This is a genomic window from Acetobacterium sp. (assembly GCF_030652775.1).
Taxonomy (GTDB): domain Bacteria; phylum Bacillota; class Clostridia; order Eubacteriales; family Eubacteriaceae; genus Acetobacterium.
In genome coordinates this window covers 1-57,671 of sequence record NZ_JAUSPS010000045.1, presented here as the reverse complement: position 1 = coordinate 57,671, position 57,671 = coordinate 1, and the positions used below count along the sequence as shown (strand labels likewise).

60 protein-coding genes (1 of these 60 running past the window's edge) are annotated in these 57,671 nt (G+C 42.2%); 54 read left to right on the top strand and 6 right to left on the bottom strand.

Annotation, left to right across the window (positions count from 1 at the left end; translation table 11 throughout):
- Nucleotides 1-1,872, top strand: partial view of a hypothetical protein gene (locus tag Q7J41_RS07785; RefSeq protein WP_304886850.1) — the 3' portion only. The gene continues 3 nt to the left of window position 1, outside the view; 1,872 of the gene's 1,875 nt are visible here — the last part of the coding sequence; its start codon lies off the left edge, out of view; the stop codon is at nt 1,870-1,872.
- Nucleotides 1,873-2,092: 220 nt separating this feature from the next.
- Here the strand turns inward: Q7J41_RS07785 and Q7J41_RS07780 are convergent, their stop codons facing one another.
- Nucleotides 2,093-2,689, bottom strand: a complete 597-nt coding sequence (locus Q7J41_RS07780; RefSeq protein WP_304886848.1) for a flavodoxin family protein — start codon at nt 2,687-2,689, stop codon at nt 2,093-2,095.
- A gap of 119 nt (nt 2,690-2,808) precedes the next feature.
- On the opposite strand from Q7J41_RS07780, the gene Q7J41_RS07775 reads away from it, so the two are divergent.
- On the top strand, nt 2,809-3,645 hold the full coding sequence (locus tag Q7J41_RS07775) for a helix-turn-helix transcriptional regulator (RefSeq protein ID WP_304886846.1): 837 nt from the start codon (nt 2,809-2,811) through the stop codon (nt 3,643-3,645).
- 101 nt (nt 3,646-3,746) lie between these two features.
- On the opposite strand, the gene Q7J41_RS07770 is transcribed toward Q7J41_RS07775, so the two are convergent.
- Entirely contained in the window at nt 3,747-4,154 is a 408-nt protein-coding gene (locus tag Q7J41_RS07770; protein ID WP_304886844.1) for a hypothetical protein, read from the bottom strand.
- A 252-nt stretch (nt 4,155-4,406) separates the two neighbouring features.
- On the opposite strand from Q7J41_RS07770, the gene Q7J41_RS07765 reads away from it, so the two are divergent.
- From Q7J41_RS07765 to Q7J41_RS07750, 4 genes are all read left to right on the top strand, one after another.
- On the top strand, nt 4,407-5,009 hold the full coding sequence (locus tag Q7J41_RS07765) for a dienelactone hydrolase family protein (RefSeq protein WP_304886843.1): 603 nt from the start codon (nt 4,407-4,409) through the stop codon (nt 5,007-5,009).
- Between the two features lie 25 nt (nt 5,010-5,034).
- On the top strand, nt 5,035-5,757 hold the full coding sequence (locus Q7J41_RS07760) for an NAD-dependent protein deacylase (RefSeq protein WP_304886842.1): 723 nt from the start codon (nt 5,035-5,037) through the stop codon (nt 5,755-5,757).
- A gap of 100 nt (nt 5,758-5,857) precedes the next feature.
- Entirely contained in the window at nt 5,858-7,012 is a 1,155-nt protein-coding gene (locus Q7J41_RS07755; RefSeq protein WP_304886839.1) for a CdaR family transcriptional regulator, read from the top strand.
- 470 nt (nt 7,013-7,482) lie between these two features.
- Entirely contained in the window at nt 7,483-8,424 is a 942-nt protein-coding gene (locus Q7J41_RS07750; protein ID WP_304886838.1) for a hypothetical protein, read from the top strand.
- Nucleotides 8,425-8,483: 59 nt separating this feature from the next.
- On the opposite strand, the gene Q7J41_RS07745 is transcribed toward Q7J41_RS07750, so the two are convergent.
- The 4 genes from Q7J41_RS07745 to Q7J41_RS07730 form a co-directional block, all read right to left on the bottom strand.
- Nucleotides 8,484-9,572: a hypothetical protein gene (locus Q7J41_RS07745; RefSeq protein ID WP_304886836.1), complete on the bottom strand. Its 1,089-nt coding sequence runs from the start codon at nt 9,570-9,572 to the stop codon at nt 8,484-8,486.
- Between the two features lie 163 nt (nt 9,573-9,735).
- Nucleotides 9,736-10,140 carry a formylmethanofuran dehydrogenase subunit E family protein gene (locus Q7J41_RS07740; RefSeq protein ID WP_304886834.1) on the bottom strand — a complete coding sequence of 135 codons (405 nt, stop codon included), beginning with the start codon at nt 10,138-10,140 and terminating at the stop codon, nt 9,736-9,738.
- 69 nt (nt 10,141-10,209) lie between these two features.
- Nucleotides 10,210-11,568: a PFL family protein gene (locus Q7J41_RS07735; protein ID WP_304886832.1), complete on the bottom strand. Its 1,359-nt coding sequence runs from the start codon at nt 11,566-11,568 to the stop codon at nt 10,210-10,212.
- Nucleotides 11,569-11,579: 11 nt separating this feature from the next.
- Entirely contained in the window at nt 11,580-11,849 is a 270-nt protein-coding gene (locus tag Q7J41_RS07730) for an ACT domain-containing protein (protein ID WP_304886831.1), read from the bottom strand.
- Nucleotides 11,850-12,120: 271 nt separating this feature from the next.
- Here Q7J41_RS07730 and mraZ point away from each other — a divergent pair, with 271 nt between their 5' ends.
- The 48 genes from mraZ (at nt 12,121) to Q7J41_RS07495 (ending at nt 56,912) form a co-directional block, all read left to right on the top strand.
- Entirely contained in the window at nt 12,121-12,552 is a 432-nt protein-coding gene (mraZ, locus tag Q7J41_RS07725; protein ID WP_026396140.1) for a division/cell wall cluster transcriptional repressor MraZ, read from the top strand.
- Nucleotides 12,553-13,509 carry a 16S rRNA (cytosine(1402)-N(4))-methyltransferase RsmH gene (gene rsmH / locus Q7J41_RS07720; protein WP_304886826.1) on the top strand — a complete coding sequence of 319 codons (957 nt, stop codon included), beginning with the start codon at nt 12,553-12,555 and terminating at the stop codon, nt 13,507-13,509.
- 15 nt (nt 13,510-13,524) lie between these two features.
- Entirely contained in the window at nt 13,525-13,908 is a 384-nt protein-coding gene (locus Q7J41_RS07715) for a hypothetical protein (RefSeq protein ID WP_304886824.1), read from the top strand.
- 61 nt (nt 13,909-13,969) lie between these two features.
- Nucleotides 13,970-16,378, top strand: coding sequence for a PASTA domain-containing penicillin-binding protein (locus Q7J41_RS07710; protein WP_304886822.1), 2,409 nt, complete (start codon nt 13,970-13,972; stop codon nt 16,376-16,378).
- A gap of 148 nt (nt 16,379-16,526) precedes the next feature.
- A complete protein-coding gene (gene murF / locus Q7J41_RS07705; RefSeq protein ID WP_304886820.1) occupies nt 16,527-17,900 on the top strand; it encodes a UDP-N-acetylmuramoyl-tripeptide--D-alanyl-D-alanine ligase in 1,374 nt (457 codons plus the stop codon).
- Entirely contained in the window at nt 17,900-18,874 is a 975-nt protein-coding gene (gene mraY / locus Q7J41_RS07700) for a phospho-N-acetylmuramoyl-pentapeptide-transferase (protein WP_304886818.1), read from the top strand. Before murF ends, mraY begins: the two co-directional genes overlap by 1 nt.
- A gap of 12 nt (nt 18,875-18,886) precedes the next feature.
- The gene (gene murD / locus Q7J41_RS07695) at nt 18,887-20,248 is read left to right on the top strand and encodes a UDP-N-acetylmuramoyl-L-alanine--D-glutamate ligase (RefSeq protein WP_304886816.1); all 1,362 of its coding nucleotides are present in this window, start codon (nt 18,887-18,889) and stop codon (nt 20,246-20,248) included.
- Nucleotides 20,249-20,266: 18 nt separating this feature from the next.
- Entirely contained in the window at nt 20,267-21,406 is a 1,140-nt protein-coding gene (ftsW, locus tag Q7J41_RS07690; protein WP_304886814.1) for a putative lipid II flippase FtsW, read from the top strand.
- Nucleotides 21,407-21,409: 3 nt separating this feature from the next.
- On the top strand, nt 21,410-22,513 hold the full coding sequence (gene murG / locus Q7J41_RS07685; RefSeq protein WP_304886812.1) for an undecaprenyldiphospho-muramoylpentapeptide beta-N-acetylglucosaminyltransferase: 1,104 nt from the start codon (nt 21,410-21,412) through the stop codon (nt 22,511-22,513).
- Nucleotides 22,513-23,358: a cell division protein FtsQ/DivIB gene (locus Q7J41_RS07680; protein WP_304886810.1), complete on the top strand. Its 846-nt coding sequence runs from the start codon at nt 22,513-22,515 to the stop codon at nt 23,356-23,358. Before murG ends, Q7J41_RS07680 begins: the two co-directional genes overlap by 1 nt.
- 268 nt (nt 23,359-23,626) lie before the next feature.
- A complete protein-coding gene (gene ftsZ / locus Q7J41_RS07675; RefSeq protein ID WP_035356806.1) occupies nt 23,627-24,679 on the top strand; it encodes a cell division protein FtsZ in 1,053 nt (350 codons plus the stop codon).
- A gap of 5 nt (nt 24,680-24,684) precedes the next feature.
- Nucleotides 24,685-25,167 carry a transcriptional regulator NrdR gene (gene nrdR / locus Q7J41_RS07670; protein ID WP_304886802.1) on the top strand — a complete coding sequence of 161 codons (483 nt, stop codon included), beginning with the start codon at nt 24,685-24,687 and terminating at the stop codon, nt 25,165-25,167.
- Nucleotides 25,154-25,702, top strand: coding sequence for an NUDIX hydrolase (locus Q7J41_RS07665; protein WP_304886801.1), 549 nt, complete (start codon nt 25,154-25,156; stop codon nt 25,700-25,702). The genes nrdR and Q7J41_RS07665 overlap by 14 nt, the downstream gene beginning before the upstream one ends.
- A gap of 214 nt (nt 25,703-25,916) precedes the next feature.
- Nucleotides 25,917-26,558 carry a site-2 protease family protein gene (locus Q7J41_RS07660; RefSeq protein ID WP_304886799.1) on the top strand — a complete coding sequence of 214 codons (642 nt, stop codon included), beginning with the start codon at nt 25,917-25,919 and terminating at the stop codon, nt 26,556-26,558.
- Between the two features lie 2 nt (nt 26,559-26,560).
- Nucleotides 26,561-27,298 (top strand): ScpA family protein, encoded by a 738-nt coding sequence (locus tag Q7J41_RS07655; protein ID WP_304886797.1) that lies wholly within the window; start codon nt 26,561-26,563, stop codon nt 27,296-27,298.
- The gene (gene scpB / locus Q7J41_RS07650) at nt 27,288-27,938 is read left to right on the top strand and encodes an SMC-Scp complex subunit ScpB (RefSeq protein ID WP_304886795.1); all 651 of its coding nucleotides are present in this window, start codon (nt 27,288-27,290) and stop codon (nt 27,936-27,938) included. Before Q7J41_RS07655 ends, scpB begins: the two co-directional genes overlap by 11 nt.
- Before the next feature lie 14 nt (nt 27,939-27,952).
- Nucleotides 27,953-28,639 carry a pseudouridine synthase gene (locus Q7J41_RS07645; RefSeq protein ID WP_370650998.1) on the top strand — a complete coding sequence of 229 codons (687 nt, stop codon included), beginning with the start codon at nt 27,953-27,955 and terminating at the stop codon, nt 28,637-28,639.
- Entirely contained in the window at nt 28,639-29,037 is a 399-nt protein-coding gene (locus tag Q7J41_RS07640) for a hypothetical protein (RefSeq protein ID WP_304886791.1), read from the top strand. The genes Q7J41_RS07645 and Q7J41_RS07640 overlap by 1 nt, the downstream gene beginning before the upstream one ends.
- Nucleotides 29,027-29,608, top strand: a complete 582-nt coding sequence (locus tag Q7J41_RS07635) for a class I SAM-dependent methyltransferase (RefSeq protein WP_304886789.1) — start codon at nt 29,027-29,029, stop codon at nt 29,606-29,608. Before Q7J41_RS07640 ends, Q7J41_RS07635 begins: the two co-directional genes overlap by 11 nt.
- A 2-nt stretch (nt 29,609-29,610) precedes the next feature.
- Nucleotides 29,611-30,534, top strand: a complete 924-nt coding sequence (locus tag Q7J41_RS07630) for a MurR/RpiR family transcriptional regulator (RefSeq protein WP_304886787.1) — start codon at nt 29,611-29,613, stop codon at nt 30,532-30,534.
- Between the two features lie 3 nt (nt 30,535-30,537).
- Entirely contained in the window at nt 30,538-31,773 is a 1,236-nt protein-coding gene (locus Q7J41_RS07625; protein WP_304886785.1) for an NAD(P)/FAD-dependent oxidoreductase, read from the top strand.
- Nucleotides 31,774-31,806: 33 nt separating this feature from the next.
- The gene (cmk, locus tag Q7J41_RS07620) at nt 31,807-32,460 is read left to right on the top strand and encodes a (d)CMP kinase (RefSeq protein ID WP_304886783.1); all 654 of its coding nucleotides are present in this window, start codon (nt 31,807-31,809) and stop codon (nt 32,458-32,460) included.
- The gene (locus Q7J41_RS07615; protein ID WP_304886781.1) at nt 32,457-33,038 is read left to right on the top strand and encodes a 1-acyl-sn-glycerol-3-phosphate acyltransferase; all 582 of its coding nucleotides are present in this window, start codon (nt 32,457-32,459) and stop codon (nt 33,036-33,038) included. The genes cmk and Q7J41_RS07615 overlap by 4 nt, the downstream gene beginning before the upstream one ends.
- A 7-nt stretch (nt 33,039-33,045) precedes the next feature.
- The gene (locus tag Q7J41_RS07610) at nt 33,046-35,316 is read left to right on the top strand and encodes a bifunctional 4-hydroxy-3-methylbut-2-enyl diphosphate reductase/30S ribosomal protein S1 (RefSeq protein ID WP_304886779.1); all 2,271 of its coding nucleotides are present in this window, start codon (nt 33,046-33,048) and stop codon (nt 35,314-35,316) included.
- Nucleotides 35,317-35,484: 168 nt separating this feature from the next.
- Nucleotides 35,485-35,892 (top strand): Rrf2 family transcriptional regulator, encoded by a 408-nt coding sequence (locus Q7J41_RS07605; RefSeq protein WP_304886777.1) that lies wholly within the window; start codon nt 35,485-35,487, stop codon nt 35,890-35,892.
- Nucleotides 35,893-35,911: 19 nt separating this feature from the next.
- On the top strand, nt 35,912-37,120 hold the full coding sequence (gene nifS, locus Q7J41_RS07600; RefSeq protein WP_304886775.1) for a cysteine desulfurase NifS: 1,209 nt from the start codon (nt 35,912-35,914) through the stop codon (nt 37,118-37,120).
- Nucleotides 37,121-37,162: 42 nt separating this feature from the next.
- Complete coding sequence (locus tag Q7J41_RS07595; RefSeq protein WP_304886773.1) at nt 37,163-37,537, top strand: iron-sulfur cluster assembly scaffold protein; 375 nt, start codon at nt 37,163-37,165, stop codon at nt 37,535-37,537.
- A 137-nt stretch (nt 37,538-37,674) separates the two neighbouring features.
- Nucleotides 37,675-38,202, top strand: a complete 528-nt coding sequence (locus tag Q7J41_RS07590; RefSeq protein ID WP_304886771.1) for a hypothetical protein — start codon at nt 37,675-37,677, stop codon at nt 38,200-38,202.
- Nucleotides 38,202-39,275 carry an AI-2E family transporter gene (locus Q7J41_RS07585; RefSeq protein ID WP_304886769.1) on the top strand — a complete coding sequence of 358 codons (1,074 nt, stop codon included), beginning with the start codon at nt 38,202-38,204 and terminating at the stop codon, nt 39,273-39,275. Before Q7J41_RS07590 ends, Q7J41_RS07585 begins: the two co-directional genes overlap by 1 nt.
- A gap of 363 nt (nt 39,276-39,638) precedes the next feature.
- Nucleotides 39,639-42,278 carry an alanine--tRNA ligase gene (alaS, locus tag Q7J41_RS07580; RefSeq protein WP_304886767.1) on the top strand — a complete coding sequence of 880 codons (2,640 nt, stop codon included), beginning with the start codon at nt 39,639-39,641 and terminating at the stop codon, nt 42,276-42,278.
- Nucleotides 42,279-42,390: 112 nt separating this feature from the next.
- Complete coding sequence (locus Q7J41_RS07575) at nt 42,391-42,642, top strand: IreB family regulatory phosphoprotein (protein WP_026396169.1); 252 nt, start codon at nt 42,391-42,393, stop codon at nt 42,640-42,642.
- A gap of 257 nt (nt 42,643-42,899) precedes the next feature.
- A complete protein-coding gene (locus Q7J41_RS07570) occupies nt 42,900-43,844 on the top strand; it encodes an aldo/keto reductase (protein ID WP_304886765.1) in 945 nt (314 codons plus the stop codon).
- A gap of 30 nt (nt 43,845-43,874) precedes the next feature.
- A complete protein-coding gene (gene ruvX, locus Q7J41_RS07565; protein ID WP_026396171.1) occupies nt 43,875-44,291 on the top strand; it encodes a Holliday junction resolvase RuvX in 417 nt (138 codons plus the stop codon).
- 86 nt (nt 44,292-44,377) lie between these two features.
- Nucleotides 44,378-44,665, top strand: coding sequence for a DUF1292 domain-containing protein (locus tag Q7J41_RS07560; protein WP_304886762.1), 288 nt, complete (start codon nt 44,378-44,380; stop codon nt 44,663-44,665).
- 122 nt (nt 44,666-44,787) lie between these two features.
- The gene (locus Q7J41_RS17800; RefSeq protein WP_370650997.1) at nt 44,788-45,054 is read left to right on the top strand and encodes a DNA/RNA nuclease SfsA; all 267 of its coding nucleotides are present in this window, start codon (nt 44,788-44,790) and stop codon (nt 45,052-45,054) included.
- Between the two features lie 5 nt (nt 45,055-45,059).
- Nucleotides 45,060-45,509 (top strand): Fur family transcriptional regulator, encoded by a 450-nt coding sequence (locus tag Q7J41_RS07555; protein WP_304886760.1) that lies wholly within the window; start codon nt 45,060-45,062, stop codon nt 45,507-45,509.
- A gap of 43 nt (nt 45,510-45,552) precedes the next feature.
- The gene (locus Q7J41_RS07550; RefSeq protein ID WP_304886855.1) at nt 45,553-47,250 is read left to right on the top strand and encodes a ribonuclease J; all 1,698 of its coding nucleotides are present in this window, start codon (nt 45,553-45,555) and stop codon (nt 47,248-47,250) included.
- A gap of 71 nt (nt 47,251-47,321) precedes the next feature.
- Nucleotides 47,322-47,690, top strand: a complete 369-nt coding sequence (locus tag Q7J41_RS07545) for a YlbF family regulator (RefSeq protein ID WP_304886759.1) — start codon at nt 47,322-47,324, stop codon at nt 47,688-47,690.
- A 103-nt stretch (nt 47,691-47,793) separates the two neighbouring features.
- On the top strand, nt 47,794-48,876 hold the full coding sequence (gene mltG / locus Q7J41_RS07540; protein WP_304886757.1) for an endolytic transglycosylase MltG: 1,083 nt from the start codon (nt 47,794-47,796) through the stop codon (nt 48,874-48,876).
- Nucleotides 48,877-48,952: 76 nt separating this feature from the next.
- On the top strand, nt 48,953-49,603 hold the full coding sequence (locus Q7J41_RS07535; RefSeq protein ID WP_304886755.1) for an O-methyltransferase: 651 nt from the start codon (nt 48,953-48,955) through the stop codon (nt 49,601-49,603).
- 65 nt (nt 49,604-49,668) lie between these two features.
- Entirely contained in the window at nt 49,669-50,898 is a 1,230-nt protein-coding gene (locus Q7J41_RS07530; RefSeq protein ID WP_304886753.1) for a U32 family peptidase, read from the top strand.
- Nucleotides 50,899-51,150: 252 nt separating this feature from the next.
- Complete coding sequence (locus Q7J41_RS07525) at nt 51,151-52,515, top strand: sodium:proton antiporter (RefSeq protein ID WP_304886751.1); 1,365 nt, start codon at nt 51,151-51,153, stop codon at nt 52,513-52,515.
- A 178-nt stretch (nt 52,516-52,693) separates the two neighbouring features.
- Nucleotides 52,694-53,098 carry a hypothetical protein gene (locus Q7J41_RS07520; RefSeq protein WP_304886749.1) on the top strand — a complete coding sequence of 135 codons (405 nt, stop codon included), beginning with the start codon at nt 52,694-52,696 and terminating at the stop codon, nt 53,096-53,098.
- Nucleotides 53,099-53,312: 214 nt separating this feature from the next.
- A complete protein-coding gene (locus tag Q7J41_RS07515; RefSeq protein ID WP_304886747.1) occupies nt 53,313-54,035 on the top strand; it encodes a LytTR family DNA-binding domain-containing protein in 723 nt (240 codons plus the stop codon).
- Entirely contained in the window at nt 54,035-55,312 is a 1,278-nt protein-coding gene (locus Q7J41_RS07510) for a sensor histidine kinase (RefSeq protein WP_304886745.1), read from the top strand. The genes Q7J41_RS07515 and Q7J41_RS07510 overlap by 1 nt, the downstream gene beginning before the upstream one ends.
- A gap of 167 nt (nt 55,313-55,479) precedes the next feature.
- Nucleotides 55,480-55,626 (top strand): cyclic lactone autoinducer peptide, encoded by a 147-nt coding sequence (locus Q7J41_RS07505; RefSeq protein ID WP_304886743.1) that lies wholly within the window; start codon nt 55,480-55,482, stop codon nt 55,624-55,626.
- 8 nt (nt 55,627-55,634) lie between these two features.
- Complete coding sequence (locus Q7J41_RS07500; RefSeq protein WP_304886740.1) at nt 55,635-56,189, top strand: accessory gene regulator B family protein; 555 nt, start codon at nt 55,635-55,637, stop codon at nt 56,187-56,189.
- Between the two features lie 90 nt (nt 56,190-56,279).
- Entirely contained in the window at nt 56,280-56,912 is a 633-nt protein-coding gene (locus Q7J41_RS07495; protein ID WP_304886739.1) for a hypothetical protein, read from the top strand.
- Nucleotides 56,913-57,671: the final 759 nt, after the last annotated feature.

Below are 57,671 nucleotides of genomic sequence, written 5' to 3'. Positions count from 1 at the left end.
GATGAAGTTGGTTTTTTAGAAAAGCTACGGTACAAATTTGACAATCTAATGTCAAAAGGAACAGGCATTCTGTTATTGTCGTTAGCCAGTGCTACGGCAATTATGATCGCTATAATTTCACTGATTGTCTGGATTACACAGTCGGGGCCAACTTCAAGTTTTACAGAGCTGCTATGGATGGGGTTAATGCGAGCCATTGACTCTGGAACGGTAAGTGGCGATACTGGAAGTGTCGGTTATATCTTTCTGATGTTTGTTACTACCCTAGGTGGTATCTTCATTCTCAGTATATTAATTGGGATCTTAACAACTGGTATTGAATCAAAACTGGATTCGTTGCGAAAAGGCCGATCCCGAGTGATCGAAAAAGACCAAACGATTATTCTGGGCTGGTCTGAACAGATCTTTACGATTGTTGAAGAATTGATTGAAGCAAACAGTAATCGCAAGCATGCTTGCATTGTCATTATGGGGAATCACGATAAATCCGAGATGGATGATGCCATCAGGGAACGGATCACGGATATGAAAACTACAAGAATAGTCACTCGACAGGGAAATCCAATCGATATTGATGATCTCGAAATCGTCAGTTTAAATACGTCCCGATCAATTATCATTATTCCTGAGGACGATACCAGGGTTATTAAGACGATTCTTGCCATTACGAACAATCCCAATAAACGAAGTCAACCGTACAATATTGTCACCGTTTTAAAAGATCCTGCAAACGTCCAAGTAGCTCAGATTGCTGGTAATAATCATGCGGAAATAATTCTTAGTGATACATTGATTTCGCGTATTATTGCCCAAACCTGTCGTCAGCCGGGTCTTTCAACCGTTTATACTGAACTTTTGGATTTTGGTGGAGATGAAATATATTTCAGCGATTGTCCTGAAATAATTGGAAAAACCTTTGGCGAGGCTCTATTTTTATTTGAAAAATCGACCGTGATCGGTGTCCAGACTCAGGGAAAAACCTACTTAAACCCACCAATGGAAACGATTTTACAGCCGGGAGATCAGATTATTGCCATCTCAGAAGATGATGATACCATCATTGTAAAGCCTGAACAGCAACATAGTATTGATGTGGGGGCGATTCTGCAGACTACAGCAGCAGAATCAGAGAGTCCTGAAAAAACACTGATCTTAGGATGGAATGATAATGCCCACTTAATTATTCAGGAAATTGACAATTATGTTCCTCAGGATTCAATTTTAACCGTTGTTTCGGACTGTGTTGAAGACGAAGATTTCCAGACCGCTCTCAGCCAGGTTGTCAATCAGAAAATCGAATTATTAAAGGGCGATCCCAAAGATCGAACTATTTTAGACGAATTGATGGTTAAAAATTATGACCATGTCATTATCCTATCCAATAATTCTGAACTTGATGTGCAGGAATCCGATGCCAATACCCTTGTGGTCCTGCTTCAACTCCGGGATATTTCTGAAAAACTCAATTGCCGTTTTTCAGTTGTCAGTGAAATGATGGATTTCAGAAACAAGAAATTAGCGGAAGTGACAAAGGTCAACGACTTTATTGTCAGTGAAAAGCTCATCAGCTTAATGTTGACTCAGGTTTCAGAGAACAAAATGGTTAATACGGTATTTGAAGATTTATTTGACGCCGATGGTTCGGAACTTTATATTAAAAAAGCGGCAAAATATATTAAGCCTGACACATCCGTTAATTATTATACTTTGGTTGAAGCGGCAAAAAGAAAGAACGAAATCGTCATCGGATATGTGATTGCTGACGAACAAAAAGATGCTCAAAAGAACTACGGTATTTATATCAATCCTGCTAAAGCAGCAACTGTTACTCTGGTTGAAAAAGACGGTCTAATTGTTATTGCAGAAGATTAATTGGAGATAACAAAAGGAAGACAGATCGTTTGTGAGTTTTGTATTCAGTACAGCCGTCAAAAGAAAAATCTTTTGGCGGCTGCTTTTATTTACATAAAGAAATAACAATTCTTTTTTCCAGGATAGATACACTAAAGTTTTACAATAAAACAGAACTGTTGTCACAAATGGAATCAAAATGGATCAACCATTTAAACAATAGTCTAATTTTTGCTGATGACTATAAGGATGCAGGGGATGCTTGTAGGGCAACTGCAATTTGTTTAGCAAGATTTTCGATATTTTGTGGTATTCCAACTAAACCAGCAGCAGCATCTACGATAATACTTCCAACAATATCGTAGCCGCCAGCGTCTAAAGTAGTTTGCATGGCTGACAAAGCCCCGGCAGCCTGGTTAGGCAGTTCGCTTAAAGGTGACGGAGAATTACAGGCAGTAACGATAGCGGCCCTTTGGCCTATGTGTAAGGGTCGTGGCATTTCCAGACCACTTGAGGAAATTTCTTCAAGCGCTGTTAACGAACGATCAATTAAGGTTCGGAATGGTCCGGTGACATTTCCAAAATAGGTTGGACTTCCAATAACTAAAGCATCCGCATAACGAATTAATTTTGCTATACGATGACCATCATCTTGAGGAAGAATACATGATTTATCAGGTCTGCATTGTAAACAGCCCTGACAGGGTTTAACATTAAGGTTGTTGATATTTATCCACTGGACAATGTGCTCAGAATCCAAGGCGTTTTTGATACATTTCATCGTACCAGCAGTATAGCCATTTAGACGTGGTGATGCATTAAGAAATAGAATATTCATTTAGTTACACTCCAATTCAAACTATTTTAATATAGATATACTTTAACACTTGGGATATACTGGTACCAGAAGTCTATTTATACTGGTATAAATTTTGATAGGATAAAGGTGATATGAGTATGATTAGTAATGAAAAAAGTCGTTATACTGAATTAGGTAATTTTCTTAAAACCCGACGCAATAGCATAATACCGGCTCAAGTGGGACTGCCAGCGGGAATCCGACGGAGAACTCCTGGATTAAGGCGTGAGGAAATAGCGCAATTAGCAGGAATTGGACTGACTTGGTATACATGGCTTGAACAGGGACGCCAAATTAATGTGTCAGACCAGGTTTTAGAGAGTTTATCCAAGGTGCTGATGTTGAACGCAGAAGAACGCAAGCATTTGTTTACCCTTGCAATGAAACCTATTCCAAATGAAAATTACCGTAATGCCGGACAACTTAATGATACACTACAACATGTTCTGGATAGTTTGGAAACCAGCCCTGCATATATTATCGATCAGAGATGGAATATTTGTGGTTGGAATAAAAGTGCCTGCCAGGTTTTTGGTGATTTTAGTCAAATCAATGAATCGGAAAGAAATGTTGTTTACATGATGTTTTGCAAGAATGAGTATATGGAATTATTTGATGATTGGGAATTTCACGCAAAAGGTATTATTGCCAGGTTTAGGGTAATGTGTGGTATAAACATTGACGATCCTTGGATTACTGATTTCACAAATAATCTTAAAGAAAAAAGTTCTGATTTTAATATGTGGTGGTCGATGTATAAAATCCATAGTATGAGTGATATTATAAAAGAACTATCACACCCTGTAGTCGGAAAGTTAGTATTTGAGTTTAACAGTTTTGATGTGTCCGATAATCCAAACTTAAAAATGCTAATTCATACACCCGTCCAGGGAACAGGGACAATCGATAAAATGAAACACCTGGTAAATAGTTAAAGTATCTTATAATTACGCCTAACTGAATAGTGGGTTTTTTAAAGAAAATCTGGCACCTGTAGAAGAAATGATAATGTTTGAATTCGTTTTAATCGTGTTGATTACTGTTCGACAATAAATTTTACGGCAGCAGAATAATTCGTAACCTCTTTGACAATAAAGTGCTTTTTAAACTCTTTGGTCCACATGTTCATTTCTGAAATGATGTCATTGACTTCGTTCATAATAAAAACGACAATCTTACAATCAGTTTTTGACATAGCTGGCAATAAAACTGAAAATCCCCATTTAACATCATCGCTTTCATCTTCAAATCCATTTCGGGCATCAACAACAAAATTACTTCCCGGATACCGATTTAGCAGATCGACCGCAAAGGTGGTTGGATTGCGATAGTTTTTTTTACTGCAGAACTTTTTCCAGGTCAGGAGGACGATATCATCTTCAAATATGTATTCAACATGGCTATACACCGAGTCAAAGTCATTTATTTCAATTATTTTTCGCATTAAGTTAGTTCCTTTCAAATGAACACATTAGTCATAAATAATCGATTAAAAGTGAGTGTGTCTATTATAACTATTTTTGAAACAGATATCTACAGTATAGAAGAAATATACTCATAATTGCTCATAAATTACCAGTTCGAAAATCCGCATGCGATAGTTACACCTCAAGATGGACAAAGTAACCAGTGATAATGTATATTTAACAGAGAAAGTTTATCAATTGAAAAACAATTGAAATAGTGGAGAAATGTTATGTTAATAAAAAAAATAGGATCAGAAAAAGCAGTTGTGATTGTCCCGGAAATTTATGGAATAAACCAATATATAAAAGATTGGGTGGATTTTTTCATCCGCCACGGTTATGACACCTATTGTGTGGATCAAAATGGGCGTGACGGTTGTTATTCATATGCACAGAACGAAGTGGCATATCATCATTTTGTGAACGATGTTGGTTTTGACCAATACAAAGAAGTGGACGGCTATATTATGGAGCTGAGGGATGATTATAAAAAAATCGTCGTTTTTGGATCAAGTGTTGGAGCCACCATCGCCTGGCGATTGACGGAGAGCCAGTGGTGTGATGGAATGATCGGCTATTACGGATCACGAATCCGGGACTATCTGGAGGTCGAACCGGTTTGTCCATGTCTGCTGATATTTCCGGAACAGGAAAAATCCTTTGAGGTACAGTCGATTATTCCAAAACTTGAGCAGAAAAATAAGGTCGAAAGCCATGTTTTGCACGGAAAACATGGCTTTGCTGATCCCTATGGTAAAGATTTTAATGAGTTGTCAGGAAATAAAGCGCTGGATGTGGTAAAATACTTTTTAAGAAAAATAGAACATCTATAAACGTTTTGAGAAAAGAGGCTACATCGTGAACGAGATCGAAATTTTACAGGAAATGACTGAAAAAAGTAAGAACATTGTTTTTTTTGGAGGAGCTGGTGTTTCCACGGAAAGTGGCATTCCAGATTTCAGGAGTGTCGATGGCTTGTACAGCCAGACCTATCAATATCCACCGGAAACGATTCTTTCTCATGAATTCTTTATGAATAATACCGAAGAATTCTATCATTTTTACCGCAATAAAATTCTGTACCTGGAAGCAAAACCAAATGATGCCCATCTAAAATTGGCAGAACTGGAAGCCAATGGGAAATTGAAGGCGGTGATTACGCAGAATATCGATAGCCTTCATCAGCTGGCGGGCAGTAAAAAGGTGCTGGAACTGCATGGGTCGGTTCATCGCAATTATTGTATGAACTGTCATCAGTTTTTTCCGGTTCAGACAATCCAGGAAAGTAGGGGTGTGCCCTTATGCAGTTGTGGTGGAACGATTAAGCCGGATGTGGTATTGTATGGCGAAGGTCTGAATGGCGATATTATGAACCAGTCGGTTGCGGCCATAAAAAGCGCCGACGTTCTGATTATTGGCGGAACCTCTCTGGGTGTTTACCCGGCGGCAGGACTCATCGATTATTATCGGGGACGGAACCTGGTGCTGGTAAACAAATCCTCAACACCGATGGATGCCCGGGCAAATCTCATCATTAAAGGAAGCATTGGCGAAGTATTCAAACAACTAGAAATGGAGTAAAAAATAAATAACAGCTATGGATAGTCAAACTGAACTGAGATATCGACAGAGTAACCGATTATTAAGATTGTTGCTAGATAACCACACCGTGGAAGAGGTAGTGGAAACCATTAGTTATCTGATAGAAAAACCAGTCGTTTTTATTGATATAAATTTTTCAATTCGGGGAATGAGCCGAACCGACGAGATTACCGATCCGTCGTGGAATTTTGCGATTTCTAAAGGATTTTGCAGTCACGAGTTTATTTTCGAAATCGTTAATATTGAAGAGGTCAAACGTTTTCCCAAGGATCGAACACCTTATGTGGTGGGTTTGGAAAGTGAGTCAAAGGTCTTGGTATCACCAGTGATCATTCGCGGTAAATATGCTGGTGCCATGGTGATGTTTTTTGAAAACACGGAAGTGACAAATCAACATTTAGAATTACTGCTGCTTGCCAATGAGGTGCTGACTGAAATTATTTTAAAGATCCCAATGTATAAGTATATTCGTGGAAATATGAATGAAGGGATCCTGATGGATCTGATCGAAGGTAGAGACAAGGAGAATGCTGATTTTAAATCATGGGTCTTGGAATCAGAGCTTAATAGCAGCAATAATCTGTGTGTGCTTGTTTCTGAACAGAATGATGCCAATCCTTATCAGGAGGTTATCAAAGATTCATTGTGCGATGATTTGCATCATGTTTTTCCAAAATCACATGCAATCTTTTATGGCAATCAAATGGTTGTTTTATGTATGGATCTGGAAAAGACAAAAACCGAAAAAGGTATTAGTCGGTTGAAGAATTTTATAGAAAAACATGCATTGCGGATAGGCATGAGCGATTTTTTTCAGGGCATTGAAAATTTTCAAACTTATTATTTTCAGGCTGAAGCAGCCATTCGAATTGGGGCAATAATCGACGAAAATAAAAGTTTTTTCAGTTATGGGGACTACAAATTTTATCATCTTCTGGAGAAAGGCATTGGCAATTCTGGAGCTAATCTCAAAGAGTTTGTTCAAAGGGGTTTGTTAACGCTTGAAAAGTATGACAGACAACATCAATCGGAATTGTTCTATACGTTAAACACGCTCATCGATTATGGGTGTAATTACAAAGTAACTTGCGAAGCCCTCCATATTCATCGCAATACCCTCAGTTATCGTATTGATCGGATCAAGTCTCTGACTCAGCTGGAACTGACTACCCCGAAGGTTCAATTTGATCTGGCGTACTCGTTTCAAATTTTAGAATTTCTAAAACATAAATAAAATTTGCATTTGTGATGGAATCGCAATGCCAGGAAAATTGCAGCGGATATGTGTTTGCCAAGAAACTATAATCTGTGCAGAATGCACAGATTTAGATCGATATTTTGTTAACTATAGCCGATGATTAATTCGGACTAATAGCATATGCTAACACATAGGGATTGTGACCCCTTACTAGTAGGATGTAAAGTTCATACTAGACCCCTTAATCTAAGAGAGCTCAGGCTCTTTTTTTATTTTATGAAATAGTATGGTAAAATAATAAATTTATGCAATGGTCAGTACGGTAGCGTAAGTGGGAAATGGCTGATCATTGTGAATGATGCACAAATAATGATGGATATTTTGGGAATGGTGACCATAGTAAAATTTTGTCCTTCTTGTTAAACTAGTCTTGTAAACATTACCAGTGCCACTCGATTGATTTCATATGTTTACAAAGAAAAATTTATTTTATAAGGAGAAAAGAAATGGACTTAACATTATTAATTGCTGCTTTTGGCGGCGGGTTGTTTGCAGCCGCCATCGGCGGTGTGCCATCATTTATTTTTACCGGGTTAACAGTAGTCGCCGCAATTCTTGCCGGAGATTTTGGAGCGCCAGCCATTGGCATCATCAGCTTTGGATCATGGTTCTCTCCATGTGTCGCTTTTGCCGGTGCTGTAGCAGCAGCCGGTTATGCTAAAAAAATTGGAAAATTAGAAGTTGGTGGAGATATTATCACTCCCCTGGCAGGATTAAAAGATGCCTCAGTATTACTGGTCGGCGGAATCTTTGGTATTATTGGTTATTTATTAAACTTTACTGTCGGCACACTTATTGGGGCAAATGTACTTGGTTCAGCAGCCTGGACCGACACTGTTGCTTTAAGCGTAGTCATTTCTGCAATTCTAGTACGTTTGCTTTTTACCAATTCCGGTTTAACAGGCAAAACCCCAGCTGGTGTAACACGACATTATCTGCCCCAGGGTTCTGATTTGATTTTTACCATCGTGCTGGGCGCCGGATTTGGTATCCTGGTTGGTGGAATTGTGGCAGCCTTCGGAAATATGGCTTTGGCTGGTTCAGATGAAGCCGCCTATATTTTCTCACAGATGGGTGGTTTTGCCTTTGGTATTGCCGCATTTGGACTGATCTTTGCCTGTATGGGACTGCCATTTTACGGTTGCCATCATATCGTATTGCCAGCTGCATCAACAGCCATCGCTGTTTTCTCAGGGACATTAAACCCAGTAGCCGCTATTATTGCAGCCGCCGTCACCGGTATCTTAGGGGCATTAATCGGTGAATTTGCCGGGTTAACCTTTAACAGCTATGCAGACAGCCACATCGACCCTCCGGCCTGCACAATCTGGGTTTTACAATTGATTAACTTTTCAGTACTGCCGTTAATTTTACCTTCTATTATGTAATTTAATCATCGAGTGGTAGGGACTTTTGCTTTGGCAGAAGTCCCTTTTTAGGTTAATGATCATTGTTTCGATGATAAATTCCGCTGTAAATTGACCACAAAATCCTGGATGTTGGTGATGATCGATTTGGCGCTGAGGCTACCCCGGTCTTTGAGTTTATTGACCACAAATTCGGAGATGTCCACAGTATAAAAATAAACCGGCCGAATCACCCCGTTAACCACCTGGTAGGAAGGGGTCATATTGCCAGTGGCAATGGTATGGAGTTGGGTAGCCAGACAGATTATTGTGGTGGCTTTTTTGGTATGCACCCGCAGGGCATCCTGGGCGCTGTAAACATCAGCATAGACGCCGGGTAAGGGTCCATCATCGCGAATCGAACCGGCTAAAACCATGGGGATGCCGTTTTTAATACAGGAACTGACAATACCGTCTGCGATTTTATATTTTTCAATTAAATTTTTCAGGGAACCGCAGCCCCGAGCGCGATTGATGGTTTCGATATGATGATAGTGACCTAAAGACTTATTTTCTTTGGAGTAGATGTCCTGACCCAAGGCGGTGTTAAAAAAGTGAGATTCCAAATCGTGGGTTGCCAGGGCATTTCCGGCGAAGAGGGCATCCACGTAGCCCATTTCGACCAGGTGGGTCATGGCATTTCGGGAGTCCTGATCAAAGGTTACCGCCGGGCCGAGTACCCAGAGAATATAGCCGTTATCCCGTTCAAATTCCAACAGTTCATAGAGTCGGTCATAGTCTCGGGAGTAGGCAGTTTCGCGGGAATTGGAGGTTCGAAACGAAAAATTATCGCCTGCATTTTGTTTTTTACTGAAGGCAAAATGATCGACATAAACACCGTTTCCACCATCTTCATGGCGTCCTACCACAACCGCATCGCCTTTTTTGACATTTCTGAATTCGATGGCATTAGGCCGATCATTGGCAATGACCACCACGCAGTCCATCCGACTTTCAGACATCAGCTGCCAGGTGTCATGGATTTTAAAATATTCGGGGAAGATGGTGGTGGCGTAAAAGTTTTCGGGAACCACCCCATCGATAGGGGCTGGCATCGTTCGGACGCTGGGGGCTTTGACAAAAAAAGTTTCCGTAAAATCAGGAGCTGTATAAGTGGGTAAAGTAAACATCGGCGCACCTCGTCATAAAATTTATCGTAAATAATTTTATTTATTATACCATATCAACGTTATCGATGGCACCGCAAGTGGTAATGGTTGAATGAACAAAAAAACACCACCATGATTAATCTGGACAGATTGATCATGGTGGTGTTTTTTAAATCCAGCGCTGCTAAGATTTTTTGGGCAGTTCGAAATGGGGTTTTTCAAAATCGAAAAGTTTTGCGGCATCGGGTTCATTAAGCAGGAAGGCTTCCATTTCATCACGCTCCATTGACGGAAGCTCTTTTAAAATCAACCGGATACTTTCGCCGGTGGTTTGATTAAAAACGGAAAAAGCCTGTTTTCCTCCTTTAATAAAGAACAGATTGCCTTTTTCGCCAGTACACTCCAGCACCACGCGGATGCCGTCAACACTGCAGGACTCATTTTCCGTTACACAGACGATTTTATCATCTCCGGCCAGATCAAGGGAAAGCGCTTTGATGGCCTCGAGAGAAGCCCGGACACCAATCGCCAGACCGGGACAGTGATGTCCGTGATAGCTTACACATTTTTCCCATAATTCAATATTCATTATTTTGCTCCTTTCGATAAAACAGGAGACCCACAGTTGCGGGTCTCCCAAGTTGCTAATCCGATTGCGTTAGTTTTTAAAGCTGTGAATTGGTGCCGGGATCTGTCCGCCACGATTTACAAAAACCGAACAGTCATTTTTATTAACCGGCATAATCGGTGCTCGACCCAGAAGTCCACCAAATTCGGCGGTATCACCAACGTCTTTTCCGTAAACAGGGATAATCCGAACACCGGTGGTTTTATTATTGATGACACCAATGGCGGCCTCATCAGCTAAGATACCGGAAATGGTGGAAGCCGGCGTATCGCCGGGAATAGCGACCATATCGATGCCGACTGAGCAGACACTGGTCATGGCTTCCAGTTTGTCGAAGGTCAGGGCGCCGCATTCTACCGCTTCGATCATTCCTTCATCTTCACTGACCGGGATAAAGGCACCGCTGAAGCCGCCCACTGAGGTGGAGGCCATAATACCGCCTTTTTTAACGGCATCATTGAGCATCGCCAGAGCTGCGGTGGTACCATGGGTACCACAGTGTTCCAGCCCCATTTCTTCCAGAATTCGGGCCACGCTGTCGCCGACTTCCGGGGTTGGTGCCAGGGATAAATCCAAAATACCAAAGGGAACATTCAGGCGTTCAGCCACCGTCGTACCAACCAGATGGCCAGCCCGGGTGATTTTGAAGGCGGTTTTTTTGATGATTTCAGCCATTTCTCCAAAGGAGGCATCCTGGGCTTTTTCCAGCGCCCGTTTGACAACGCCAGGGCCACTGACCCCAACATTGAGAACCGATTCGGCTTCACCGACGCCGTGGAAGGCGCCAGCCATAAAGGGATTGTCTTCAACCGCATTGGCAAAGGCGACAAACTTGGCACATCCGATCGAATCGGCATCCCGGGTGAGGTAGGCGGTTTCTTTAATTACTTCGCCCAGCCGTTTAACGGCATCCATGTTAATGCCGGCTTTGGAGGAACCAAGATTGACAGATGAACAGACGCAATTGGTGGTTGCTAGGGCTTCAGGGATGGAGTCGATGAGAATCCGATCGCCTTTTGTGAAACCCTTGGGAACAAGCGCCGAAAAACCGCCGATGAAGTTAATGCCGACGGTTGCGGCAGCAGCATCGAGAATTTTAGCATATTCAACATAATTAAGATCATCGCTGCTGCCCGCGATGAGCGCAATTGGGGTTACCGAGATCCGTTTATTAACAATTGGGATCCCCAGTTCATTTTCAATACGTTCCCCTTCTTTGACCAGGTTTTCGGCCAAACGGGTAATTTTTTCATAGATTTTCTGGCGGCTTTTTGCTCCGGAGGAATCAATACAGTCCAGCAATGAAATTCCCATGGTGATGGTGCGGATATCCAATCGCTCTTTTTCGATCATTCTAACCGTCTCGAGGACGTCTTTAAACATTGCCATAATTGCGCCGCCTAAATGGTGTGCATGGCATTGAAAAGATCTTCATGCTGAATACGGATCGACATACCGATGGTTTCACCCGCTTTTTCAAGGGCGGATTTCAGAACGTTAAAATCAACGGACATATTTGTCATGTCCACAAGCATGATCATGGTGAAAAAATCATGCATAACTGTCTGGCTGATGTCTTCAATATTGACATCATTTTCAGCCAGAATTTTAGATACATTATAAATTATTCCGGTGCGGTCTTTTCCAATAACCGTAACTACTGCTCTCATTTTAAATAACTCCTTAATTTTCATTATTTTATTAGTTTAAACCAAAACTCGTACAACCACAAGTTATAATGTAGAATTTAAGAACAAACAACATCTGCTGAATTTATTTTTAAGTTTTTCGATGTAAAATTAATACAAATGTTGGGAATTTTTAACAAAATAAATCTTTGTTTTTTGCTTAATAGCCGGTTTCGTAACTTGTGAAGGGTGGTGGAGTGTGGTATAATGTGGAAGAAAATGGAAGAGCAAAGTAAGAAGGAGGGGGATCTGAATGTTTTTTGGAGAGTATGAACATAATATCGACGACAAGGGACGATTGATCATTCCTTCAAAATTCAGAGAATCTCTGGGCGGGGAATTCGTCTTGACAAAGGGACTGGATTGTTGCCTGTTTGTTTTTTCCATGGAAGAATGGGAAAATTTTGAAAGTAAATTAAAATCTTTGCCTGTATCGGATAAGGATGCGCGAGCATTTACCCGATTTTTCTTCGCTGGCGCCGCCGATTGCGAACTGGATCGACAGGGTCGGGCAAGCATACCACTTTCCCTTCGCAAATATGCAAAAATAACAAAAGAGGTGACCATTATCGGGGTTTCAAATCGCTTGGAAATTTGGGACAGTCAACTTTGGTCCAGTTATAACGACAACGATGATTTAAACTATGAGGACATTGCCAATAACATGGCGATGCTGGGAATATAAATGAAACCACAAACATTTTCACATACCACCGTATTGTTGCGGGAATCCATTGAAGGCCTGGACATCAAACCAAACGGCGTCTACGTGGATTGCACCCTGGGCGGTGGCGGTCATTCCCAATGGATTTGTGAATCACTGGATGATAGCGGCATTTTGGTCGGCATCGATCAGGATGATTATGCTTTGGAGTATGCCAAAAACCGGTTGGCGGCGTTTGCCTGTCAACGTCATTTTGTAAAAAGTAATTTTGCCAGTTTGGCCAAGGTTCTAAAGAGCCTCCATCTCTTTGGAATCGACGGTATTCTATATGACCTCGGGGTTTCGTCATTTCAACTGGATGACGATACCCGAGGCTTTTCTTATCATAACGATGGTCCTCTAGACATGCGGATGAACCAGTCTGCGGAGTTAACCGCCGAAATGGTAGTAAACGACTATGCCCCCGGAGAACTGAAAAAAATACTTTTTCTTTATGGAGAAGAAAAATTTGCCAGTCAAATCGTCAAATCGATCGTTAGAGCCAGAACGCTTAAGCGAATTACTACCACTTTGGAGTTAAGTGAAATTGTCAAAAATGCTTATCCTCCCAAGGAACGTTTTAAAGAAAAACATCCCTCAAGAAAAACATTCCAGGCCATTCGACTGGAAGTTAATGGGGAATTGAAAATATTGGAAGATGCTTTAACCCAGGGTCTTGAAGCCCTGAAACCAGGGGGAAGGATGTGTGTTATCACCTTTCATTCGCTGGAGGATCGGGTTGCGAAGCATCTATTTAAAAACAAAGCCAATCCCTGCACCTGCCCGCCGGATTTCCCCCAATGTGTTTGTGGAAAATCCCCGGAAGTGAAGCTTATTTCAAGAAAACCGATTATTCCGGGGATTGATGAGTTGGAAGAAAATCGGCGTTCTCGAAGTGCAAAACTGCGGATTGTTGAAAAGCTGGGGACAGAAGGTTAAACAAAGGAGCGTTCCATGGCGACCACACAAAAAAGAGTGAAAATACTCAAACAAAAAGAAAAGCATATGACCACAAGCTCTTATGTTATGCTCATTGGCTTGATTGCGTTTGTGGCGATGATCGGCATATTATTTCAACATGCACTGATCACCGAAAAGAATACTGAAATTCGCGAACTCCAGAAAACCCTGGAGGATGCCATACAGGTTAACGATAGTAAAGAAGGTCAGTTGGTAACGAATATGAATCTTCAATCGATTGAGGCTCAAGCCAGAGGTTATGGCATGACCGAACCAGTTCAGGAACAATATCGGCGGGAACTGGTGACCCCCCAAAAGGATGAGTCACTGATGACGGATTCGCAAATTGTCAGGAGCTGGTTTGAAAATTTATTTTAAGTTAGGGTTTATTTAAGCAGAATCAGGTAAGCTTAACTAAATAAAAATTTGGAGAAAAAACGTGAATATAAAAAAGAAGGCACAACGAGAGATTGGACCGGTTGGCAAACAGAATCGCATCATGATTGCCATGGTTGTACTTTCATTGTGCTTAATTATTGTTATTGGGAAATTGTTTTCCCTGCAAATTGTCAATTCGACGGGGAAATATGAAAGGCAGGTCGATCAGCTTGTTGAAGAAGTGCCAATTAAGGCATCCCGAGGGGATATCTATGATCGGAACAAAAATGTTCTGGCCAAAGATTCTTCGGCCACGGCGGTAAACGTCATTCCCTATGAGGTGGAAGATCCCGAGCGGCTGGCCAAAACATTAAGCAGCAAACTGGGTTTGAAGGTTGAAGACATTCAGACAAAAATCGCCGTTCTGGAGAATGACATTGTTGAAGTCAAAACCGGTATCAGTCAGGGCGCCGCAGTTATTGTGCTCAGCCACAATTTTGCCGGCGTGACGATTGAAGACGGTACCTTGTATTTTGAACCGATCAGTATCAAAGATCCAGAAGCGGTGGCATCGGCTATTTCCAAAGATCTGGATTATGATTACGAGTCGCTTTATGACAAAGCCACCCGAAAGGAAAATCAGCCGGTGCTGATTTTAGGGAAGGTCGACAATGCCCTGGCCTTGGAAATCAAGGAATCGGAAGCGATCAAAGATGAGCAAGGCGAAATAGAAAGCTATAACGGTATTGAATTACTGGATGATTACCGGCGTTATTATACCAATGGAAACTTTGCTTCCTATATTCTCGGTTTTACCGGGACGGATTACAGTGGACTCTACGGTGTGGAAGCAACCTATGAGGATGTCTTAAGTGGCGAAGACGGGGTTGTTTATTTTCAGAAAGATGCCGATGGCAACCAGATTCCTTCCCAGACAAAGATTCTCAAAGAACCGGTTCAGGGAGAGGATATCGTCTTAACCATCGACAGCAATATTCAACTGATGGCTGAAAAGGCCGTGGAGGAAGCTGCGGCGACCTGGAAAACAAAAAGTGTTACTGCCATTGTTATGGAAACTAAAACCGGGGAAGTGGTGGCCATGGCGACCACCCCCGATTATAATCTTAATGATCCATTTACCCTGGATCCTAATTTTGTGGCGACTCATGCAGAGGATCTGAACGGAAAGACGGATCAGGAAAAACTGGCCGAAATGTACAAGAACCAGGCTGTCAGTTTTATCTACGAACCGGGTTCGACCTTTAAAGCATTGACCGGGGCAGCCGCCCTGGAAGAAGGGGTGGTCACGCCAGATACGGTTGTGTATTGTGATGGATCGATCCAGATTGGGGATGCGGTGATTAATTGCGCCACCGGACCACATGGAGCCGAGACGGTTTCTGATGCGATTGCCCATTCCTGTAATCCCGGGCTGGTTCAGATTATTGAAAAATTGAATCCGGATGTTTTTTATCAGTATGTATATAATTTTGGACTGGGAGAAACCACCGGGATTGAGTTGGACGGCGAAGAAGCCGGAATTGTCAATCGTTTATCCACGTCTAATGGTGGGATCAATGAAGTGGATTACGCTACCTTTTCATTTGGACAGGGTTTGGCGGTAACGCCGATTCAAATCGTCAGTGCGCTAAATAGTGTCGTCAATAATGGCTATTATGTAAAACCGACGATTATCTCCAGTGAAACCAAGAAGCAAGCAATTGAATCGCCCAAACAGATTATTTCAAAAGAAACATCGGCAGCTACCAGAGAAATCATGCGTAAGGTGGTCGGCTATGACGCCGATATGACAGCTCTTTCAGAAGGCTACAGCATTGGTGGAAAAACAGGGACGGCAGAAAAGTTTATCAATGGTGAATATTCCAGTTCCAAGTATGTGACATCCTTTTATTGTTTTTCGCCAGTGGAAGATCCCAAATATTCGGTTTACGTGGTATTGGACGAACCAGCGGCAGGCGCTTATGGGAGTACCAGTGCGGCGCCAACGGCCATTAGTTTAATGAAACAGGCGCTGAATTATAACTCGGCTGATACCACCCTGAGTGGTGCAGCAACTGAAGAAATTCAAAAGGGAACCATCACTGTTCCTGATCTGGTCGGTCAGAACATCGATTTTGCCGTCAGTATTCTCAAAGAAAAAGGGATAAGATACGTCGTTGATCCGGCTACCAGCGGGACTATGATTGCGAATCAAAGCCTTCCGACTAATTCGATCTATGATCCGAATAGTGAATTGATCCTGGCTTTGGGAAATGCCGACAGCGCAGCTGCCGGAACGGTTATTGTTCCTGACTTAAAAGGATTATCGATTCAAAGCGCCAATGAAATCCTCACCGGATTGGGATTAAATCTTAAGATAACAGGTAATGGTTTTGCATCAAGTCAGACTCCGGCAGCAACAACCGTTGTCGAAAAGGGCAGTGACGTCAGCGTAACGTTTACCCCATAGTAAAGTAACAGAAAAGCGAGGGGAAAATCCTTGCTTTTCTTTATGTTCAAAGTTTGATATAATATTCAGGTCTTTTTGGACAGCGGATTAGAATGCAAAAATTGAGTAAGTGCGGAATAAAATATGAAAGAAAGATCAGGTAGTATCGATGGAAAGTATCAGTATTGATGAAATACTTCACATTACCCGGGGAGAATTGCTTCAGGGAACGCAGTCACTGGCAATTACAAATGTTGCTATTGACAGCCGTAAAATAAACAACAATGACTTATATGTGCCTATTGTTGGGGAAACAAATAACGGCCACGACTACATCAGTCAGGCCTGCTCAAATGGCGGCAGGGTTTGTCTGACCGAGGAAAGAGAGCGCTTGTTTCCGGAAGAAATGACCGTTATCTATGTCGCTTCAACATTAGCGGCCATGAAAGCCCTGGCTGGTTTTAACCGGCATCGTTACCGCATCCCGGTGATTGCCATTACCGGCAGTAGCGGCAAAACAACCACCAAGGATCTGGTGGCAGCAGTACTGTCGCAAAAGTTTCATACCTTGAAAACAGACGGGAACTTTAATAATGAATATGGCATTCCCCAGACCCTGTGTAATTTGGAATCAGACCATCAGATCGCTGTTATCGAAATGGGAATGGACCATCTGGGAGATATCTCGAAATCAATACAGCTGGTTGATCCGGATATCAGCGTGATCACTAATGTGGGACTCAGCCATATTGAGCGCTTAAAAACCCAGGAGAATATATATCTGGCAAAAAAAGAAATCCTGCAGACCTTAACCAGTGAGGGGATTGCCTATATCAATGGCGATGACGAGTTTTTAAAAAAAATAAAAGCAGAAAATAACCGTTACCAGGTTAAAACCTTTGGCTTGCAGGGCGAGCATACCGTTACAGCCCAGAATTACACTTCCCGTCAAACCGGTCTTGAAATACAGGTGGCATGGGAAGATCAAAATGAAGTCTTTACATTTAATTATCCTGGCGAACATAATGTCTATAATTGTCTGGTGGCCATTGGCTTAGGGTATTTCTATGAAATGACCCAATCGGAAATACAAAAAGGGCTTGACGCCTTCGTTCCCAGCGGCAATCGGATGGATATTTTCACAGTTGGGGAAATCAAGGTTATTAATGACTCATACAACGCTAATCCTGATGCCATGCGAGCTTCCCTGGATGTTCTGGCCACCTTGGGCTGTGACTATCAGCGGAAAATTGCGATTCTTGGCGATATGTTGGAAATGGGCGAATATGGGCCAGCTGCCCACCTTGAAGTCGGTAGCTACGCCCGCAATAAGGCCGATATCCTGATCAGTGTCGGCGATCTGGGTCGGTCGATTTGTCAGGGCTATGAAAATGCCGGACAAGTCTACCAGGTTTCGGATGCGCTGGCAGCCGGCGCATGTTTAAAAGAGATCGTCCAGCCGGGAGATATCATTTTGATTAAAGCATCCCGGGGCATGGGTCTGGAACGGGTTATTGATTATATTAAGGAAGGCGGTCAATAATGGAGATAACGATTTTACAAACAGGACTGATCAGTCTGCTGGTTTCCTTTCTGGTAGTATATTTAGTGACACCCCGGTTTATCCCCATGCTCAAACGTCTGAAATTTGGGCAGGCCATTAGAGAGGAAGGACCCCAAAGCCATTTGGAGAAATCAGGAACCCCAACCATGGGCGGGCTGGTTATTCAATTGGGCGTATTGGCAGCTTTTATTCTCATGTCGGCGCTGATTGGAAACTGGGATTTTTTCCCGATTGTGGTGATGCTCTATTTTGGAGCGGTGGGCTTTATTGATGACTATATCAAGGTTGCCAAAAAACATAATCTGGGTCTGCGAGCCTGGCAGAAAATGGTGCTCCAGTGTATTGGGGCTCTGGCCATTGCCCTCTATGCGTATTATTCACCGACAATTGGCTCGGAACTGGTCGTGCCTTTGATGAATCAGAGCGTTGATTTCGGGATCTGGTATGTGCCATTTACCGTTATCGCCGTGGTATCCATCGTCAATGCCGTTAATTTAACGGATGGACTGGATGGACTGGCTTCCGGGGTAAGCCTGATTGTTGCCATTTTCTTTTTTGTCGGTTCGCTGGTTCTGCCCCAGGCCAATACCAGTATTTTTATTGGGGCCATCATTGGCGGCTGCTTGGGTTTCTTAAGACATAATTCAAATCCCGCTGATATCTTTATGGGAGACACTGGTTCGATGGCGTTGGGAGGCGCTATTGTAGTCATGGCCATCATTACCCAGCTGCAGATTTTTCTGCTTATCGCCGGAGCCTTGTTTGTCATCGAGGCCTTATCGGTTGTGATTCAGGTGGGCTACTTTAAATCTACCGGGGGAAAGCGATTTTTTAAGATGGCTCCGATTCATCATCATTTCGAATTGTCTGGTTGGAGCGAAACCCGGGTTGTCACTGTCTTCTGGGTCGCTACTGCCATTTTTGTAACCATTGCATTTATTTGTTTAGGATAGGAGAAGCGCATTATGAGAAAAAGGACTCTGGTGATAGGAGCCGCCCGAAGTGGGGTAGCTGTCACCGAATTATTATTAAATCATGGCGAAGCAGTGGTATTAACCGATACCCGGGCATCGGGCATTGTTTTAAAAGAATTTCCCCAGATTCTGGATTATGAAAAAAATCCCGACTTTGAATCGATTTTTGGCATTCAGCCCAGTCCAGAGATTTTACAAGTGATTGATGAAGTGGTGGTAAGTCCTGGAGTGCCGTTGATTATCCCGATAATTCAAGCAGCCTACGAACAGGGTATTCCTGTCACTGGAGAGGTAGAAGCGGCCTATCGATTGACAAGAACACCTTTTATTGCGATTACCGGAACCAATGGAAAGACCACCACCACCACCCTGTTGGGGGAAATATTCAAAGCCTCAGGCCGGGGAACCTATGTGGTGGGAAATATTGGCGATCCGATTACCAACTACGTCGACAATGCCACAGAAGACGAAGTATTTGTGACCGAGATCAGCAGTTTCCAATTGGAGACCATCGATACTTTTCGGCCTCGGGCGGCAGCGATTCTCAATCTGACCCCAGATCATCTGGATCGTCACCTGACGATGGAAAATTATGTCAATGCCAAAGGCCGGATATTTGAAAATCAAACAAATGAAGACCTGTTGGTATTAAATGGAGATGACCCCTTAGTCTGCGAATTAGGTGCGAAGGCGCATTCGAAAAAAGCTTTTTTTAGTTATCAAAAAACCGTCGATTATGGCGCCTGGTGTTTAAATGGCAAAATCTATATTAACAACGGCCAAGATACGATTTTGGTCTGTCGGGAAGACGAATTAGGTATCATCGGTCCCCATAATACCATGAATGCTCTAGCAGCACTGACCTTGGCCTATTTTTCAGGAGTGGAGCTGGCGGTCATTGTCCAGGTGCTTAAAACCTTTGCCGGAGTGGAGCACCGACTAGAAATGGTGGGCTGTTTTGCGGGCGTGACCTATATCAACGACTCCAAAGGCACGAATACCAATGCCACCATCACGGCCCTTAATGCGGTGGAAGAACCGATTATTCTGCTGGCCGGGGGATATGATAAAAAGGAAGACTATTCCGAGCTGATGGAGCTGGTGGCAAAATGCGTCAAACGACTGATCGTGCTAGGTGTTACCGCTGATGATCTCATTAAAACCGCCAATGCCAAGGGCTTTACGGCCATCACCAAAGTTGACAATTACGAGGAAGCGGTTGCCTGTGCCAAAGCAGCAGCAGAATCCGGTGATACCGTCTTGTTATCACCCGCCTGTGCCAGCTGGGATATGTTTGACAACTATGAAATCCGAGGTCGGGTTTTCAAACGCTTGGTGACCGAAAATCAATAAGAATCCGAGGAGTAAACCATGAAAAATGGAAAAATAGATCGACCCTTTTTGATTGCGCTGATGTTATTGGCGGGCATCGGGGTTATCATGGTATTTAGTGCCAGCATGTACTCATCCACGATTAGTGGGGAAAAAGGTTATGCCCTGTTCTTGAAACAGTTGTTTTTTGTCATTTTGGGCGTGACCGTCATGGGGGTCATGAGCAAGATTGATTACCGGGTTTATAAAAAATACTATCTTGTCGGTATTGTGATTTCTGTTTTTCTCCTGATTATCGTTTTAATCCCGGGAATCGGATTAAAGGTAAATGATGCGAGGCGGTGGATCGATTTGAAAGTGACCACCTTCCAGCCATCGGAATTGGCCAAGGTCGCTGTTATCCTTTATTTCAGTACCATTATTTCCCGAAAACCCGGCATTATCAAAGAAAACATGCCGTTTTTACTGAATTGCATGCTGCCCCTGGGACTGATCTGCGGCCTGACTGCCATTGAACCGTCTTTGAGTGCGGCCATGGCCATTGCCCTGGCCGCTGTTGGGGTGCTTTATTTTGGCGGCATTAAATTTAAACTTTTTTATCCTTATCTGGGTTTTGGATTATTGGCAGTGGCTGGTTTAATGATTGCCGAGCCCTGGCGGTTGGATCGATTTAATGTTTTTTTGGGCAAAGGGGGGTATGATTACCAGATATCCCAGTCGCTTTTAGCGATCGGTACCGGGGGGATCTTTGGCCGCGGTTTGGGCAACGGAAAGCAAAAGTATCTGTTTTTGCCGGAGTTGCAAAATGACTTTATCTTTGCCAATATTGCCGAAGAATTTGGTTTTATCGGCTGTTTGCTGGTTTTGGGTCTGTTTGCTTTTGTTATCTGGCGGGGCTTCCAGATTGCCCAAAAATCCCAGGATACCTTTGCCTATCTGTATACCAGCAGCGTTATGCTGTTGCTGGCGTTCCAGGTTCTGGTTAATGTTGGTGTTGCCGCAGCGATTATCCCGGTAACTGGGATGGCCTTACCTTTTATTAGTGCCGGTGGCTCCTCGATGGTCATTCTGTTTGCGATGATGGGCCCGATTTTAAATATCTCCAGAAATGTTGATCTTGGCAAGAAACTGGAGCAAAACAGAAAACCAGTGCTCAACAAGAAAAAGATTGTGAGGTAGACTGTGAAAGTACTTATTGCAGCGGGCGGAACCGGGGGACATATATACCCGGGACTGGCGATTGCTGAAAAAATAAAAAGCGAAAATCCAGGGGCAGAAATAATCTTTATCGGATCGATGGTGGGGATGGAGAAAAACATTATCCCCCAGTTTGGATATCCGATTGAGTATATTCGGGTCAGAGGATTTGAACGAAAAGCCTCATTGGAAACCCTGGTAGCGATTAAAGGAATTTTTGACGGGCTTAGCGATGCTAAAAAAATAATCAAGAAACATCAGCCGGATCTGGTCATTGGAACTGGCGGCTTTACCGCCGGACCATTGCTCTTGATCGCCAGCCGCCGGAAAATAAAAACAATGATTCATGAACAGAATGCCTATCCCGGCAAAACAAATCTGATGCTGGGAAAACGGGTGGATCGGATTGCCATCAGTTTTAAAGAGGCCGAAAAGTATTTTCCCAGGGAACGAACCTTTCTGGCTGGAAATCCGGTGCGCTCGGAATATCATCAGATTGACCGAGGCGAATTGCGGAAGAACCTGAATCTATCAGATTCACAAAAAATGATCTTAATTATGGGTGGTAGCCAGGGCGCCGGTTCGATCAACCAAAGTGCCCTGTCATTGATTGCATCGTATATAGAGCGAGATGATCGGGTCGTTTATCATTTAACCGGAAAAGATCAGTATGAGTCCATCAAACAAGAAGTGGAAAACCTGGGACGCTCACCATCCGGTCATGTTTTTGTGGAAGCCTACAGCAATGAGGTGCACCGCCTTTTAGGGGCAGCCGATCTGGTGATCAGCCGTTCTGGAGCGATGTCGGTGGCTGAAATCCAGGCCGTAGGGGTACCTTCAATTCTGGTTCCCTACCCCATGGCAGCCGGAAATCATCAGGAATTTAATGCCCGGGTAATTACCGATCCGGGTGGCGGAGTTCTCATCAAGGATCGGGATCTGACCGGAGCGCTGCTTATTCAAACCGTTGAGTCGTTATTGGAGGATGATGAAAAACGCCAGAACATGTGCCGCATTACCAGGGAACAAAGCATTATTAATGCCGGAGATCGGATTTATGATGAAATAAATAAGTTAATGGAGAATTAATGAAACGATCAAAGAAGAAAAAACCCAAAGAAAAAAGCATTAAAAAACCACAACACCACGAGCTGTCAAAGCAGGAACTCCGGGAACAACGGCGGCGGCAGCGAAAAATAAATAAGCGCAAACGACTGATGAAGGGTCTGATTACTATCCTGATCATTTTAGGGGTGATTGGTGTCATCAGCTTCGGTGTTTATCAGGCCGTCAATCTAGGGATCTTTAACGTGGCTGAAATTGAAGTGGTTGGAAATGAGATTGTTGACACTCAGACGGTTGTCGAGGCATCAGGAATAAGCATTGGGGAGAGTATTTTTTTGATTGATGTCAATCAGGCCAATTATAATATTAGTGCTTTGATGAATTTAGATGAATTGGAAATTTTCAAGATCATGCCGAATAAGATTTTGATCCGGATGGCGGAGTCGGTACCAATATGCGCCGTTAATTATGATAACAAGGTTTATTATCTCGCCGACGACAAAAAACTGATTGAAGATGGGGAGTACTTAAGAAAAACTGATATCCCCCTGATTTTTGGCAGTGATGCCGTTACTATTTCAGAAATTGGTAAAGAAGTGGCAGTTGAACCTTATTGGCGTTTTGATACCGTGATGAACATTTTGAAAGACTTGAAAAATGACGGCAATTTAGGGAAAATATCTGAGGTACGGATGACAGACGTGAATACCTATGAAATTGTCACAAAGAATGGGACGGTTTTTATTCTTTGGGATTACAATAATTATCTGGAGAATAAGGCTTATATCCAAACAAATCTGGATAAGAACACCAGCAATATGATTATTAATTTAGCGGCGGGGACAAAGCCAGTCATCAAACCCCGTTAAAAGTCTCGGCACTTCTCACGATTTCTGCTTAATATTTTGTTGAACAATAAAATATCGGCGTTATTTTACTTAATTTATTATTCACTAGTTGAAAAATTTGGAAATAAAGGTTAATATAAAGGGGTGAACATTTCTTTAGCCATAAATACGGGAGAGAAGTGTTATTAAAGATGAAAAGCAACTGAGGCAATTCATGTGTTTCAGGAAAAAAGATACAAGAGATATCAATTTAGAACGAGAAAGCTGTTTAGTAAGAGGAGGAATAAAAGTGTTTGAATTAGATGGGAATTACGATAATTTTGCAAAAATTCGTGTTATAGGTGTTGGTGGTGGCGGAAATAACGCCATTAATCGGATGATTGAAGCCGGGATGAAGGGCGTCGATTTTATTGCGATCAATACCGATAAACAAGCCCTGGCCTTAGCTTTATCCGAAAAGAAGCTTCAAATCGGGGAAAAAATTACTCAAGGACTTGGTTCCGGGGGAAATCCTGAGATTGGTCAGAAAGCCGCAGAAGAAAGCAAAGACGCAATTGCAGATATGATCAAAGACACCGATCTATTGTTTTTAACAGCCGGTATGGGCGGCGGAACCGGATCCGGTGCTGCGCCGATTATTGCAAAAATCGCCAAAGACATGGGCATTTTAACCATTGGTGTGGTCACTAAACCGTTCTCTTTTGAAGGTCGGGTACGGATGCGTAATGCCCAGATTGCCAGTGAATTTTTACAGGAAAATGTCGATTCTCTGGTAACGATCCCCAATGATCGACTATTAAGAATGGCCGATAAATCAACCTCTCTGAAAGATGCGTTTAAATTAGCCGATGATGTATTGCTCCAGGGCGTCAAAAGTATCTCGGATCTGATCGCGATGCCAGGACTGATCAGTCTTGACTTTGCCGATGTTAAAACAATTATGAAAGATACTGGCCTAGCTCATATGGGTGTTGGTCGCGCTACTGGCGATAACCGTGCTGAAGAAGCGGCTAAACAAGCGATTCTCAGTCCGTTGCTGGAAACCCAGATCGATGGGGCAACCGGGGTGCTGCTTAATATCACTGCTGGCGAAGATCTTTCCTTATTTGAAGTCGATAAAGCTGCCAGCATTGCCAGAGAAGCTTCTGACCCAGATGCCAACGTTATTTTTGGGGCAACCATTGATGAATCCTTAGGCGATGAAATCAAAATTACGGTTATTGCGACAGGCTTTTTATCTGGCGGTGAAAAAGAAAAGAAAGCCGTTATTAAAAAAGTTGTTAAGAGTGCCAATGATTCGGTTGGCGAATTTTCAATTCCAGATTTCCTGACCCAAGAATAATACTTATGAAATGTCCGTATTGTGCGTTCGATGACAGCAAGGTGGTCGATTCACGACCATCCGAAGAAGGAACAATGATCCGCAGACGCAGGGAGTGCAATCGCTGCAATAAACGTTTCACGACCTACGAACGGGTCGAAAACATCCCGCTGATTGTTGTTAAAAAAGGCGGTCAGCGAACAGCCTTCGATAAAAATAAAATATTCAATGGCATGATTAAGGCCTGTGAAAAACGGCCGGTTCCCATTGATACCATTAAAACAGTGGTCGATGATCTGGAACGGAGTCTCTATCAGAGTGAAATGAAAGAAGTCCCATCTTCGTTGATCGGAGAACAGGTCATGGTTGCCTTAAAGAGCATGGACCAGGTCGCCTATGTCCGTTTTGCTTCCGTCTATCGGCAGTTTAAGGACGTGGCCTCGTTTATGGATGAGCTGGAACGATTAATTTCAGAAAAACAGGCAGAGGGTGCGCATGAAACAATTTGAAAAAACCGTAAAGAGTGAGGTCATTTATGATGGCCGGATTGTTAAGCTGCGGATTGATGAGGTTTTGCTTCCGGATGGTAGTTTTTCTAAACGGGAGATTGTTGAACACCAGGGAGCGGTAGCTGTTTTAGCAGTTAAAGATGGACAGATGATCTTTGTGAAACAATACCGGATTGCCAGTCAGCAGCTGCTGACGGAAATTCCGGCTGGTTTACTGGAACCTGGTGAAACCCCTGAAGCCGCTGCAATTCGGGAATGCTGCGAAGAAATCGGTTATCGTCCGGTTAATCTTTTTAAGCTGGGAGATTTTATCCCGACCCCGGGTTATTGTTCAGAGAAAATTACCCTGTTTTGTGCCACCGAATTTGTCTGGGATCCCCTGGAAGAAGACCCGGATGAATTCATCCGAGTCATTAAAATACCAGTGCGGACAGCTCGAACCCTGTTTATTAACGGACAGTTCATTGACGGTAAAACCGCCGCGGCGCTGGGCTATTATTTTTCCATTGCCGCAAGAAGACTGATAGCAGAATAATAATGTTCAATGAGGATAGATGGTTTATTTCGATGCAGAGCATTAGAATAAATCATCTATTTTGTATTAAGCATCATAAGCTTCATAGCACATAACTAGCACTTAATGATAAGAGAAACATAGAAAAAAGTTGGTTTGCGTCAGACCGGAATTCACATAGAATCTCAGGTTTGAATAAATCAGACCGATAACGTCAAATTACGAGGTAAGGATAATGTTTAATTTTACACCGGACTATTTTTATAATTTACTATTGAGCCTTCCAGGAATATTGATCGCAATCAGTTTTCACGAAATGGCTCATGGTTACGCCGCTGATTCAATGGGGGATCCAACCCCGAAAAATGCCGGGCGTTTAACCTTAAACCCCCTGAAGCACATTGATCCGCTGGGTTTTATATCGATGCTGTTATTCCGCTTTGGCTGGGCCAAACCGGTGCCGGTAAATCCCGGAAATTTCAAAGATCGGAAAAAGGGGATGATTGTGGTGTCCCTGGCTGGGGTTCTTACCAATCTGCTACTGGCATTCTTTGGAATGGCTGCCTATCTTGCGGTGGTACCTTTGAACAATGAAGTGTTGATGATGGTGTTGCAGTATATTTATATTTACAATATTATGTTTGCGGTCTTTAATATTATTCCCATTCCGCCGCTGGACGGATCCCAGATTCTGGTCTTGTTTTTACCGCCCAAAGCACTGATGACTTATTATAAATATCAGCGCTACGGCATGATCGCGATTTTTGTACTGGCTTTTACCGGTCTGTTGGGAATGATTATCAACCCCGTCATTAATGGAGTATCGAGCCTGTTTTTTGCAATACTTTTGCCAATTTTCAATCTGATCTGGTCCTGATTATGGCATATGCAGTGTGTCTGGAAACCTTTGAAGGCCCCCTGGATCTGTTAATCAATCTGATCCAGAAAAACAAGATCGATATTTGCGATATTCCCATTGCAACGATCACCAATCAATATTTATTGCAGATTCGGACCTGGCAGGACATGGATATGGATGTGGCCAGTGAGTTTATTGTCATGGCCGCCAGACTGCTGGAAATAAAGGCCAAAGCGTTGCTGCCCAAAAATGAAGCGGAACAGGAAGACCCTGAAGATTTGCAGGCCAGACTGGTTCGGCAATTGGTCGAATATAAGATCTTTAAAGAGATCAGCCGCTATTTGCAAACACGGGAACAGGTCGAACTTGGTGCTATTTATCGAGATCCTGAGTATATCCCCCAAAATACTGAAGCGGTACCGCTGGTCATTGATCCCTATTCCCTGGAACAATGCTTTAAACGGCTGTTATTTCAAAAAGAAGAGGAGTTGGAGGCCATCGCCCCGCCCCAGAAGATTATCCGGGAATTATTCAGTATTGAAGAAAAAATCGCCGAAATAACCGATGTCCTGATTCAGGCGGGAGCAGCGGGGGTCAGCTTTTCAGAGCTGCTCCACCCGGATATTTCCCGGGAAGAGGTGGTGGTAACCTTGCTGTCGCTGCTTGAAATGGTTAAAACCAGCGGTTTGCGACTACTTCAAAATCGGGTATTTATTGATTTTCAGATTCACAGGGAGGTGGAGAACAATGAACAGTGATGAACTGGCGGGCATCATCGAAGGCATTCTTTTTGGGGCTGGAGATGGGGTTTCGATGACGGAATTGTGTCGATGCCTGGATAAACCGGTGCCGGAAGTACAATTTGCCATGGAAATACTTAAACAGGATTATCAATCAAAAGCAAGAGGCCTTCGTCTGGTTCAGATCAAGGATACCTATCAGCTTTCGACAAAACCCGACTATTATGGCTATATCAAAGAAATTACCAGACATCAGGAAAAAGCCGGTTTATCGCGGGCCGCCCTGGAAACTCTGGCGATTATTGCCTATCGTCAGCCCGTTACCCGGCTGGCCGTTGATGAACTGCGAGGGGTCAGCTCCAGTAGTGCGATTCAGCGCTTGCTGGATCGGGGACTGATTTGCGATGGAGGTCGGCTGGAAGCTCCGGGGCGACCGATTCTTTATAAAACGACCCATGCTTTTCTGAAAACCATGGGTTTTACCAGTCTTAAAGAGATTCCGGAATTTGAAGTTTTTTCGCAGGGAAAACAGGAAAGCTTTGATCTGGAATTGCTCAAGCGTGAGTCGGAAAGCAATGAGGCATCCAGCGAAGAGTTGCTGGCAGGAATGCTGGAAAAAACCATGGGCGATGCCCGGATTCTGGAGGCGGCGCAGTGAGAATTCAAAAATATATGGCTCAATGCGGGGTTGCTTCCCGGAGAAAATCTGAGGAAATGATTCAAAAAGGACTGGTCCAGGTCAATGGCGTCACCATCCGTGAACCAGGTTTCCCGGTTGATCCGCAAAAAGATGAGATTATCGTCGCGGGAAAAAAATTAAATACAGCGGCAAAAATCTATATCATGGTTAATAAACCCAAAGGGGTCTTATCAACTTCCGCAGACACCCATGGCCGTCAGCGGGTGTTGGATCTGGTGCCGATTAAAGAACGCCTTTACACCGTGGGGCGATTGGATATGGATACTGAAGGGCTGCTGTTATTGACAAATGACGGCGATCTAACCTTCTATCTGACTCATCCCAGCCACGAGTTTGGCAAGACCTATGTGGGTCTGGTCAAGGGTTGCCCGGATAAAAACAGTCTGGAGTCGTTTAGTCATGGCATGGCGATAGAGGATTACCGCACCGCCCCGGCAACCATTAAGATTTTAAAAGTGAATCAGAATACCAGTTTGCTGGAAATGCGGATTCATGAAGGAAAAAAAAGACAGATCCGAAAAATGTGTGCCGCCATGGGTCACCCGATTATTGATTTAAAACGGGTGGCTGTCGGAGACTTGACCATGGGTAACTTGAAACCTGGTGAATGGCGATATTTAAATAATGACGAAATTACTTATTTAAAAGGAGAAAATTAATGGTAAAAATAGGATTTCCAAGAGCGTTTAGTCAAATTCAGGCATTGTTTCCAGAAAAAGAAAAAGAACGGGATTTATATATTGTGGCCGAGGATACGGCCAAGTCGGAAATCCTCGGCGCAGTTCGTTTTTTTTATGGGGAAGAACAGGTTGATATTTACGAGATGATCATGACCATCCAGGGTGATCAGGCGATGGCTGTTTTTGATGGAATTATCCGAACTCTACTTTATAAAATGGCTGAAGAAGGGTGTACGGCCCTGTCGGTTAAGGGCGCCACCGGTGAATTTGCAGCATATTTTAAAGACCATGATTTTACCGAAGCAGGGGATTTACTGATCCATCGGGCTTTTGTTGGAGAGTTTTTCAAGCCCTGTGCAGGCTGCAGTGAAAAATAAACCATTGCGGGTTACCGAGCTGGCCTGGAATTTTTTGAGACCAGTGCTTGAATGCGGCGATATTGTTGTCGATGCTACTGCCGGAACGGGTCAGGAAACCCTCTTTCTCTGCCAATGTGTAGGGGAAACTGGTCGGGTTTTTGCCTTTGATATCCAGGCGGCAGCGTTGCAACACACTAAAGATACCCTCGAAAAAAGTGGATGTGCCGACCAGGTTACCTTGATTCAGCAAAGTCACGAATTGATGGTAACTACATTAAAGGCGGCCGCAATTGGGGAACAAGCGGTCAAAGCGATTATGTTTAACCTGGGCTATTTTCCCGGCGGTGATCAGACCATCACCACCCAGCTTGAAACAACCATGGTTGCACTGGAGGGGGCATTATCCTTATTGGCACCCGGCGGATTAATAACGCTGTGCCTCTATCCCGGGCACCCCAGCGGATGTGCCGAAGCGCAGGCCGTGATTCGCTGGTGCGAGGCTCTGGAATCGCCTTTTGTGGCTCATCATTTTCGGACCTTGAATCGCCAAGCGCCGCCCACACTGGTCATGATCCAGAGAACGAGGTAGATATGAAAGACGTTTCAAGTGTAAAAGAATGCCGAGATATTTTTTCAGCAATTAAGAAGCGTTATGCAAAATTGAGCAAATCCCATAAACTGATTGCTGACTATATGCTGAGTCATTATGAACGCGTTGCTGAAATGTCGGCGGTGACGGTAGCCAAAAGTGTTGGCGTTAGCGAAGCAACCGTGGTTCGTTTTTCGGTTACCTTGGGCTATGAAGGCTACCCGGAATTCCGGCGGGCGATAAAAAATGAAATCAACAGTAAGCTGACAACGATTGAGCGAATTGATATGACCTTGCGAAACGAGCAAAAAGAAAAAGCCTTGCAGGAAACGGTGCATAATGTTCTGAAGTCAGATTTGTCAAATATCAACGCTACCTTTGAGGAATTTGACTATGAGATTTTCAAATCCTGTATTGACTTGATCTTGGGTGCTCGCAAAGTGGTTATCATCGGCTTTCGCACCACCACCCTGTTAACGGAGCATCTGGGTTATTATCTCAATCTGATTCTGGATAATGTCCGGGTGGTCAATTATGGGGTATCCGATATCTATGAGCATTTAATCCGGGTCAATGAAGAAGATGTGGTCATCGCCATCAGTTTTCCCCGTTATGCCCAAAAGACCTATGAAGCGGTTGAATTTTTAAAAAATAAAGGGGTAAAAATTATTACGATCTCGGACAATGAAAATGCTCCGATTAATGTCTTTACCCAACATCGGCTGATTGCCAAAAGCAATGTTTATTCATTTGTGGATTCGTTGGTGGCACCGCTTTCGTTAATCAACGCTCTGGTGATTTCGGTGGGGCTACGAAATATCGGAAAAACAAAAGAAACCTTTAATGAACTTGAAGAAATATGGCGAGAACATTATATCTATACTGGCGATGAATTGGAAAATAGTTCGCGAAAGGACAAAGAATAATCAATGAGTAGAATAGCAGTAATTGGAGGCGGTCCCGGCGGCATGATGGCGGCGGTGGCGGCTGGCGAAAAGGGACATCAGGTTGATTTGTTCGAAAGTAACGAAAAGCTGGGAAAAAAACTGTACATCACCGGAAAGGGTCGTTGCAATCTGACTAATGCCGTTGACATCGGTGATTACTTTGACAGCATTGTCCATAATCACAGCTTTATGTACAGTGCCTTATATTCGTACACAAATACGGATTTTATGGCCTTTCTGGAAAAAAACGGGGTACCCTTAAAAACCGAACGGGGAGATCGGGTTTTTCCGGTCTCGGATAAATCCAGCGATGTGATCAATGGTTTTAAAACGGCATTGAAACACAATCGCTGCCAGGTTCATTTAAATACGAAAATAACCGATCTTTCGATTAGTAATAATATCATTAATGGAATTATCTTTGAAAACGGCGAAATCAGGAAGTATGATGCAGTGATCCTGGCAAGCGGCGGGAAAAGTTATCCATCAACCGGTTCGGATGGTAACTTTTTTAAGATTTTAAAAAATTGCGGTCATCAGATCACGCCCCTGGCGCCGGGTCTGGTACCAGTCAATACCAAAGAAGACTGGCCCCGAGATCTGCAGGGGCTGGCACTTAAAAATGTGGCCTTAACCCTGTCTGAGAAAACACTCAAGGGACAAAAGAAGGTCAAGTCAATGTTGGGTGAGATGCTGTTCACCCATTTTGGTATATCCGGACCGCTGGTTTTATCATTGAGCTCTTATATGATCGGAAATACAAAGGATTTTAGTCTGGAATTGGATTTAAAACCGGCGTTAAGTATGGAACAAATGGATGCCCGGATTCAACGGGACTTCCTTAAATATCAAAATAAGGATTTTGGGAACGCTCTGGGGGATTTATTGCCATCCAAAATGATTCCGGTGATGGTAACCTTGTCTGGAATTGACCCGAACGCCAAGGTCAATCAGATTACCAAAGAGCAGCGAAAAAAGCTGGTGGCGTGTTTTAAACAGTTAGAGATTGGCATTGCCGGACTACGAGATTTTACCGAAGCCATCATCACCGTTGGCGGTGTGAATGTAAAAGAAGTAGATCCGGGGACGATGGAATCAAAACTGATTAGCAATCTTTATATCGCTGGGGAGATGTTGGATGTGGATGCCCTGACGGGTGGCTATAATATCCAAATTGCCGTATCTACCGGCTGGCTGGCCGGGAACTCGGTAAAGTAATTGTTTGTAAGAAGTTGGATGAGGGAGAGTAAGATGCAAATTGCCATTGATGGTCCTGCTGGGGCAGGAAAAAGTACCATAGCAAAAAAAATAGCAGCAACCTATAGAATGACCTATCTCGATACGGGTGCCATGTATCGTTGTATTGCCCATTGCGTTTTAAATCAGATTGGTGATCATTTTGATAATGAAGCAGATATTGTCAGAATTGCCCGGGCAACCGTGATTCGATTTGAAGACGATCAGGTGTTTTGCAATGATCAAGACGTTACCAGAGAAATACGAACCCCCCTGGTTTCCCGGCATACCTCCGATGTGGCCAGGATCAAAGAAGTCCGGGAGCTGTTAGTTGCGCAGCAGCGGGAATATGCTAAAGATCATGCGGTGGTCATGGATGGCAGAGACATCGGTTCCGTAGTATTACCAGATGCTGAACTAAAATTTTTTCTGGATGCCGACGTTCGGGAACGGGCACAACGAAGAAAAAAAGAACTGGATGAAAAAGGAAACGGCAAAACCCTGGAAGAAATAAAAAATGATATTGAAAATCGCGATACTAATGACCGAAACCGATCAGAAGGACCATTGATCCAGGTAGCGGACGCTATTGTCATTGATACAACCGGAAAGAGTATTGAAGAAGTTTACGAAGAAATGAAATTGCATATTGACGAGGCGCACCGATGATTTATAAAATCGGCCGTTTTTTAACCTATCTGCTCAGTTTGATGCTCTTTCGGATCACAATTATTGGCAAAGAGAACATCCCGGAGCATGGCGGAGCACTGATCTGTCCTAATCACATCAGCAATATTGATCCGGTGGTGATTTCATTTACAACCCCCCGGGAAATTCATTATATGGCCAAGGCGGAGCTGTTTAATAATCCGCTTTTACGCTGGTTTTTCAAAAAGGTCAACGCTTTTCCGGTTAATCGGGAAAAGGTGGGAGTGGAAACCATCAAGACATCCTTAAGAATTCTAAAGGAAGACAAAATTCTGGGGATATTTCCGGAAGGGCATCGGGTTAATCCGGAAGACCGGACTCCGCCGGCCAGCGGTTTTGTAGTCTTTGCCATCAAGACAAAATCGCCGATTATTCCGGTACGGATTAAAGGAAAATACAGCTTCCGAAGCAAAATCGAAATTATTATTGGTAAGCCGGTTTATCTGGAAGAGTATTATGGCAGAAAACTATCTGACGAAGAAACCCGGCAGTTAAGTGAAAAAATCATGGATGCTGTCTATGGATTGGAATTGACTTGAGGTTAACATGGAAATAATTATAGCGGAGAAGGCTGGCTATTGCTTTGGCATCGAAAATGCCATGAAAATGGTTCGGGAAACCATCGAATCCGGTCAGGAAAAAATATATACCTTAGGTCCGATCAGTCATAACACCCAGGAAACGATGCGCCTGGCCGATCAGGGAGTCGTCATAATTACAGACGACGAGGTGAATGGTTTAGAAACCGGCTGTATTATCCTTCGTTCCCATGGGGTCGGCAAGAAAATTATTGAAACGATTAAAGGGAAAGGCCTCCCGATCATTAATGCCACCTGCCCCTTTGTTCGGGCCGTTCAAAAAAAAGTGGAAAGCTATGATGCTACCGGGTATCAGATTGTCATCGTGGGAAATAAGGATCATCCGGAGGTTATTGGTGCAAATGGCTGGTGCCAGGATAAAGCTTTAATAATTAGTGACATAAATCAGTTGGAAAATATTGAAAGTTATGATAGAATATGTATTGTGGCTCAGACCACCATCATCGAATCCAGATTCAATGAAATTTGTGATGCGATCAGGTCAAGAGTCAATGAAGTAGTTATATTTAATACTATTTGCAGTGCCACCGCTGAAAGACAAGCAGCGGCAGCGAAAACTGCAAAAGAAGTAGAATATATGATCGTAATCGGTGGATACCACAGTTCGAACACACAAAAACTGGCGGATATCTGTAAATCGTATTGCGCAAAAACTTGTCACATAGAAACCATTCGGGACTTAGATCTCGCTGAAGTAATGAAATATCAAAAGATAGGAATTACGGCAGGGGCATCAACACCGGATTGGATCGTTAAGGAGGTATTGGAAGGTATGGAAGAGCAAAACAAAATTGCTGAGGAAAACGTGGTCGTAGAAGTGACGACTGAAGAACAGCCAACTGTTGTAGTTGAGGAAGTGGTGGAAACCATTGAAAAAGACGAATATGATGATGCTAATTTCGATTTCGCTGCAGAAATTGAAGAGTCATTAAAAACAATTCGTCGGGGTGCTGAAATCGAAGGCGAAGTTATTCACATTGCTGAAGATGAAGTGATCTTAAACATTGGCTACAAAGCAGATGGTATCATCAAAAAGAATGATTTCACATGGAGAAGCGATGAGGTATTATCTGAACTTGTACAATTAGGAGACAAAGTTTGGTGTATCGTAACTGATTTAAATGAAGGTTCTGGAAATGTAAAACTTTCAAAAATCAAATATGATAACCGTCTCGTACAAAAACAGTTAAGTGACGCCTTTGATAATAAAACGATCTTGGAAGGAACAATCAAAGATATTTCTGGAAATGGTTTAATTGTTGATATCGGATTTACTGATATTTATATGCCAGCTTCACAATATCATGTTCGTTACGTTAAAGACTTAAACACCCTGATTGGCGAAAAAGTTAAGGGGATCATTATTGATTATAACCCAAAACGACGTCGAGCGATTCTTTCACAGAAAATTATTCTTGAAAAAGATATGAAAGAACGTCGGGAACAAGTTAAAGAAATGAAAGACAAACGTTTTGATGAATTAAACGTGGATGATGTCGTTAAAGGGGTGGTTAAAACCATTACTAATTTCGGAATCTTTGTTGATCTTGACGGAATTGATGGTTTTGTTCATCGTTCAGACCTGACCTGGGAAAAAATTAATGAGCCTAAAGATATTGTCGAAAAAGGCCAGGAAATTGAAGCTAAGGTTATCGCTAAAAATGAAGAAGACAAAAAAATTAAATTAAGCGTAAAAGCATTAATGGATCGTCCTTGGGATGATTTCATTGCTAAATATAATGTTGATGATGAAGTAGAAGTTACCATCACTAATATTTTAGACTTTGGTGCCTTTGCTGAAGTGATTCCAGGCGTTGAAGGTTTAATTCACGTTTCTGAAATCAGCTATAACCGGGTTGAGTCCGTTGCGTCAGTTTTAAACACTGGTGATGTGTTAACTGTAAAAATCATCGGCATTAATCCCGAAAAAGAAAAAATCAGCTTAAGTAAAAAAGCAACCGAAGAAGCTCCCGCTCGTCCTGCTCCAACACAAAGAAGTAGCAGCAACAGCAGCAGTAGCAACGCCGGATCTGGCGATCGCGACAGAACCAGTAACTACGGAGGCGGCGATAGAAATCGTCGACCACAGCAAAACCATAACAGCAACAACAATCGTAATAAAACAGTTTACGAAGAAACCGCCAATGTAACCCTTGGGGATGCATTTGCTGATATGTTCAGCGGTCTTACTTTCGAAGACAGCGAAGACGACAAATAAGAATTGCCTTTTTAAAAGATCCAAGCGCTGGTATTTTTCCCAGAGCTTGGATCTTTTTTAATTTAGAAAATTTTTTTTCGTTTTACTCTTGAAAAATATTTATTTCGTGCTATAATGACATTAAATCCCGGTGGAATACTCGGAAATAATCCAGGGAGGTTTAAACACTTGAGACTTTCAACAAAAGGACGATATGGTGTGCTTGCCATGGTGGAACTGGCGCTGCAATATGGAGATGGACCGGTTTCAATTAAGGAAATCGCCGAAAAACAAAACTTTTCAGATTCATACATGGAACAGCTTTTTTCAACCTTAAAAAACGCCGGACTGGTTAAAAGCATAAGAGGTGCCCGCGGTGGCTATATTTTGGCTCGGGATCCCAGTGATATTACCATTGGTGAAATTATCAGAGCGCTCGAAGGTCCCATCGAACTGGCTGAATGCATCGATGGCGGCGGCAAACTAACCTGTGTCAAATCACCGGAATGTGTGACCAGAGGGCTGTGGAAAGACATTAGTGACAGTATCAGCAATATCATTGATAATCGATCATTACAGGACTTATTAGGCAAATAATGAGAAAGAGGTATAAATTATGAAACGAATATATTTAGATCATGCGGCAACAACTCCAGTTGATCCGGCTGTTGTTGAAACCATGCTTCCATTTTTCACTGAATATTTTGGCAATCCTTCTTCGGTATACACCGAAGGCAGGGGCGTTAAGAAAAGCATTGAGGCGGCGCGGCTGCAGATTGCCAAAGCCATCAATGCCGACCCCCGGGAAATCTATTTTACCGGAAGTGGGTCAGAAGCAGATAACTGGGCCATAAAAGGTATCGCCATGAAGAATCAGGCGAAGGGAAAACACATCATCACCTCCACTATTGAGCATCATGCGGTTCTTCACACCTGCGAATACCTGGAAAAACAGGGGTTTGAAGTAACCTACCTACCGGTTGACGAAGATGGGCTGATATCACTGGATGATTTACGCAATGCGATCAGAAAAGACACCATTTTAGTCACGATCATGTTTGCCAATAATGAAATTGGAACCGTCGAACCGATTAAAGAAATCGGCGAAATTGTTAAGGAAAAAGGGATTATTTTTCATACCGATGCGGTTCAGGCACTGGGCAACATTCCAGTTGACGTCAAGGATTTAAATGTCGATTTACTCTCCATATCGGCTCATAAAATATACGGTCCTAAAGGGATTGGTGCTCTTTTCATCAGAAAAGGAGTGCCGATTGACAATTTAATCCACGGCGGCGCTCAGGAACGAAAAAAACGGGCAGGAACAGAAAATACGGCTGAAATTGTGGCCTTTGGAAAAGCGGCGGAAATGGCAACAGAGCATCTGGCAGAAAATGCCGCCCACATGAAAAAATTAAGAGACCTTCTGATTAAAGGGGTCATGGATAATATTCCGCAGGTTCGTTTAAACGGTCATCCGGAAAAACGCCTGCCCGGGAACGCAAATTTCTGTTTTGATTATATCGAAGGGGAATCAATCCTTCTCAGTTTAGACATTATCGGCATTGCCGGTTCCAGCGGATCGGCCTGTACATCGGGTTCCCTAGACCCATCTCACGTGCTGCTGGCGATTGGTTTACCGGCGGGGGTAGCTCATGGATCGCTGCGACTGACGATTGGAAAACACACAACAGCTGAAGATATTAACTATGTGGTCGACAATCTGATCCAGATTATTGAACGCTTGCGGAAAATGTCCCCGATTAACGCCGATTGTCCGATTGATGATGCTGTTTTTGATAAAGCAGCGCATCACCATCATTAAGAATAAAATCTAGATCAAAATAAATACTAAGGAGAAAAGAAAATGGAATATACAGATGTAGTAATGGAGAACTTTACCTGTCCCAAACATGTGGGCGAGATTGAAGACGCAAATGGTGTTGGTCAGGTTGGAAGCCCGGCTTGTGGCGATATTATGAAAATCTTCCTAAAAATAAACGGTGACGGTGTCATCGAAGATGCATCCTTTAAAACCTTTGGATGCGGTGCAGCAGTGGCCAGTAGCAGCATGGCAACCGATATGATCATCGGTAAAACCATTGAAGAAGCGGGAAAATTTAAAAACTCAGATGTGGTTGATGCTTTGGGTGGATTGCCAGCTGAAAAAATACATTGTTCAGTGTTGGCAGCAGAAGCCATCCAGGCCGCCATTGAAGACTATCACAAAAATAAAGCATAAATAAATTTATAAAGACGTCGCTTCCATTAACATGAGACGATGTCTTTTTTTTTGAAAAAATAAATATAAATCCACGTTGCCATAAAAAAAATAATAGGGTAAGATAAGCATATCACAAAAAACGAAAGGAGCGCAGAATGAAAGCGAACATTTTACTCAATGTGGAAGTTGTTTCTCAAAAGAACGGCCGACGACATGGGTTGGTCAAGAGTCTGGTGGTTGTGAACCATGTTGTCAAGTATCTGGTGATCAATCCCGGTGGAATTCTCTCCAGAGCCCAATTTTTCAAACCAGAAAATATTATTGATGTTAATTATAAACGGTTGGTAATCGAAAATGAAAAAGTCATCATTAAAGCAAAAGGAGAAAAAGTAAAAACGTATCTGGACGAGGCATTTCCACTGATGGATTATCCGGTCGTGGATAAAAATGGGGAGGCCTTTGGTCATGTGGTCAATGCCACCATTGAAGAGGGCACCTTTGCCATTACCGAATACGAAATTTCCCGCAGTTTCTTTGATGATATCGATCATGGCTTTGCAATTATTCCGGCCATCTACCTGGTTTATAAGGATCAAGTGCTTTATTATGAAAAAGAAATGTTTGATCTGGGGTTTAAAAAACAGGGAACCGGCATTGCTAATAAATTACTGGGGGTAAGATAATGGAAGATTCATCCAACAAAAAGCGACTGTTATTGCTTAATCTCATCGTCGTTGCCTTAATTGGGGCACTGTGCTTTTTTGTCTGGCCAACCCTGGCAGGGATGTTTGCCCCATTCTTTTTTGCCATTGTACTGGCTTATTTGCTCAATCCGCTGGTTAGAAATTTTGAGAATAAAGGCCTAAACCGGGGGGCATCCGTTCTGATTGTATTCTTTGCGGTGCTGGCACTGGTGATTGGCGCTTTTATGAGCTTTATTCCCAGTCTGATTACGAATATTGCCAGTATGATTAAGAGTATTCCAAACTTTGTGACCCAAACGCAGACCTACATCACAAATTTGTCGGACTACATTTCAAATTTTACCGGGTACGATATTACCCAGTTTTTTAATCTGGAGCAGGTTCTAGGAAATGTGCTACAGGGTTTTGCAACGGCGCTTCAGGGGATTTCCAATGCCATTCTCCAAAATAGCGGCCAATTGATGAATATCATCATTGTGCCATTGGTGACGATCTTTCTATTGATGGATAAGGAACTCTTTATTAAGGGCATTATGTATCTGGTGCCATTGCAATATCGCAACAGTATGCTTAAAATGTGTTGTGACATCGATCTGGTCATTGGTGGTTTTATTAAGGGACAAGGGCTGACTTCTCTCATTGCCGGGATTGCAACGGGCATTGGAGCCTTTGCACTAGGACTTCCTTACGCAAGTATTATCGGGGTGATTGCCGGCGTTACCACCATGGTTCCTTATTTTGGACCAGCGGTGGGCACGATTGTGATCGTACTGCTGGTGCTGTTCACCAATCCAATGATGATTATCCCGATGCTGATTGTGATTGGCGTGGTTCAGGTGGTCTGTGGTAATTTTCTGGCACCGGCGCTGATGTCTGGAAACGTGGGACTCCACCCAGTGTTTATTATCTTCTCGATCTTCTTTTTTGGTGCCATGTTTGGAGGCGTTGGGATGATTATGGCGGTACCGATGGCTGGAACCATTAAGGTAATTGCTGGATATATTATTTCTCTATTTGCCTCAAAAGACGTCACCGATCTAAAAAAGGATTGACATTTAAATATGAAATTAATATAATCAACATTATAGGTTAATATTAAAATGCATCGAGAACGAAGGCTCTGAAAAACAACGATTGCAGAGAGAGAGACATCGCTGAAAGTCTTTTATGGTTGGTTTAGAGTTGCCCCGTTCGAGCAGCTGAGAAGAAAGTTTGAATAACGTGTCAGGCGAGTACTTTCAGACGGGAAACCGTTATCAATAAAGTGAGTTGCTAATGGATGCAGCTAATTTGGGTGGTACCGCAGATTAAACCGTCCCTTGCAGACTTGCAGGGGATTTTTTTGTTTTTATAACAAATTGGAGAGCAGTAGCTGCTTTTCGATCAGAAGCCAAAAAATTGATAAGGAGAAAAAAATGAAACCATTAGGATTAAATGAAATCAGAGAAAAGTATCTGGCATTTTTTGAAGAAAAAGGACATTTGCGATTAAACAGTTTTCCATTAGTGCCGATTAACGACAAGAGTCTGTTGCTGATCAACTCAGGGATGGCACCGTTGAAACCCTATTTTACCGGAGATGAAATACCACCTCGAAATCGGGTGACAACCTGTCAGAAATGTATTCGTACCCCGGATATTGAAAACGTCGGAAAAACGGCGAGACACGGGACATTTTTTGAAATGCTGGGAAATTTTTCCTTTGGTGATTATTTCAAAAAAGAAGCCATTCCATGGGCCTGGGAATTCTGTACCGAGGTGATGGAAATACCGGAAGATAAGATCTGGATCACTATTTATCTGGATGATGATGAAGCTTTTAAAATCTGGAATGAAGATGTCGGAATTCCTAAAGAAAAAATTGTCCGGTTGGGAAAAGAAGATAATTTCTGGGAACATGGCCTGGGACCCTGTGGCCCCTGTTCCGAGCTATATTTTGACCGCGGCGAAGAATACGGCTGTGACAGCCCCACCTGCAGTGTCGGCTGTGATTGCGACCGTTATGTCGAATTCTGGAACCTGGTATTCACCCAATTTGATAAAGATGAAGCCGGCAACTATAACCTGTTGCCAAAACCAAATATTGATACCGGTATGGGACTGGAACGTCTAGCAGTGGTAATGCAGGGTGTGGGTACCATTTTTGAAATTGATACCGTTGGTCATGTGCTCAATTATATCTGCAAAAAAGCGGCTGTGAATTATGGCGATGATCCGCAGGATGACATCTCCATCCGGGTTATCACTGACCATATTCGCAGTGTTACCTTTATGATCGCTGACGGTGTAATGCCTGGTAATGAAGGCCGCGGTTATGTATTGCGACGTTTGCTTCGCCGAGCCGTTCGTCACGGGAAATTGTTGGGAATCAAGGATCTTTTCCTTTATGATGTAGCGAAAGAAGCGATTCGGGTTTCCGAAGGTGCTTATCCTGAATTACGCGAAAAACAGGATTTCATTCAAAAGTTGATCCGCATTGAAGAAGAGCGCTTTAAAGAAACTATCGATCAGGGTCTGGCGCTGTTAAACAAAGAACTGGATAAAATTATCGAGATGGAAGAAACGGTATTCCCCGGCGGCGGTGCCTTTAAACTCTATGATACCTATGGCTTTCCCTATGATCTGACCAAGGAAATTGTTGAAGAACGGGGACTGACTATTATCGCCGAAGAATTTGAAAAAGAAATGGAGGCTCAGCGGGAACGAGCTCGACAGGATCGACTCAACAGCGATTTAGCAGTATGGGCTGATGATCCTTTTAATCCCCTGGGACCGGATGCAGTAAATACCTTTGTGGGCTATGACAACTTGGATGCCGAAGGTACGATTTTAGGACTCTATGTCAATGAAGCCCTGGTGGACGAAGCCAAAGCTGGGGATGAGGTGCTGGTGCTCTTGGATCAGACATCATTCTATGCTGAAAGCGGTGGCCAAACCGGCGATCATGGTGTCATTCAAAAAGGTGATGGACTGATTGAAATCCGTGATTGTAAAAAAGGGAGTCTGAGCCGACATATTCACTCCGGTACAGTTAAATCGGGAACCTTTAAGGTAGGCGAAAGCGTCATTACCGAGGTCAACAAAGATTTAAGAGACGCAGTACAGCGGAACCATACGTCGACCCATTTATTACAAAAAGCCCTGAAACAGGTTTTAGGTGACCATGTTGAACAGGCCGGATCATTTGTTTCGCCAGAGCGTTTACGCTTTGACTTTAATCATTTCCAGGCGATGACCCGGGATGAAAAACGTCAGGTGGAAGACATTGTTAATACTGCGATCTTAGCGGCTTATGATGTGTCCATCTTTGAAACGAATATTGATCAAGCCAAAGAACTGGGAGCAACGGCTCTATTTGGCGAAAAATACGGTGAAATCGTCCGGGTTGTCAAGGTCGGCGACTTCAGTACCGAGCTTTGCGGCGGCTGTCATATCAGTAATTCGGCTAAGGTCGGGATGTTTAAAATTATCAGTGAAGGCGGTGTTGCTGCCGGAATTCGGCGGATTGAGGCGGCAACTGGTTTTAATGCCTGGCATCTGGTGGAAAAAATGGATGATACCCTGGTTGAGGTATCTAATCTGATGAAAACAAACCCGGATCAATTACTGGAAAAGGTTACGGAGTTGACTGAAATCAGCAAACAGAAGGAACGCACCATTGCCGAACTGAAACAGAAATTTGCCGGTAATGCGATTATGGATATCCATCAGAAAATGGTGATCATCAGTGGCGTTCAGGTTACCATTGCCGAAGTAGAAAATATGCCGATGGAAGAGCTGCGCACCATTGGAGATTTACTGAAAGACCGGATGGGTTCTGGCGTTGTGCTGCTGGGGAGCGCTCTGGAGGGCAAGGTTAATTTTGTGGCAACGGCAACTCCGGATATTGTCAAACGCGGCTTCCATGCTGGCAAAGTCATTAAAGAAGTGGCGGCAATAGCCGGCGGAGGTGGTGGCGGACGTCCAGATATGGCGCAAGCTGGGGGGAAACTTCCGGAAAAACTGGCAGAATCCCTTGTAAAGGGAGAGGCATGCATTCGGGAACAGTTGAATTAATTTATTAAGAAAAAGAAAAATTATGTCATATGACTTGTCTTTTCTTTCGCTTTGGGTTAAAATGATATAAATTGATTGTGAAGGAGGTCAGATGACAATGGGAGAAAATACGGTGATTGATCGAGGAACCATTATGTTTGAGGTCGATAGCGAAAAGTCTCAGAAGATCGACGAAGTGATGCGCAATGTACATAAGGCTCTAGTTGAAAAAGGGTATAACCCCGTCAATCAAATTGTAGGTTATGTCATGTCAGGAGATCCGACCTATATCACAAGTCACAGAGAAGCGCGAAATGCCATACAGAAAATTGAACGGGATGAGTTACTCGAAGAACTTGTTCGACGTTACTTAAAAAGTATTTAGTAGGCTGTTAAATTGGGGCTGTCTCAACCGAGGCAGTCCTATTTTAGTTCAGCAGGGCGATAGAGATTGTATAGGTTGGTTTCATACCACCGTACCGATCAATTGTTAATCTGTTGTATGCTTGCAATTCGTACAGGCTACGCCGTGTTCGCCTTGATGCACACAACAGGATGTAACAATTGTCGGTACTAACGATATCGTTTTAATTACTATATTCTCATTAAACATAACACTTGTGGTTAGGAAACGATCTAAAGATGAAAATCAATACCCTGGGCAATACCGGTATCAAGGTATCCCGAATGTGCTTTGGCAGTTTGACGATTGGTCCGCTGCAAAAAAATAAAACCCTTTTGGAAAGCCGGGAAATCATCGCAGCTGCCTTGGACTGTGGCGTTAATTTTTTTGACACGGCCGATCTGTATAATAATTATGATCACCTGCGGGCGGCAATCGCGATGCAGCAGGATGTGGTTGTTGCGACAAAATCCTATGATTATACAGCAGCGGGAGTTCGTAGCAGCTTAAATCGGGCTCTGACTGAATTGGACCGGGATTATGTTGATCTTTACCTGCTCCATGAGCAGGAGAGCCAAAAAACCATTGAAGGTCATTGGGAAGCCATTGAGGCGCTGATTGCCGAAAAAAAAGCGGGGAAAGTAAGAGCTATCGGCATTTCCACCCATCGGGTGGAAGGTGTTTACGGGGCGAATCGGTTTCCCGAGCTGGATGTGATTCATCCGCTGATCAATTTAACGGGAATCGGCATTGAAGATGGAACCGCTCAGGAAATGGTGGTAGCTATCCATGAAGCCAAAAAACTGGGGAAGGGCATTTATGGCATGAAGCCTTTAGGCGGCGGTAATCTGCTTTCCCGGAAACAAGCCAGTTTCGAGTTTGTTTTGAATAATGCCGATCTGGATGCCATTGCGATTGGGGTTCAATCGGTTAACGAAGTGCTGTATAATGTCAAAATATTCAATGGTGAAAAAATTTCCGAGGATTTGGAGACCGCCGTCTCCAGTGCCGAAAAAACACTGCATATCAGTGACTGGTGCACTGGTTGCGGCGAATGCGTGCGTCGCTGCAACCAGAAAGCCCTGGCCGTAGTTGTGGGAAAAGCCCAAGTTGATGAAAAAAAATGTGTGCTTTGCTGTTATTGCAGCACCGCCTGTAAAGACTTTTGCATTAAAGTGATTTAATACAGTCATAACAAATAGATGGGATAATGAATGGAAAGAATTTTAGGAATTGATGTTGGCGACAAACGGATTGGGGTGGCTGTGACGGATCCGTTGCAGATTACCGCTCAGGGTGTTATGACCCTCAAACGAAAGACCCGGGATGACGATTTAGAAGCATTTCGAGAGCTCATTGCAAAATATGAGATTAAAAAAGTGGTAGCTGGCCTACCGCTGAACATGGATGGTTCAGAATCCGCTCAGACCCGGAAAACAGTGAACTTTTGTCAGTTTATCAAGAAACGGCTGGATATTGAAATCATCTATATTGATGAGCGATTAACCTCAGCCTGGTCTGAAAAAGTATTGATCGAAGGAAATGTTTCCCGGGAGAACCGTAAAGATTATATCGATATGCTGGCGGCTCAGATTATTCTCCAGTCTTATATGGATCGGGCAGTTAAATAATTTGTGAATAATGGATTCTTTAAGCATGAAAAGGTATAATTACAAGATTATGAGCGAAATAAAATAAAATTGAAAGAGAAGTTGATATGGAAGAAAAAATAATTTTAGAAGATGAAAATGGCGTTGCAAGAGAGTTTGATTTAGAAGTTTCGTTTCCTCTGGGTGAAAAGACTTATGTGCTTTTAACAGAAGGCGAAGAAAGTGACGATGTGTTTGCTTTCTTTATCGATGTAGACGAGGATGGTGAAATTCTGGTACCAGTTGAAGATGAAGCCGAATTTGCTTTAATTGAAGCCGAATATGATCGCATCATGGATGAAGAATACGAAGATTTAGAGGATGACGAAGACGATGATGAAGGTGAAGTTGAGTAAGAACCTCCGTGTCAACGGGCGTTCTTAGCCAACCCAATCGTTTCATTCAAGGTAATGATCAACCAGGAAGAGATAGCTGCTCATGTGCCCAATGCCGGTCGCATGAGTGAGCTTCTTGTTTTCTGAGAGTACAACATCTAGCCGAATTAATCAAGGCTCACCAGGAGGGTTACCATACCGGTGTTATTTTTGTTGTGCAACGCAATGATGTCAAATTGTTTCAGTCGGATCAACTAAAGAATCAAAAGTTTTTACGTTTATTGGGTCAATGTCATAGTCTGGGAATAGAGATCCGTGCGCTTTCCTGTGATATTGATGGAGTAAATATAGAAATTATCAGCGAGTTGCCTGTAACTGTTTTATCAGAAGAAACTGAAAAAGAGGTGTGACAACTATGAATAATGAAAAACAAATTGTGGATGCGCTCAGAAAAAGAGGGAACAAAGTAACCCCTCAACGTCTGGTTACCATTGAAGTTCTGATGACCTTCAGGGAGCAGCACTTTAGTGTTGAGGAATTATTCAAGGGTGTTAAACAGCGCAATCCTGATGTGGGAATGTCGACCATTTATCGAACGGTGCAAATATTAGAAGAAATGGGACTCATTACCAAACGTAATTTTGATGATGGCTTTGCTCGGTACGAACTCTGCGAGTTGGATGAAAAACACTGGCATCATCATTTAATCTGCTTAAAATGCGGAAAGGTTATCGAAATGCAAGACGATTTCCTGGAAGCTCTTGAAAAAGAAATAGAAGAAAAGAAGGATTTTATAATAATCAATCACGAACTTAAAGTGTACGGATATTGTTCGGATTGTTATGCAATAACGAAAGGAGAATAATTTGACTGAAAATAAAAACTTAATAACGACGGAAACTCAACGAATGGAGGGCCGCTCACGATCGCGACGAAAACCGCAACCTCAGAAGAACAAAGATAAACTGAGATTGGTTCCATTGGGGGGCTTAGGTGAAATTGGGAAAAACCTGAACGTATTCGAATACAAGGATGATATCATCCTGGTGGATTGCGGTCTGAAGTTTCCCGATGACGACATGTTCGGGATCGATATCGTGCTACCAGATTATAATTATATTCTGGAGAATCAGGATAAGGTTAAGGGAGTTGTCATTACTCATGGGCACGAAGATCATATTGGCGGGCTTGTTTATCTGCTGAGAAAGATCAACATCCCTATTTACGCCACCAAATTCACCATGGGCCTGATTGATAAAAAGCTCAAAGAGCATGGTTTATTAACCAAAACCACCCGAATTATCGTTAAACCAAAAGATCGGATTGATATCGGCGAATTTAACGTTGAGTTTATTCGCGTCAATCACAGTATTGCTGATGCAGTGGGACTGTGTATCAAATGTGCGGCAGCTACCGTTGTCCACACCGGCGATTTTAAAATAGACTACCATCCAATTGGTGGCGAAGTAATCGACTTGCAGCGATTTGCCAAAATTGGATCACAAGGTGTCGATCTGCTGATGTCAGATAGTACCAATGTGGAAGGCACTGGATTTACACAATCTGAGAGCAGTGTTGGGCCAACACTTTTCAATTTATTCAGAAACGCCAAAGGACGAATTATCGTTACGACATTTGCCTCTAATGTTCATCGACTCCAGCAGGTGATTGATGCAGCAGTAGAATATAACCGCAAAGTTATCATTTGTGGACGAAGTATGGAAAATGTCAGCGAAGTGGCGATGGATTTGGGTTATATGAAAATGCCTCCAAATGTGCAGGTTCAGTTACGCGACATAAATAAGTATAAAGACAAAGAATTAGTGATTATTACTACCGGCAGCCAGGGAGAACCGATGGCCGCCCTGGGACGAATGGCATTAGGTGAGCACCGTCATCTGACCATCAAAAAAGAAGACCTCGTTGTCATTTCGGCATCCGCTGTACCGGGAAATGAGAAGATGGTTTCAGAGGTTATCAATAAATTAGTGGAATTGGGATCTGATGTTGTTTATGGGGGATTCGCTGAAATTCATGTTTCCGGTCATGCCCGACAAGAAGAACTGAAACTGATGATTACCCTGGTCAGACCAAAACATTTTCTTCCGGTTCATGGGGAAAGTCGCATGTTAATGAAACATGTAGAACTGGCGCAAAGCGTTGGCATGAAAAAGGAAAAGACCTTTATTGCCGAAAATGGAAATATCCTTGAAATTGATAAACGCAGTATCCAAATTGTCGGTAAAACCCAAGCCGAACCGGTTCTGGTTGATGGACTGGGAGTTGGCGATATTGGCAATATCGTTCTGAACGATCGGAAACGATTGTCAGAAGATGGTCTTTTCATTGTCGTTTGTACGATGCATAAAGGCAAGGCGATTTCAGGGCCGGATATTATCTCCCGGGGATTTGTTTATGTGAGAGAATCGGAAGAACTCATTAATAACGCTCGGGAAGAGGTAAAGAAAGCCTTGATATCTTGTGAAGAAAAGGGTATTATAGACTGGAATTCCATCAAAAATGTTATCCGCGAAAGCCTGTTTAAATATCTCTATGCAAAAACACAGCGGAAACCGATGATCCTGCCCATCTTGATGGAAGTGTAATTTAATAAGGCGATTGTTTAAGACAAATTTCTTATCCAGTTCCCGATAAAATTAAAAAATAGGAGTAACGTATGAACGTATATGATGAAGCCAATAATTTGGCACGAGCACTCAAAGAATCCACCGAATACAAGAATTTTTTAGCAGCAAAAGAAAAATTGGAACAAGATCCCGAAAAATTTGAAATGGCCAAGGACTATATGCGTAAGCAGATGGAAATTCAATCATTTCAAATGCTCGGAAATGAGCTGACTGAAGAGCAGATTACTGCCTATAATGCCGTTGCAAACACCATTATGGGTATTCCGGAAATCGCCGAATTTTTTCAGGCACAAATGTATTTTTCGGTCGTTTTTCAGGATATTACCGACATTATGGCAAAAGCAGTCGATTTGGACATGGGTCTGTTTGATACAGAAGAAGAAGGCTGTGGCGCGTAAACAACCATTTAAATAAAAACAATACAAAAAGAATATAGGTGCCCACCTCAATCGCGGTCCTATATTCTTTTTATGGTTTTAGAAATGAAAGGAAGGTGAAAGGATGAGTAACAGGACAAATCAAACCAGACAGTCGCCCCGAAAAAAAACGGGAAAATTGATTGCCATTATTCTTTTATTATTAGTCGTATTTGGCGCAACTGGGGTGTTCAGTTTTAATTATTTTATTGGCCAAATGCTTACACCAGTGGGAGATGGAGACCTTGTCTATGTGCAAATTGAAGAAGGTTCCGTCATCAGCGATGTGGCAGCACAATTGGCAGAAAACAACCTGATCAGGGATGCTTTTGCTTTTGAGATGTTGGCCAAAAAAGAGAATACTGCTCACCAGATCCAATCCGGCTATTACGCTTTCAGCCCGGCCGAATCGGCCCAGCAGATTCTGGATCGTCTGATAACGGGTGATGTTGCGGATGCTACGGTTACCATTCCTGAAGGACGTAATATTCTAGAATTTGCCGAAATTTTAGAAACAAAAAATGTATGCGATGCCGAGGCATTTATCGAAGAAACAAAAAAAGTGTCAGAATATCAGAAAAACTATCCGATTCTAAGCAATATTCCCCTGTCTGACAAAGACGGGGTCAGCCGAACGCTGGAGGGTTACCTTTTTCCCGATACCTACAGTTTTTCACCAGGCGTTGAGCCATCAGAAGTGGTGACTGCGATGCTGGACCGTTTTGTAGAGGTCTATGATCAAGATTATTTAAAACGAACCAAAGAAATGGGTAAGACAGTCGATGAGATCGTAATTATGGCTTCCATTGTGGAACTGGAAACCAAACTGGTTGAAGACAAGGCTAATGCCGCCAGTGTCTTTTACAATCGAATTGCGGAAAATATGCCGCTTCAGTCAGACATTACCGTGGACTATGCCCGCGGTGAAAAAACTGCGGTATTAACAACAGCGGAAACCCAATTCGCATCACCGTATAATACTTATATCAATACCGGATTACCCTTTGGACCGATTTGTTCCTTCGGGGAAACATCCTTAGAAGCTGCCCTATATCCGGCCGAAACCAAATATTTATATTTTGTTGCCGATATGAGCTCGGGAAAAATCTATTTCAACGAAACCTATGAAGAACATCTCGAGGATGTTGAAAAATACATGGGCAACTAATTAAGACGAACAGATATGTAAGTCAGGCGCCAATAATAAAGGGGCCGTCAATTAAAAAAAGAATGAAGGCCAGACTGTGAGTGAAATTGTACAAGATTACATTGAGGATTATATCAGAAGGCTAATTCCTGCTGATCGTCCCGAAATTGAAGAATTCAGAAAAAGAGCGCTGGACGACGAGATCCCCATCATCCATAAAGAAGTTCAAAAACACATCGAATTATTGATCGCTACTAATAAAATCCAGACCATTTTGGAGGTTGGTACAGCGGTGGGCTTTTCGGCATCAATTTTTGCCGAAGCCATGGGTTCAAAGGGACAAGTGGACACCATTGAACGAAATTTAAACATGGTGGTTCAGGCAGACGAGAATATTACCAGTCTGGGACTGAACCATCAGATCAACCTGATGGTTGGGGATGCCCAGGAAAAACTGGCTGAACTTGATAAGAGCTATGATATGATCTTTTTGGATGGTGCCAAAGGCCATTATATCCATTTGCTAGACGATTGCCTGCGGTGTTTAAAACCCGGCGGACTATTGATTTCCGATAATGTGCTGTTTAAAGGTATGATTGCCAGCAATGATTTGGTCATTCGCCGAAAGATAACCATTGTCAAACGGATGCGGGTGTATCTGGAAACGATCACCAGCCATCCCCAATTAATTACCAGCATTTTGCCATTAGGTGACGGGTTGGCGATTAGCTGGAAAAAAGATCAGTAAGATTTTTAAATAGGTAGTATTAATAGGAAGAGAATTAAAACGAGCGTTAAAGAACGGAGAGACATATGAAAAAACCGGAACTTTTAGCACCGGCAGGAAATTTTGAAAAATTACGGTATGCCTTGCATTATGGAGCCGATGCGGTCTATTGTGCCGGCAAGAAATTTGGGCTCCGGGCAAAAGCGGACAATTTTGATCTGGCCGGACTGGCCGAGGCAGTCGAGTATGTCCGTGAACGTGATAAAAAAATTTATATCACCTTGAACATGATTCCCCACAATGCAGACTTCGACGGTCTGCCCGAATATGTCAGCGAACTCAAAGACCTGGGAATTGACGGCGTTATTGTGGCCGATCCCGGGGTTTTTTCTGTGGTGCAGGAAGTTGCCCCGGATTTAAAAATATCAGTGAGTACCCAGGCCAATAATACCAATTGGCGAAGTGTGGCATTCTGGCATGCCCAGGGCGCCAAACGGATTGTGCTGGCTCGCGAACTGGGACTTAGCGAGATTCAGGAAATTCGCGAAAAAGTGGCTCCGGAAATGGAAATCGAAATTTTTGTTCACGGTGCGATGTGTATTTCCTACTCGGGACGCTGTCTGTTAAGTCATTACATGACTGGCAGAAATTCGAATCAGGGCGATTGCGCCCATCCCTGCCGATGGAAGTATCACCTGATTGAAGAAACCCGGCCAGATGAAGCCTTTTCCATCGAAGAGGATGCCACCGGATCCTTTATTTTCAACTCCAAGGATCTCTGCTTGATCAATGAAATCCCGGCGCTGATGGCGGCCGGGGTGGACAGCTTTAAAATCGAAGGCCGGATGAAAAGCCTTTATTATGTAGCCACCGTCGTATCGGCCTATCGCAGTGCCATTGATTACACGTATGATAATCCCGGGGTGACACAGCTTGATGAGGGCTATTATAATGAGCTGACAAAGGTCAGCCACCGTAATTACACGAAAGGGTTTTTTAGCGGCAAAACAACATCAGATGATCAAAATTACGGTACCAGCAGTTATACCCGGCATTATGATTTTGTCGGTCTGGTTCGGGAATATGACGAAAACACCGGGATGGCCTTAATTGAGCAACGCAACAAGGTATCAATCGGTGACGAGATCGAGATTATGATTCCCGGAAAAGGCTTTGTCAAGCAAAAAATTGCGATAATGACCGACAAATCCGGGGCGGCAATTGAGTCCACACCCCATCCCAAAATGCTTTACTATCTACAGATGGGCGCAGCAGTTAAACCGATGGATATAATCAGAAAACAGGACCAAGTTTGACAGAAAAATAACAGAAAAAACAGACGCTCGTTTACATAAAAAAGCGAATAAAATAGTAATGAAAAGCCATTGACACGTGATTATTAAAGTGCTATAATTCAGAAAGTTTGAAGAGTGTACTAGGTTAACATCAATAGAGATGTTGATTACTCTTGTTTAAGACTCAGACTTATCAAAGGTGATAACAGGTAGAGCCTATCTTGTTATTGCCTTTTTTTTGTGCGATTTTTTATGGAATTCAAAGGAGAAGAAATGTATAATTTTGATCAGTTGCTTACCCTGTTCAGTGTACTGCTTTTGTTAGTGGTCGTGTTTAGTTTTATTAATGAGAAAACAATAAAACTGCCCTATGAAATTGGTCTGGTCGTTTTTGGATTTATCTTTGTTGTTATTTATATAATAGGCCGGAACTTAAATCTTGTCCACTTACCAATGGAGTTTATAAATCTCTACCGGGAATTTGATTTCACCGATTTTCTGTTTAAAGGTATTTTATGCTTTATGCTCTTTAGTGGGGCATCGCGGATCGAATTTGGCGATTTTAGAGCGGACAAATTCCTGATCGGCAGCATGGCAATTATTGGAACCGTGGTATCCACTGTTGTTTATGGTTTGCTTTTTTTCGGTCTGGGCTATCTGATCCATGTTAATATTTCCTTTCTGGAAGCCTGTCTACTTGGCTCAATTGTAGCTCCGACCGATCCGATTTCGGCCATGAGTATTCTGGCAAAGGCCGGATTACCGAAGCGAATCGGCCTGATTATTGAAGGGGAAGCTTTGTTCAATGACGGTGTTGCCGTGGCTATTTTTGCCACCCTGCTAACAGCCTTAAAACTGTCTGCTAACAGTGTCTCCGTAATAAGTTTTGGATGGGGCCTAACCACTGAAATTCTGGGTGCAGTGGCTGTCGGCTTTGTTGTTTCCTTCCTGCTATTTGAAGTCTTCAAACGGTCAAATGACAATTTTATTAAAATATTCACCAGTCTCCTGACTGTGATGCTGGCTTATCTGATTTGTGAATACTTTGTTTTCTCCGGACCGATCGCAGCAGTTATTTGCGGACTTTACTATGCTACCGGAATCGCCGGAATGAAGCGTAAAAATCACAAAGGTATGTCTGAGGAATTACATAACTTATTCTATTCCTTCTGGTCCGTAGTGGATAACCTCTTAAATGGCATCTTATTCCTGTTAGTCGGCGTCATATTGTTGAATATTAAGAACATCAATACCCTCTCAGTCGGAATGATTTTCGCCATCGCAATCGGATCGATCGTATTTAATACGATTGCCAGATTTTTGGGAGTTTACGCTTCGATGATCTTTAACAGAAACCCACCAAAAGGTAAGGGAATGAGAAACTCTAAATTCATTACCTTTATGACCTGGGCCGGTTTAAAAGGCGGTCTTTGTCTGGCCTTGATTATGGGTACCAGCATCTCTCTGGCGACGCCAACCTATAACTTGTTTTTGGTGGCGACCTATGCCATCGTACTGTTTACAACGGTGGTGCAAGGATTATCAGTAGGGAAGGGTTATATATTCCTTAGCAAAAATAAAGTAATTCTGAACCCAAAAAAGAAAAACTTTAAAATAGCCGACAAGCTAATAAAATAAAAGAAAAATGTTAAGATTGCCGGTAGCCCAGCAAAATAAACTGACTTTAGCAATGATTCGATTAGTGTTACAGCACTGTTTTTATGACCGAAAAGATAACCGCTACTTGTGAATGAAATAGGACAGGGTTATAATAAACACAGAGCTTAGAATAAAAAACGCACAAATTGGAGGAATCATGAGAATATATATTGCCGCTTCATGGAAGCATCAGCATGCCGTTGAAATGCTGACCGATTTATTGGAAACCCGGGGCCACACCATCCTATCTTGGATCCGGGAGGGCCGACCGGAAGAAGCCTTTCTGTCGCAAAAAGAGCTGACCCATTTTATTGAGTCATCCGAAGGAACACGGGTTTTTGACTTTTGCATCTCATCGGTTACCAGTGCGGATCTGATCATCTACGTCGGGCCATCCGGCTGTGACGCCTGGGCCGAAATCGGTGCGGCTTACGGCTCCAAGATTCCAGTATTTGGACTGCTAGCTAAGGCCGAACAGGTCGGGCTAATGCGCCATATGATTAAAAACTGGTATCGTTCTATTTCGGAGTTGATGACGGCTGTGGATGCCATCAACAAATAATGACTAAAAATTAACAGCATCAATGATGTGTACTGAAGCTTAAAAATAAAACTGAACGCTTTTTTTTAACGCTATCGTATTAACGGTGGCGTTTTTTTATTGTGGATTAAGAAATAGATACATCTTTAGCGGATTAAATAGCGACATTAAACTGGACAGTTGTTTTATTGTCATGTAAAATGATTTTATAAACCATAAAGAGAAGGTGTCCTGAATGTTTAGTATCGCAATCTGTGATGATCAGCGTGGAATCTGTTCGGAAATTGAAAATATTATTCTAGAATATAAAAAATCAACCCTACAGGAAATGCAAATTGAAGTGTTTTATTCGGCTGAAAAACTCGGTATTTATATGGAACATGAACATAATTTTGATTTAATCTTTCTGGACATTGAAATGAAGGGTTTAAATGGTCTTGATCTGGGTCGCAAAATTCGCGAAGAAATGGATAACCAGGTCACCCAAATTGTATATGTTTCAGGAAAAGAAAGTTATTTTAAAGATTTATTTGAAGTTCGACCGATGCATTTTCTGTCAAAACCTGTGGAGCCGGATAAGGTGATCAAAGACGTTGAACTGGCTATGAAATTAGCAAACCGTTTAGGCGGCATTTTCAGCTACAAAAAAGGATCGGATACACATAAGTTTCCCATAAAAAACATCATCTATTTTCAGAGTGTGAACCGAGAAATTAAAATTGTAACCACAACCGGGGAAGAATTATTTTATGGCAAGCTCCAGGAGGTGTTTCGTCAGGTGTCCAAATACCGGTTTATTACCATTCACAAATCGTATATCATCAATTATGAACAGGTAGCCAATTTTAAGTATGAAGAGGTTCTGATGTCAAATTCAGACTGTCTGCCAATTAGTCAGTTAAAACGAAAAGAAGTCAGAGGACTGCAGATGAAATACGAAAGTGAGAGGTTTCTTTAATGGCGCTAAGCACCTATGAAATGGTATATTTGATAACCAATATTTTTGGAACCTATATCGTTTATAAATTTATGCATATTTTCTTTGAGACCAAAGAAGTCAATCATAAGATAGAATTCTTATCCTATGCGGGATATTACATATTTATTGCGCTGGTATATTTGACTATTAATATACCGGTAATTATGATAATCAGTAATATTCTTGTTTTTTTAGGCCTGTCGTTTAACTATAAAGTAGGCTTAAAAAGACGACTTTTGTCAGTATTTTTGATTTATTTAATAGTAATGTGTGTGGAACTGATTGTTGTCTTGTTGTCCGGTTATTCAAATTATTCTTGGCTGTCAGTTAACAACTATTCGTCAGAATATGGTCTGATCATTTTTCAAATCATGCTATACCTAGTCGTTCGCCTCCTAAACAATTATAAGAATATCAGGAAAGGAGAAACAATCCCGCTGGCCAATTGGATCGCAATTATTTTAATCCCGATTTCATCTTTATATATCATTCTAGCCTTATTTCAAGCAACGGGTCTGGTCTGGGAGCAGGTTCTAGTTGGAGTGGTACTGATACTGCTTGTTAATTTCACAATCTTTTATTTATATGATGTCATTTCAGCTTCCATGGTCGATAAAATGGATAAAATCTTGCTAGGACAGCAAAATAAATACTATCAAAAGCAATTCGAACTAATGGAGTCATACTTAAAAACAACGAAAGCAATGCGACATGATCTGCGTAATCATTTATCAGTTATATACGCATTGGTTGAAAAGGGGGAACGAGACACCGCATTAAAACATCTATCAAAGATGACTGATATTTACGACGATACGAGACAATATGCTTACACCGAAAATATCGATATTGACAGTATTCTAAATTTTAAAATTCAGGCAGCAGAGCAACAAAATATAAAAATCGCCCTTGATCTGAGTATTCCAGAAAAAATGTGCATTCCATCATTTGATGTGGCAATAATTTTGGGGAACTTACTGGATAACGCAATTGAGGCCGTTGCTGAGTTAGAAAAAGAAAGAGAGATAAAAACAAAATTAAACTATGATAAAGGGCGGTTAATTATTCTGGTTGAGAATCCATATCAGGGTGAACGCATAAAAGAAGGAAATCGATATCTGACAACAAATAAAGAGCCAAGCAAACATGGCTTAGGTCTGAAAAATGTAAAAAGTGTTTTGCAAAAATACGATGGGACGATGGATATTACCCAGCAGAAAGAGGTCTTCTCGGTTTCCCTGCTGTTGTTTGTATAGGTGGTTGTTGCGAGCATTCTTTTAATAAGGTTGCTCGTTTTATATTTTAATAAAAATAAAAAATTCTTAGTTCACTACAAAAAAATATATTAATTTCAACATAATCTGGCACAAATGAAAATATATGGTAGATTTAGGACAATAAAAGATGAAAAGAGGGGGATGCTTTGAAAAATCTATCATTAAAGTGCTATCGGGTGATTGCGGCTTTGGCTTTGATGGTGACAACATTAAACGTTAATACAGCCTGTTTTGTTTTTATGTACCAACCAAAACTACCTGAGGGTGCAGAAAAACTCAAAAAGTTCAAATGAGAAGCGTAATGGCGGAGAGAATTACAGATATCCTCGTAAGCAATGAAATTATCATAGCTGAGAACAGAAATTTATATGCCTATGGTTTACAGCAAGGACTGTTGATGATCTTCAATATTGCTACGATTATGGGAATCGGGATTGTGTTAAATATGGTATGGGAAAGCATTATTTTCCTTTTAACATTTATTCCACTTCGTTCCAATACCGGTGGCTACCATGCAAAAACACAGTTAAGATGTTATTTGTATTCAGTCGCAATGATTACAGCCACTTTGATGGGTATTAAGATTATCCCATGGACGGGGATTATTTGTATCGCACTGACACTTGTTGCGGGAATGATCATCTTTTTCCTTGCGCCAGTAGAGGCTGTAAATAAACCGTTAGGACAAGTCGAAAAAGCTGTGTATAAAAAGAGAACACGTTTTTTTTTGGTTTTGTTTGTGTTTTTGGTTTTGCTATTTTGTTATATCGGTCAATTAGCGATTTCAGTTTGTATAATGATGGGGAACGTTGTGGTTGGTATTGTGCTTGTATTGGGAAGAGTTAAGTTATCCTAATACATAGTCGTTTTTACACACTAATTTAGACTTGACATTGCTGGTTTATTGGTTGAAGAATTAATTTAAAAAGGAGATAATATAATAAAGATGAAAAAGTTTAAAATTGTTAGTACTATTTTGCTACTTAGTGTGATGATGTTACCGTTTACAAATGTATTTGCATACGCAGAATCAGATTATTACGCTGGACAAAAAATAGAATTAGGAAAATATTCAGGTACGGTTATTGATGAAAAAGATTTACCTGAGGGGATACAACCAATAAAAGTTGATAGTATCAAGGAAGCAGAAGCATTATTAGAAAAAATCGAAGCTGAATTATCTTTAGCCGAGAAGTTATCATTAGCAAAAAAAAATACGCTTGTAAATCCAGTTAACGGTAGTACACTTACAGATTCAAATTTGGCAACTAGAGGAACCGGCTCGCAAATTAATAACTATAGTTTTATATCTGGTTTATACATAAAAGCATATTACACATACTCTACAAATCCTAATAGGTTTGGAAGTTGTACAGATGTTGCATCATATATAAGCGGTCGTCCATATTTGGATTGGAGACAAACAAATGGCTATGGTGTAGTACTTGATTCTGGGCGAACTTTAGGTGTTAGTTATAGCGGTTATCTCGATACCTATATCTTAATAAATTCTAATTTTACAAAAATGTCTACTGATCATTATAGTTTATATACTGAATTTTATTCCATTGGAATATAGATATTCTAAAATAATATCCATTCCTAAAATAATAATATAGTCAAGTCTAAATTAGTGTGTAAATTACAGAATTATTCATACAAACAATAAAATCCATGAAACCAATGAATCCAGTCCATCTTTTTCTGCTTAATGGGTTAAAGTACAAAAGCATGTAATTACCCCGTTACTGACAAAAGTTAACAGATAAACCAAAACCTTTTGAGAATAGATATCAGGATTAATCGATTACACTAAAATCTAGCAAAAATCTGAAAGTCAATTTTAACGGCAAATAATTATAGACCAACCACCGATGTGATCAAACAGCTGATGTATACAACCATTGGTCAGTTGCCATACTGATGTTGTCTCCACCCACTTTTGTTTGATTCTATTTTTCACGCAGTTCCTTGGGAAAAAATCACTGGCATCGTAGTCGATGACTTCCAGATACCTGATTCCCTTAATTTACCAAATCAATGCGATTAAACTCGCGATTCGGGTACGGGACTATATCTATATCAACATGTTTTGATTAAAGGGATTGGCCGTCTCGTTCGCATCGGTCGAGCCACCTGGTTGAAACTCAGTTTTAGTTTTCCCTTTTCTTGATTAGAACAAAAATTTAAAATTATTATAAAAATTATGTGAGGAAAATAGTAGTGATAATAATTATTTTGGTTATATTGATTATACTGGCAAATGACTTAGGTGGATATATATATGGAGTCAAGAAAATCGATTTAGCAGAAGAATACTCGCGTAAGTATAATAATA

What these genes read in the sequence shown, in the direction of transcription:
- Q7J41_RS07780 (WP_304886848.1), bottom strand. Translation starts at nt 2,689, where the DNA reads ATGAATATTCTATTTCTTAATGCATCACCACGTCTAAATGGCTATACT.
- Q7J41_RS07775 (WP_304886846.1), top strand. Translation starts at nt 2,809, where the DNA reads ATGATTAGTAATGAAAAAAGTCGTTATACTGAATTAGGTAATTTTCTT.
- Q7J41_RS07770 (WP_304886844.1), bottom strand. Translation starts at nt 4,154, where the DNA reads ATGCGAAAAATAATTGAAATAAATGACTTTGACTCGGTGTATAGCCAT.
- Q7J41_RS07765 (WP_304886843.1), top strand. Translation starts at nt 4,407, where the DNA reads ATGTTAATAAAAAAAATAGGATCAGAAAAAGCAGTTGTGATTGTCCCG.
- Q7J41_RS07750 (WP_304886838.1), top strand. Translation starts at nt 7,483, where the DNA reads ATGGACTTAACATTATTAATTGCTGCTTTTGGCGGCGGGTTGTTTGCA.
- Q7J41_RS07745 (WP_304886836.1), bottom strand. Translation starts at nt 9,572, where the DNA reads ATGTTTACTTTACCCACTTATACAGCTCCTGATTTTACGGAAACTTTT.
- Q7J41_RS07740 (WP_304886834.1), bottom strand. Translation starts at nt 10,140, where the DNA reads ATGAATATTGAATTATGGGAAAAATGTGTAAGCTATCACGGACATCAC.
- Q7J41_RS07735 (WP_304886832.1), bottom strand. Translation starts at nt 11,568, where the DNA reads ATGGCAATGTTTAAAGACGTCCTCGAGACGGTTAGAATGATCGAAAAA.
- Q7J41_RS07730 (WP_304886831.1), bottom strand. Translation starts at nt 11,849, where the DNA reads ATGAGAGCAGTAGTTACGGTTATTGGAAAAGACCGCACCGGAATAATT.
- mraZ (WP_026396140.1), top strand. Translation starts at nt 12,121, where the DNA reads ATGTTTTTTGGAGAGTATGAACATAATATCGACGACAAGGGACGATTG.
- rsmH (WP_304886826.1), top strand. Translation starts at nt 12,553, where the DNA reads ATGAAACCACAAACATTTTCACATACCACCGTATTGTTGCGGGAATCC.
- Q7J41_RS07715 (WP_304886824.1), top strand. Translation starts at nt 13,525, where the DNA reads ATGGCGACCACACAAAAAAGAGTGAAAATACTCAAACAAAAAGAAAAG.
- murF (WP_304886820.1), top strand. Translation starts at nt 16,527, where the DNA reads ATGGAAAGTATCAGTATTGATGAAATACTTCACATTACCCGGGGAGAA.
- mraY (WP_304886818.1), top strand. Translation starts at nt 17,900, where the DNA reads ATGGAGATAACGATTTTACAAACAGGACTGATCAGTCTGCTGGTTTCC.
- murD (WP_304886816.1), top strand. Translation starts at nt 18,887, where the DNA reads ATGAGAAAAAGGACTCTGGTGATAGGAGCCGCCCGAAGTGGGGTAGCT.
- ftsW (WP_304886814.1), top strand. Translation starts at nt 20,267, where the DNA reads ATGAAAAATGGAAAAATAGATCGACCCTTTTTGATTGCGCTGATGTTA.
- Q7J41_RS07680 (WP_304886810.1), top strand. Translation starts at nt 22,513, where the DNA reads ATGAAACGATCAAAGAAGAAAAAACCCAAAGAAAAAAGCATTAAAAAA.
- nrdR (WP_304886802.1), top strand. Translation starts at nt 24,685, where the DNA reads ATGAAATGTCCGTATTGTGCGTTCGATGACAGCAAGGTGGTCGATTCA.
- Q7J41_RS07665 (WP_304886801.1), top strand. Translation starts at nt 25,154, where the DNA reads ATGAAACAATTTGAAAAAACCGTAAAGAGTGAGGTCATTTATGATGGC.
- Q7J41_RS07660 (WP_304886799.1), top strand. Translation starts at nt 25,917, where the DNA reads ATGTTTAATTTTACACCGGACTATTTTTATAATTTACTATTGAGCCTT.
- Q7J41_RS07655 (WP_304886797.1), top strand. Translation starts at nt 26,561, where the DNA reads ATGGCATATGCAGTGTGTCTGGAAACCTTTGAAGGCCCCCTGGATCTG.
- scpB (WP_304886795.1), top strand. Translation starts at nt 27,288, where the DNA reads ATGAACAGTGATGAACTGGCGGGCATCATCGAAGGCATTCTTTTTGGG.
- Q7J41_RS07645 (WP_370650998.1), top strand. Translation starts at nt 27,953, where the DNA reads ATGGCTCAATGCGGGGTTGCTTCCCGGAGAAAATCTGAGGAAATGATT.
- Q7J41_RS07640 (WP_304886791.1), top strand. Translation starts at nt 28,639, where the DNA reads ATGGTAAAAATAGGATTTCCAAGAGCGTTTAGTCAAATTCAGGCATTG.
- Q7J41_RS07630 (WP_304886787.1), top strand. Translation starts at nt 29,611, where the DNA reads ATGAAAGACGTTTCAAGTGTAAAAGAATGCCGAGATATTTTTTCAGCA.
- Q7J41_RS07625 (WP_304886785.1), top strand. Translation starts at nt 30,538, where the DNA reads ATGAGTAGAATAGCAGTAATTGGAGGCGGTCCCGGCGGCATGATGGCG.
- cmk (WP_304886783.1), top strand. Translation starts at nt 31,807, where the DNA reads ATGCAAATTGCCATTGATGGTCCTGCTGGGGCAGGAAAAAGTACCATA.
- Q7J41_RS07615 (WP_304886781.1), top strand. Translation starts at nt 32,457, where the DNA reads ATGATTTATAAAATCGGCCGTTTTTTAACCTATCTGCTCAGTTTGATG.
- Q7J41_RS07610 (WP_304886779.1), top strand. Translation starts at nt 33,046, where the DNA reads ATGGAAATAATTATAGCGGAGAAGGCTGGCTATTGCTTTGGCATCGAA.
- nifS (WP_304886775.1), top strand. Translation starts at nt 35,912, where the DNA reads ATGAAACGAATATATTTAGATCATGCGGCAACAACTCCAGTTGATCCG.
- Q7J41_RS07595 (WP_304886773.1), top strand. Translation starts at nt 37,163, where the DNA reads ATGGAATATACAGATGTAGTAATGGAGAACTTTACCTGTCCCAAACAT.
- Q7J41_RS07590 (WP_304886771.1), top strand. Translation starts at nt 37,675, where the DNA reads ATGAAAGCGAACATTTTACTCAATGTGGAAGTTGTTTCTCAAAAGAAC.
- Q7J41_RS07585 (WP_304886769.1), top strand. Translation starts at nt 38,202, where the DNA reads ATGGAAGATTCATCCAACAAAAAGCGACTGTTATTGCTTAATCTCATC.
- alaS (WP_304886767.1), top strand. Translation starts at nt 39,639, where the DNA reads ATGAAACCATTAGGATTAAATGAAATCAGAGAAAAGTATCTGGCATTT.
- Q7J41_RS07570 (WP_304886765.1), top strand. Translation starts at nt 42,900, where the DNA reads ATGAAAATCAATACCCTGGGCAATACCGGTATCAAGGTATCCCGAATG.
- ruvX (WP_026396171.1), top strand. Translation starts at nt 43,875, where the DNA reads ATGGAAAGAATTTTAGGAATTGATGTTGGCGACAAACGGATTGGGGTG.
- Q7J41_RS07560 (WP_304886762.1), top strand. Translation starts at nt 44,378, where the DNA reads ATGGAAGAAAAAATAATTTTAGAAGATGAAAATGGCGTTGCAAGAGAG.
- Q7J41_RS07555 (WP_304886760.1), top strand. Translation starts at nt 45,060, where the DNA reads ATGAATAATGAAAAACAAATTGTGGATGCGCTCAGAAAAAGAGGGAAC.
- Q7J41_RS07550 (WP_304886855.1), top strand. Translation starts at nt 45,553, where the DNA reads ATGGAGGGCCGCTCACGATCGCGACGAAAACCGCAACCTCAGAAGAAC.
- Q7J41_RS07545 (WP_304886759.1), top strand. Translation starts at nt 47,322, where the DNA reads ATGAACGTATATGATGAAGCCAATAATTTGGCACGAGCACTCAAAGAA.
- mltG (WP_304886757.1), top strand. Translation starts at nt 47,794, where the DNA reads ATGAGTAACAGGACAAATCAAACCAGACAGTCGCCCCGAAAAAAAACG.
- Q7J41_RS07530 (WP_304886753.1), top strand. Translation starts at nt 49,669, where the DNA reads ATGAAAAAACCGGAACTTTTAGCACCGGCAGGAAATTTTGAAAAATTA.
- Q7J41_RS07525 (WP_304886751.1), top strand. Translation starts at nt 51,151, where the DNA reads ATGTATAATTTTGATCAGTTGCTTACCCTGTTCAGTGTACTGCTTTTG.
- Q7J41_RS07520 (WP_304886749.1), top strand. Translation starts at nt 52,694, where the DNA reads ATGAGAATATATATTGCCGCTTCATGGAAGCATCAGCATGCCGTTGAA.
- Q7J41_RS07515 (WP_304886747.1), top strand. Translation starts at nt 53,313, where the DNA reads ATGTTTAGTATCGCAATCTGTGATGATCAGCGTGGAATCTGTTCGGAA.
- Q7J41_RS07510 (WP_304886745.1), top strand. Translation starts at nt 54,035, where the DNA reads ATGGCGCTAAGCACCTATGAAATGGTATATTTGATAACCAATATTTTT.
- Q7J41_RS07500 (WP_304886740.1), top strand. Translation starts at nt 55,635, where the DNA reads ATGGCGGAGAGAATTACAGATATCCTCGTAAGCAATGAAATTATCATA.
- Q7J41_RS07495 (WP_304886739.1), top strand. Translation starts at nt 56,280, where the DNA reads ATGAAAAAGTTTAAAATTGTTAGTACTATTTTGCTACTTAGTGTGATG.